The sequence below is a fragment of the Desulfobacula sp. genome, from assembly GCF_030145145.1.
Taxonomy (GTDB): domain Bacteria; phylum Desulfobacterota; class Desulfobacteria; order Desulfobacterales; family Desulfobacteraceae; genus Desulfobacula.
This window is the reverse complement of the sequence record NZ_JAQYWD010000043.1, coordinates 1-57,671: the sequence shown is the minus strand read 5'-3', so window position 1 is coordinate 57,671 and position 57,671 is coordinate 1. Positions and strand designations below refer to the sequence as shown.

The window sequence follows — 57,671 nt, the reverse complement described above, 5'->3', positions numbered from 1 at the left end:
CTCTTTCTAAGTTCCTTGAGGCGAAAGGGTTTTCATCTCTGGCCATTCACGGTGACCTTGAGCAGAAGGATCGGACCGAAATACTGGTGCGTTTTTCCAACGGCAGCACCCCGATCCTGGTGGCCACGGATGTGGCAGCAAGGGGCCTTGATATCTCAGGGCTCAGTGCGGTAATCAACTTTGACCTCCCCTTTGAGCCAGAGGTATATATACACCGTATCGGCCGGACAGGCCGGGCCGGGAAAGAGGGGTTGGCGTTTTCCCTTATGACGTCCAAAGAGCGCTTCAGGCTGGAAGAGATAAACGCCCTGATGGGCACCGCTTTTGAAGTGTCTGATATCGCAGCGCTTGAGCCCGCAGCCGATGAGAGTACCACACCTCGCATGGTGACCTTCTCCATCAACGGTGGGCGAAAGGCCAAGCTTCGGCCTGGAGATATCCTGGGTGCGCTGACCAAGGATGGGGGAATCGACGGAGGCTGCGTGGGCAAGATCAACTGCTTTGAGTTTTATTCCTACGTTGCCATTGAACGAACCATAGCCGACATAGCCGAAAAAGTGCTCTCCAAAAACAAGATCAAGGGGCGGCACTTTATTGTCCACAGACATGAGTAATTGCCGGCTGCCGGATACGGCTCTACCAATTCAACCTGCGCCATCATACGAACGCATTATTCTACTCTAAACCTTTGATCACAAAACAGGAAAAATTATGAACCAAGACATGAATGAGCCTGTTCACAGAGAATTGGCTGGTCAATATGATAGAGACGTCAAGGCGTATAGCAGTTACGGACATGAAGTTATTTTTGGCATGAGTGTCGAGTTTGTCAAGGCAGAAGAAAAATTGCTTGATATCGGCATAGGCACAGGCTTGGCCTCAATACACTTTTCTGAAATTGGGCTGAAAGTTTACGGATTGGATGACTCACAGGAAATGATGGCTGCTTGCCAATCGAAATCATTCACTGAAGAGTTGAAACGATGCAATATCATCCAAGAACCAATACCATATAATAATCAATATTTTAATCATGTTGTCTGTTGTGGGGTCTTACATTTTATAAAAGATTTAACGGCTCTATTTTCTGAAATAAAAAGAGTGATCAAAAGTGGAGGGATTTTTTCTTTCACTTTTGCACCCCATGAGACATCAGCCGATTCTATTAAAGAACCAACAGCTTGGGGGGTGCCTATATTCAAACATGCCCCGCGTTACATCATGGCGTTGCTAAGAACAAACGGAATGGGAGTGCTAAAAGAGCAAAGATTATTGATTAAAGGTGCGGATAAAGTTAATTTTGATATGCTGTTTTCTGTATTGATTTGCAGATGTGGGTAAGGGGGATGGGCTAGGGCGGAACCAATTAATTGAAATAGGACCGCAGATGAAATAAATTGGACATAAATAGCGCAGAATTTTGGTTCATCTGCAAGGCGCATTAAAGTTTTAATAGCAGGCCTATTTAGGCGTTGATGCAACGCAGTAGATGGGCCAAAAGGCAAGCTATTATGTTCAATTTATAAAATTTGCGGTCCATAAAAAAAGATAAAATTAAAAAATTCCCTCAAAGGCCAGATCCCAAACCCCCACCCCACATCGACGACAACCAATTGCATAAAAAAAGGAGACCGTGATGATTGATATATCAGTGAGTAATCAGTGGAGACAGGCATTTCCGGGGGCACATATCGGTATGTTATTAATGGGAAACATGGATAATAGAAAACGCTCAACCCCTCTTGACGAACTGAAGAAAGACTTGGTATTTGCGCTTCGCAGCAAGTATGACGGGTATAGCCGGGCAGATTTGCTCAAAACACAAGTGTTACGAGCCTATAAGGCGTATTACAGAAATTTTGGCAAAACCTATCATATACAACTCCAACTGGAATCAATTCTTCATAAGGGAAAATCCCTTCCAAACGTGAGTCCTTTGGTTGATGCCAATTTTGCAGCTGAAATGGAAACCTTTCTTCTCAGCGCCGGACACGATGCAGACCGTTTATGTTCTCCGGTTAGGATTGGCAAAAGTCATGGGACTGAAGCGTTTATCCAAATAAATGGCAGCAAAAAGACGCTCAAGGCAAATGACATGGTGATGACGGACGCGAAAGGGGTTGTTTGCACCGTCATCTATGGCCAGGACCAGCGGACTCCGATTTCTCCAAACACCCGGCGGGCGTTATATGTAACATATGTGCCGCCTGGTATAGAGACAGCGTCAGTGGCGACTCATTTGGAGACGATTAAAAAAAATATTATCCTTTTTGCACCTGATGCAGCGGTGGAGTTCCAGCAGGTGTATTCAGCCGATGGGCCTTAGCGGCTATTGATGGAACGCTGGAAGGTTCTGGACCGACCGGTTGATCAGGTCTTCCAGGGCAGGTCACATCATTCCCGCGTCCACGGTTATGGTCTGGTTGGATTTATTTTTCAGGGTATCCTGTGATTTTTTGAATCTTCCTGTACAGTGGGGAGAGTACCTTGTACATCTTTTGATAGACCTGCTGGTACAGGTCCTTGTAAACAGCCGCACACACGGGATCAGGCTCAAACCGGGTGGCTATCCGGCTCATCCGGGATGCAGCGTCTCTGACGCTGGAATAAAGCCCAAGCCCCCTGGCCGTAAGAATCGCAGCACCAAGGCCCGAGGTTTCATGGGTGGCAGACCGTACCATGGGCAAATTGAAAATATTCGCAGCGATCTGGCAGATGGCATCACTCTGGGATGCCCCACCAGACAAGGCTGCCTGTTTAACCCTTATTTTTCCCCGGGCCTGGACCTTTTCCATCCCTTCCAGCAGGGCAAAACAAAGGCCTTCAATCACGGCCCGATACACATGGTCCCGGGTATGGACATCCCCAAACCCGATCATGGCTCCCTTGGCATTGGGATGATCCAGTCCCGGAGCCCAATAGGGCTGGACCATGAGACCCATGGCGCCGGGCTGGGTTCGTTCCAGGCAATTATTGAGCAGTGCTTCCGGGGCAACCCCCAAAGTCCTGGCCGTTTCCACCTCTTTATGGGCAAACTGTTTTTTAAACCAGGATATCATCCAGAATCCCCGGAAGATCTCAACCTCCGGGTTAAAACACCCGGGAATGGGGGCCGGATAAGGCGGCATCATGGGAATGGCCTCAAAATAGCGGGGCGAAGTGGTTTGAACCGTGGCGGTTGTTCCAAAACTCAAGGAAACCATGGTCTGGTCAATGACGCCGGATCCCAGGGTTTCGCATCCCTTGTCAGATCCGCAGGCCACCACCGGTGTTTGGAAAGACAGGCCGGTCAGGGCTGCAGCCTGTTCAGTCACGTGACCCAGGACATTGCCGGGCTGGACCAGGTCAGGCAGTTTATCGGTCTGGACCGGGAAAAGCAGCCGGGTTAAGGAGAGGGGACCGGCCCAGTCCTGGCGTTTATAATCAAAGGGTAGATGCCCGATCTGGGATGCTGTGGAATCTGCAAACCTGCCCGTGAGCCGATGGTTTAAAAATCCTGAAACCTGGAGGTATTTATAGGTCTTTTCCCAGATGTCCGGCTGGTTCTGGATGATCCAGTTGCATTTGCCCTGGGCCTGGACATCCATGATTTTTTTTTCAAGTTTGCTGACCATGCCCGCAAGTTTCAACCCTATCTTTACAGGACCGGAGGTCCCAAATACCGGCCGGGCGGTTCGCCGATCCAGCCAGACAATGGCCGGTCTAAGCACCTGACCGTCCTTATCCACATTAACCATGGTGGCCCGTTGGGAAGTGACACCCACCCCGCAAATCTTTTCAAACAGCACAGGTTCATTTATTTTTAGGGTTTTACAGGTATCAATCAGGCTGGACCAGTATATATCAGGATCCTTTTCTGCCAGACCCGGCCCCGGGCTGACATAGGGGGCATACTCTTTTTGCGCCCTGGCCAGAAGGGAACCATCCGGACTGAAAATCAGGGCTCTCAGGCTCTGGGTCCCGCAGTCAATGGACAACAGTGTTTTTTGGGTCATGGCATGGTCACCTCGAAAGGTTTAAGTTCCAGTCAACCCCTTAAAAATAAAGAGAATATGTTTTTTTATCACACCCATTCCTGGTAAGAGGTCATACCAGTTTAATCTTCATATATCAATATTCAAGCAGGTTATTCCATTATATTGTTACTGGATTTATCGGCGTGCGACATACAAAAGGCGGCTAATCCAAAAACGCGGAACAATTAATTCTAAAGCACAAAATAGCGTTCTTAATATACGCCAGGAATGATTTGCCAAGTAGTTGTTAATCGGGGTAAGCGTTAATTTAAAAAGTGCCTGATAAGCAGGCAACCCAGATATAAAATGACCCCAAGACCTAAAATTGAATAAACCGTTGCAGCAATCTCAGGCCCTGTCCTGAGGCAGGATATGGTATGATTATTTGGATTATAAAAAACATCAACATTACGATGCAATTCATATCTGCTGATAATATCAGCGGCCCATTGTTTTCCATAAAAAAACACAGAAAATGATATTTTTTCATTGGTATATTCTTTATTCTTAACTGAATAAGTATATTTGACTACCGGCCGCCATATTCCTTTTTTCCAGGCCGCTTTTTCGGATATGGATTTTGAAATAACAATGCCGTGGGTTTTTGGCCATGTCATGCTGAAAACGCCATTTAAAAATTCTGGGAACGATTTAAAACTCAACCAGATGATGGGACATAAAAATACAATTACAAAAACGACGAAAATTATTTTTTTTATTTTCCCTGTTATTTTCAAATTTAACTCCCTTCCCGGCATTGATCTTTTGTTTAAAGATTATAAAAAGATAGCTTTTGCCCGGTTAATTCCTGCAGAGATGAATTCAAGCTCTGATACTCAAAAAGATAGTATAGATATTTTTGTTCTCCAGATATTCGATCATCCTGGATATCATAAACTATTTTCAAGTCAATTAATCTTTCTTTGAATGCTTTCAATGCCAAATCCATACGGTCTTTAAGGATTTTGATCTGTCTGCTTTGGGCAGATATTTTTTTTTCAACCAATTGAATCTGGTTGTAAAACATATTGACCTGATTCGAGATTCTCAATTCGGCTTCCCTGAGTTGTATCTTTATTTTATCAAGGGTTTTTTTGGCCTGAAAATATTTTTCTTTTGGGTCTGTTGGATAGAACGGATATGTGAAAACAATTCCTGCCTTATACTCTGTTTCTTCAAGATCGTTTGCGTTTCCAAAAGAAGTTCCCTGATCTTTTTTGTTGATATTAACATATAGATCAACCTGAGGCAGATATTGGTTTTTGGCAACGGCAACCAACAGTTCTTCTTTCTTTAGACTTGTTTTGAGTTGCGCGACTTCCTTATTCATCGCCATTGCCAGGGAGAGCAATTTATCCAAATCCCCTAAAAAATTATGACTTGAAGAGAACTGATCAATCACTTTTATCCGATCTTCTATGTTCAGTAATGTTTTAAGTTTTTGAACGCTGTGTTCAAAAGAAATCTTTGAGGAGATGACTTGTGTAATGGCCTCATTTACTTTGATTCGCGCTGACATCACATCTATTTCCGGGATCATGCCTAATTTCTGCTTTGATTCTATATCTTTAAGCAACTGTTTGTTAATCTCCAGGATTTCCTGATAAATTTTAATTTCTCTCTGTCTCAACGTGGTCTGGTAAAATGATGTCTCAACCAATCGTATGAGTATTATTCGGGATTGGTTTAACCGTTCCTTTTGGATATCATGATTAAACCCGGTCTCTTTAATCGGGATAAAGGCAGGGCCAAGAATGCCGTCTTTTAACAAATGCTGTCGATAAAATAGATTCAGTTCTGTATAATAGTTGTCTTTGGATGCAACCGCCAGGGTATCTGAAAAGGATTCAACAGAAAAATCCGGGCCTAATCGGAAATTCGTAACGTCGGTCTGGTAGGCAGAATAATCGGATCTTCCATAATTAACAAACAATGAAAGTTCACCACCCAAAGGAATTTTTTGGATAATGCGCGCCTGATAATTTTGATTTTTCGTCTTTAGTTCGGAAGTATCCGGGTCATCTTCGAAATTAGTGGTTGAAGTGTCCAAATTTAAAACTGGAATGTATTCTGCCAGTTTTCTTTTTATTTCAGACTTTTTAATATCAAGTTCCAGGGTATTTATCCGGACATCGGAATTGTTTTTCAATGCCAGTGTCACCGCTTCATGAAGCGTTAATTCCATGGGAAAGCCGGTGAAAGGCCAAAGAAACAAAAAAATAAGCATGCTATAGCGGTTTGACTTTTTTAACATCACAGGTGAATATTATCCCAGATCATTTTTCCTTTAATTCGAAGGACTCTTTTAAACAGAAATGTCGCAATACGTTCGTCTTCTACGATTATTTGGGCTTCAGCCGAAAACCCGGGTTTAACCTCATATCGGTTTCCAAAAACAAGCATGTGATAGGGCCGTTCAAGCTTGAGTGTTACCGGGTAATAATTTTCTTTTAAAACCAGTGGGCCATTTATCAGCGTATTTATTTTTTCTTCTATTCCAATTTTTGCAGAAGGCCCTCCTGCCTTGCTGTCAATACCCGTTGTGGCGACGGTTGCAGAAAAAAGTTTATATTCCCCTTTGGGAAATGGTTTCATTGTTACACGGGCATTTTGCCCGGGTTTCACCAAAGGGAAATCTTTTTCAGAAATCTGACACTCAATAAGATACGCATCTGTTCCTCCGATTTTCAAAACGACCTCACCTCTGGAAACTGCTTTTCCTTCAAGATGTTTAGTGTCATAGGTCATGATGATCCCGGAGATGGGTGCGGTAACCTGGGTCAGCAGCAGCTTGTCCGTCAGTGCTTCCAGGCGGTTTTCCTCTGTAACAAGCGCTTTTTGAGCAGAGACAAGTTCTTGCTTGAAAATATCCATCTCTTTTTGCCGCACGAACGCTTTTGCAAGAACCACTCGCTGCCGCTTCAATCTTGCCCGGGCCGTATCCAACTGATCCTTGTCATATTTATTCATTAAAAGGGCCAATCGATCTTTAGAAAGCGCCAGGTCTGTTAATGCCATCGTCTTTATGTGAGAACTATTGTCCAGATCCTGCCGGGAAATCAGTTTCAGTGAAAAGGCCTTCTCCATTCTGTCAAAATCAAGGGTTGCCTTTTCAACTTGTTGTCCGGCGCGTTTAATATTGCGTTTCGCAAGGTTGATCTCTTCGTTTTTCGGCCCTTTTTTCATGATTCGGAAGCCTGCTTCCGCTTCACTCAAAGATGCTTTTGCCTCTTCAATGGTGCTCGACACATCCTTTTTTCTGATGGCAAAATTTTGTCGTATATTGGCTATGTTTTTTCTAAACTCAACTATTTTTTGTAAACTTGATTGAGTTTCAAGTTTTTTTTCTCTGTCTTCCAGGACAAACAGCAAGTCCCCCTTTCTGATTTTCTCTCCTTCATTAACGTCCATGCGTTTAATAATACCATCAATTTCAGGTTTGACATCCATCCACTCAGCGCAAATAACCTTCCCTTCCCCGGTTGCAGTGATATCCATTCTTAAAAACCAGAATACGATAAAAATCAGGGTAAATAATAATGCCAGCAATAATAAAAATATGCGTAAAATATGATCAATAAAAACAAATTGAAGCCGGATTCTCATTTGTTTACCCTTTGTGGGGATTTAAAATATAAGAGACCATAACAAAACACTGAAGATCGCTGTCCTTTGCATTTAATCCTCTGGTTGTAATATGCTTTTACACAGGTTGTAATATGCAGCTTTTTTACTGGACAGTTCCTGGTGAGAGCCCTGTTCAACAATCTTTCCCTTATCAAGAACAAGAATGATATCTGCATCCCTTACCATTTCCATCCTGTGGGTCACCATAAAAACAGTACGACCAATAAATACCTTTTTTAATGCAGTCTGAATTAATTTTTGCGTGGTTTGATCTACGCTGCTCAATGCTTCATCCAGAATCAATATCGGTCGATCCAGTAAAATTATTCTTGCAAGCGCGATCCGTTGTCTTTCTCCACCCGACAAGGTTTCTCCCTTTTCACCCACCCGGGTTTCATACCCATCCGGCAGTTTTGTTACAAAATCATGCACATTTGCTGCTTTAGATGCCTCAATAACCTCTCTTTGGGAGAATCCTTTTTTCCAACAGGTGATGTTGTCTAAAATCGTTCCGGTAAATATAAATGGTGTCTGCATCATCACCGCGATGTGAGAGCGCAGAGAATCAAGGGATATATCTTTAATATCGATTCCATCAATACGGATATTTCCTTTCCCAGGGTCATAAAACCTGGGAATAAGTCGGGCCAGAGTAGATTTACCGGATCCTGTCTGACCGATTATTGCCACCACGGCACCCGCAGGGATATCCACGTTAATATTTGTTAATGAAAGCTGATTAGACGGTTTATATCCAAAACAGACATTTGAAATCGTAACATTGCCTTTAACCTTTTCAATGGTCATGGGTTTTGTTGAATTTCGGATTTCAGGTGTAATATCGTATATTTCATAAAATCGTTTTGTATAGGCCTTCACTTCCTGTATTGGAACTAAAAGTCCCACCATATCCGTCAAAGGATTATAAAGGTAACCGATAAACGTTGTAAAAGCGATTAACTCTCCAACCGTCATTTCCCCTTTTATGACAAGTGTCGCACCAAACCAGGTGTAAAGCAGTGTCCCGGAAGCGGTTGCCATACTGCCAAGCAGCCCCTGGATATTGCTGATCACTCTCATTTCCATGTCTTTTTTCCGGAACTTAAGAAACAGTATCCTGATACGATTTAAAATCCGGTTCTGTATATTCAGTGCATGGATTTCCCTGATGCCAACAAATGATTCATAATTTTTTGCTAAAATTTCGGCCTTTTTTTCTGCTACAATGCGAGTGTATTTTCGGACGATTTTTGACAGCACAAAAAATGAGAATGCCAGCCATGGCAATGTCACGCCGGCAATTAATGCCAATTTCCAATTCATCAAAAACACAATTAACGGTACGATACTTAAATACAGCAGGTTAGTTACAGTTCTATTCAGAATATCGATAAGGAGTTCTCTGGATTGGGAGGCATCTGAAAACCGAGAGAGAACTTCTGCGATTTCCCTGGAATCAAAAAAGGAAAAAGTCATTTTTTGTAAATGCTTAAAGAATTTAAGCTCTATATCATAGGACATCGCATGTTGAATATATGACATATAATATTCTCGTACTGATGTGAGAACAGACCGGAAAACAGTCAATATAAAAGTTGAAAAAACGATCACAATCAGCAGAGAATTGTCTTGTCTTAACATGACATCATCAATCATTATTTTCGTAAGCCAAGGGTAGGGTAATGAAAGAATTGTCAATACGATTCCAGTGAAAATAAAGATAAGTATGTTTTTCCAGTATGGTTTTATGAGGGATAAAAATTTAAATAGATCATTATATTTTAAGGGAATTACCTGCTCTTTCATCGTTAATACAGCCTATTTTGTTGAGTTTTTTCTGGCATTTGGATAGCCAATCAATAAAACCTTGCAGGAGATTTTTAGTCTCACAACAACAACAGCCGTCCTGTAATATTGATTAAATTGATGATTGAATGAATTAAAATACAATTATATAAGTTTTTATTTTTTTCATAGTATAATGTAATGAAAATACTATAGATGATGATTGAAATACTCGAAAAATTATAATAATGGTATAGCACAAACAGGAAAGTTGAAACGATAAGCCCGGTGGGTAACCCGCATTCTTTTTTTATCCCGCGATAAAAAAAACTGCGAAACCATATTTCTTCCGTCACAGGTGCAATGATAATGGGGTATACAATAAAAAGAGAGAACGTGTACGGAACTGGTTTTGAAAGCAGGCCCCGAAAAAGAAACGGCGAAACATAATGGTCAATCAGCAGCATTGCCAAACCCGTGACAGCGGCAATCCCTATAGATGGAACCAAGTTTGTAAAAAACACGTCTTTTCCTGATAAAAGCGAACGCCAACCATTGGCATATTTTTTTAGAATTACGTTTAAAATTCCAAAACATATAATAAGACTGAAAATATCAACCAAAATGAAAACATAATATCTTATGTTTAAGGGAATCATAGGAAGATAGGTCTTAATAAGCCACCCCCCACCCACCATATATATTATCAATATATTGGAAAAAAAGATCAAATCCTTAACTGTCCAAGGTACTGTGTTGTTGTAAAAGAGATCGGTCGTTTTCAAATTTTATTTCCAATCACAATTGTTCAAAATAAATTTAAAATTCGATGCTATTTCATTGTCAAAATTGATCGTTTGTTTTTTTCAGTTTCTTTCATGGCCTTTTGATAGCGATTAAAAATTTTGGAAGAAATCTTTCCTATTTCACAAGGAGAAAGCTCAAAGGTACCATCATTGTGGATCATTATCATATTTTTTCTCCCAATTATTGTTTGTATATTTTTTCTTTTTACCTTTTCCATATTTGAGGCCATTACTTCGAGAGTTATTGATGTTTGTCTGGCAAAATCTATGAAATCAACACAATCTTCACTCAAACCGATATCTTTCCATGGTTCTTTATCGATATAGTGCCCTGCATTTTGGAACTTTTGAAGAATGAATTTTTCTCTTAATTTGGTGTATTGTGAGGCATATTTACTATCTTCCAGAAGAATAAAAGTAACCTGTGCCATAAGGATATTATGTGAATATACTGAAAAAAACTGATAATGTTTTACCTTTGAAATTAACAAATTCTTTTGTGGAAAATTTACATTTCTAAACATTATGTTCAGATCCAGTCGACTAAGGCTTGTATTCTCATATATAAATTTTTCATTTTCATAATGCTTGTTGTAATTATAGAGCTTTTCTAAAATGCTTTTATAATCTAAATAATCATATGGTTTTGGAGAATAAGTTTTTGGATCATTGATCATAGCTGTATTAATTGGGGGGTTCTCCAATATCTCCCAGATTAATTTATGTCCACCTTTTTCATAATAATAGTTTATGAATCTTTCGCCTTGAGAGTAAATACTTTTCAAAGGAAGCCCTGAAGTCATCATTTTGATTACTTTTGGATTATTGAATTTGATATTTATCGAATTAGCTAATGGAAATAAATTAATGATAACATCATCCACACCCAATTGCCTTCCTATTTTTTTTTCAATTAAAACTGCATGCCCCTCAATTGCTGCAGAAAATGCATGTATTTCTTCCCTGCCTGGTAGTTTGCTTCTTCTATCAAATAAATTCAAATATTGATCTTGAAGAGCATGGGTCAATTCATGTGCAATGGTAATTCGAACAATATCCATCCCATATTTTTCATCTATGTTTAATAATTTTAAAATCGAAGGAATCCGTTTCGGCAACAAATAGACAATTTGATCACGTGATCCATATGCCCCATAAAACATTTTTAACATCATCTGTAAGAATTTTTTTTCATTTTTCATCGGAGTAACTGAATCGTTTAAAACCACTATGTCAGTTTCACGAATGATAACATCTTTAAACTCTTCTGAATTAATTAGTTTAATTACAGGATTTTTTTTAAATTTTCTTCCAGTAGTCTTCTCAATCATCGGAATTAATTCATTGGCTATTTTGTTTGCCTGCTCGTATGTATAAAAAGGGTTTCCGTCCTCAAGCAAACTATGGAATTCTTTTATTTCCCTTTCAAACACTCTGTCATCTAACTTTTCAGACCTCTCAAATCCAATTAAGCAGAATGCCAAAAGACCTAAAATACCAATCAAAATAAGTTGTTTGCTCTTATTTATCATCATATAGCGCTTTCATAATTTTATTTTTAAAAATTTTTGGTTTTGTAAAGGCTTTTACAGATAAAGACATCATTTGCTGATCAGACCATATAGTGTGTTTTTCTGAAAAGCCTTTATTTTAAAGTTATATTATAGGATTAAACATAAGGTCTATCGGTCGAAAGGCCCGTGGCAACCTATACATGAGGCTGCCGCACCAGTAGAAGCGCCAACAGCTGCCCCTACAAATCCGCCAGTTGTGCCACCGCCAACGGCACCACCAATTGCAGCGGCAGCAATCGCATTATTACCAGCATGACCACCCCCACACGCACCACCGCAGGCGCCACCATACATACCGCTGGATTGAAGTTTTTTATTAATTTTAACTTCTTCAATTTTTATGTTCAATTTTCTTTTCATAATTTTTTCCTTTTTTTTAAAAGGTTATAAATTAAATGGTCAGGGTATCTTTTTATTGTGTCCATTGGACTCACCTCCTTTTTTTAAAATGGGTGGTTTATTCAATTTCCTGGCAAAAAATCGAAGCAATCTAAAAGGATCATTCAAGCACTTCATTTAAATAATCCATTACGATTGACTTAAAAAAGAGTTGCTCAAATTGACAATTTTTCGTAGGAAAAAAAATATTACCCCCGTCCTGGAACGCATCTGCAGCGCAGCCACCTGCACAGAAAGCCTCGATATCGCATCCGTTGCAGGTTGGAATATTACCTGCAACCCTTTTAACTAAATTTAAGTAGTCTTTGGTTTTGAATATGGCATCAAAATTTTCTATATTCCCCATTTTTATTTTCAACGTTCCACAGGGATATATATCTCCATTTGGAAATATGCATATCTCCTCTCCTGCGACAGCATTGCAATAGGCTCCCATGGTTTTTACACCCAAAAGTGCGTTCAAAGGAAACATGAGCATTCCAAAACCAACATTCACGCCGATTTCTATAGCATATAAAACTGCTTCTCTTATCACTTTGACCTTCTCGTCAACCGGGACAGTATCCAGGCCCTGTTTTGATTCCATACACATACTTTGAAGCGATAAAGAAATCGATGCGTTATGTTCATTATTTTTATCTGCGATATACGTTATCAGTTCTTTCAAATGGTTATAATTATGATCTCCAATTGTTGCTGATATGGCTACCTCGCACCCTGACGAAACCAGAATATCTATATTTTTGTTAATTACAGAAAATGTCCCTTTGCCCGATTTAAATGTCCGGAACGTGTCATGGACTTTACGCAATCCATCTAAGCTAACGGATATATTCACATTGTTTAAAGCCAATTTCCGGGCGATTTTTTCTGTTACAATGGTCCCATTGGTATTAAGAATATATTCAACCCTGATGCCATTTTTCAAATATTTCAAATACTCAAAAATCTTTTCGATCACAGGCCAGTTCAGCATCGCCTCCCCTCCAAAAAATCTAATTTGGCAATGGTTTCGGTTAAATCTTTTTTGCAGATCGAAAAATAAGGTCAATGCCTTTTTAGCGGTATGCCAATCCATTTGCTCCTTTTGACAAGGATCAATATAACAATAATCACACGCCATATTGCACAAATTGGATATATTAAGACGTAACTTGTTTATCAACTTCCCTTTTGTGATGTGCTCCTGGTCAAAATTTCGATAATTTTGATTCGTTTCCAGTCCACAATCAAATACAAGTAGGCGTTTGTCATATAGTGCTGTAATGATAGGATAAAAATTCTTAATGTCATAGTTTTCAGATATTTCATTTAGTGTTGCACCGTTTTTAAACGCTTCTATTAAAAATAAAATATCTGGACTCGATTTCAGACTCTGCCCATAAAATGCGTTGTATAATAAAACGATAGATGCATTTTTAATGATCCGCAGGTTTTTTGATGGTTTAAGTCCTGCAACTTGGATTTGTGGATATTTTTTCTGCCACTCTTGTTCCACATCCTCGATTGAGCGGTGATACAATTTTTGGAACCGGATTTTAAACGTACTGTCCAGCCCAATGGACGAGACACAGTCCATAAAATATGTTTCCCCTTTCAAACGAATAAGATATGAAACAAAACTATGGGACTGCCGGTAACAAATGTTTTCTTTTACCGTTGAATCATCCAAATCAAGCAGGCTTTGTCTCGATAGCATTTCTATCTCATTGAACCCATAAATTTTTTTGTGACGGCAAAGTAAAAGGAAAGATCTTTCTAAATCTGGTTTGCTGAAATATTCGCACAGCCCCTCTTCAAGCCATATCGGAAGTTGACAAGCCATTTGTCCAAGAAAAATATGGGATAGCTCATGCGCCATCCCTTTAAATGACCCTTTTTTTTCGGAATCTAATTGTCTGATTTTTTGTGGATCTATAATCAAAAGGTTACTGCTGAAAACAAATGCATCCGGCCAGTCAGGCATGGCGGAAGGTCCCCAGAATTCTTGAAATTCTTCACGATTTTTACAGGTATAAACGGTTATTTTTTGATCAATGGGTGAGAGGAATTTCAACGATAGTGACTGGTATACATCTTCCATAAAATCGGAAAAATTTCGGAACAGATAATCACTATTACCTGAATAAAGTATTAGAAAATGTTTTGTTTCGAATTGTTTGATATTTTTCAAGTCAATTTTGTTTTTCAGCCATTCAAGATCCTCATTGGTCCCATGGGGGATCAGAAAATTGATCTTTAACAGGTGCATGATGGATTGGTACAAATCGTTTCCATTATATTCGGCAAGTACAGTCGATAAGGGAACTGGTTTATTCCTCAAATTGTTTAAAAACCGTAAAAGCGGTTTAGAAGAATTAATGGCCACGGATGACAGCCGGTTAATCAAAATCTCCCCTTCTTCACCATTTTTTCTTAAAACCAGATTTCTTGACAGCGAAATCATTTGATTTACAATTTCGGGAAGGCAGGGTTTATCATCCGTTTTTAACCAATTGTTTTCACACAATAACTTTTCCATGGGTCATCCGATCGCCTTGTTGTTGCCTTGAGACGCAGCTAAATATTTTTGTCCTTTGGGTAATTTTAATATATTTTCAAATTCCCTGTCCAACAGACCATAAAGCAGGGCATCTCGGTATTTTCCTCGCTGAAAATATCTCTTCTTGAGAACTGCTTCTCTTGTAAAACCCATTTCTTTTTGCAAAGATTCCGCTTCTTTGGCATATTCCAATACACGGCCATAGACCTTATGCATACCAAGTCGATGAAAGGCATGTAACAGCATCAGGAATGCAGCCTCAGCTCCAAAAAACATATTTCGCCTGTTTTTTTTCCCAACCATTATGTGAATCTCAAGGTTCCTGTCTTCCCGGTTAATTCTGCTTAAAAAAACTCTGCCAATGGGATCTTTTTTTTTGGTTTCAATGATATAATCAATTCTATCCATTGCAGATATATTCTGCCGTAATATATGCTCCATCTCCGAAGGCGAGTTGACTGGCAATTCATCATAGTATTTCATTAATTCTCTATCCTGCCACCATTCAATTACCATGGGTAGATCTGATACGGTTATGCGCCTTAGATTAACAGTCCTTCCCTTAATCATCGTTATCAACATCCTTTCTGAATAATGAAAAAATAAGCATATCCAGGTACCTGTTATCCCGGAATACATGTTCACGCAGTCGACCCTCCTGTTCGAAACCTGCTTTTTTAATCGTTTGAATTTCAAATTCTGAAATTTGAAGAATGGATGAATCAATTTTAATTAGATTTAACTCGTTAAAAACAATGGAAGCTAAAACTTGAACCGCCTCCACTGAAAAATGAAGATTTAAACTATCCGCTTTCATTTTAAATGAGATTGAGCATGAACGGTTTTTCCAATTTATATTATGATAGGAACATATTCCGAGAATCCGGTTCCCCTTACTCTCAATGACAAAGTCCCCTTTCCAGGCAAAATGATCGTTAAAATTCTCATGAATTTCATCCCATGAAACAAAGGATCTAATGGTATTAAACAGGTATAATTCATCCATTTCGTGCCATTCCCACAAGTGATATAGGTCTGCTTTCTCTAACCGCCTTAACCTTACGTCCTCTCCGATGATCATCAGGCGCCCCTTACCGTATAACCGTTGAAAGCCTTTTGACGATATCTCCCACTGTGTTGAATTCGGTTAATGTGTCTTCGTCGATTTCGATATTGAATTTGTTTTCTATACTCATCACAATATTGATGACATCCAGAGAATCTGCACCTAAATCTTCCTGGATTGAGGTGTGATCTTTTATAGATCGTGGTGATACATCAAGTTCTTTCCCGATAATTTTAATGATTGTTTTTTTTAATTTTTCCATTTTTTCACCACTAAAACCGCATTGCTGCCACCAAATCCAAATGAATTTGATATGGCATGGTTTATTATTTTATTCCTGGCCTTTCCGGGAACATAATCTAAATCGCAATCAGGATCAGGGTCTTGATAATTCAAGGTGGGGTGGATAAGATCATTTTTCGCACTCAAGACTGTGGCGACGACTTCCAGGGCGGATGACGCCCCCATGGCATGGCCGATAATAGACTTTGTTGAACTGATGGCGATGTCATGGGCGGTTTTTCCAAATACGGCTTTAATCGCATCCGTTTCAACCCGGTCATTAATTCGGGTTGCTGTTCCGTGCGCATTGATGTAATCAATTTTTTCAGCCGCAATATTTGCATCATTCAAAGCGAGTTGAATGGCTTTTGCCTGACCCTCTTTTGAAGGGGATGTCAGATGATGGGCATCACAATTCGACCCAAAACCAATTATTTCAGCATAAATTTGCCGGTGATGTCGGATCGCAGCATCCAGGGATTCTACCACTAGTGCCGCCGCTCCTTCTGCCAGGACAAATCCGGTTCTGTTTTTATCAAAAGACTTGACAGCCCTAGACGTGTTTTCCCTTGAAAGAACCCCTAAAATATCCCAGGCCTTTAAAATTTTCGGTGTAACCGGCGCTTCTGTTCCACCACAAATAATAGACTCAAAATTTTCAGCCTTGATTTCCTGAAAGGCCATGCCTATGGCATTGGCACCTGAGGAACAGGCTGTATTCACTGTAAGGTTCATGCCGGTGATATTTAATTGCATGGCGATTTGGGCCGCGGCGGCATTGTTCATAATGCGGGGAATTGTAAATGCATTCATACGTGTGTCATCTTTAGAACCCGAATTTGTTTTTAGTGGATTATCCCAGGTAGAAATACCCCCAATTCCCGTTCCAAAGATTACACCAATATTTTCATCCGGGTGTTCGTTTAAATCCCGCCCACTGTCATGCCACGCATGTTTCGCTGCAATAGTGGCAAATTGGGAAAAGCGATCCATGCGCCGCAATTCTCTTGTGTTGAAAAAGGTATTTGTATCTAAATTCCGGACTTGACCTGCAAACTTACACTTCAGTTGGTTTGTGCAGCAACCATCAATGTATTCCAAGCCGGATTGGCCGGAAATCAAAGATTGCCAATAGGTCTCCAAATCATTTCCAACTGGTGATATTATTCCCATTCCGGTAATAACTACTCGCATAGCTTTCATCTCAAGTTGACGATTTGTTTGAAGTGTCTTTTTTTTATATAATATAGGATTTTTTTCAAGTCAATCAGGGTAAACCCTGAAAAATGCAAAAAAGTGCTATCTTTTTTAAATTTTTTTTATGCTGCTGGTGTGGGGGGTCTAATTCGGGATGAAACTGTCCTGGCCCGTATCAGAATAGCCGGGACTGAACAGCACCTGGTTCTGAAAAAGCGCGGCAAACAGTTTAAGATCTTCCTGGGACAAGTCACTGGAAACCGTTTCCAGGGTTGAAAGCTCTTCTGCTATTTTTGCCTGGAGCACTTCACGGTTTTCAACGGTCTGCCCCGGCTCAGCTGCCTGATACGCCCGGGTGCCAATACGTCGGACGATATCGGTTATTTCACGAACCAAACCTTCTGGAAGCTGATGGATTGAAACAGCAGGTGCAGGATGTTGTGAGGCCGGTTCAACCCCATTTGTAAGCGGGTCCCGTGTCGGTGATGATGCCGGTATTACCGGTTTGTTCTGGAACCGGTAGTTTGATATCGGAAAACCATTGATTGAATTTAAGGGTGTCATTGGTATCCTTTCGTTTACACACTATAGTCAAGAATAAGCCCCATACCGCTGTGGATTTGTCGCGACAGGTTTCCCATATCGTCATGGGTGATGGTCCGGTTGAAAAGCCGGTCGATTTTCCTGGTTTCGTCCAAAGTAACAATATCCATGACAATTTCTTTCTTTTTCCGATATACGCAGAGCCGGACGGGTGATTCCTTTAAAACTATAAACTATACAATAACCATCATTTTTGTTTAAACAAACTTAAAGTTATCAATTTGTTGAGAAACACCACCAGGCCATTGATAGAAATTGTTAATTGCGGCAGTGCCGGAGATCTCTTTGTCAAACATTGCTATTTCTGATATTATACGGCTTTCAAAAAAAGTGTGAAGGATGATATACATAATGGAAGTCGACAATTCCAAAGAGAGTACAACAGAACAAAATTTCAAAAAAAACCTTAATATCATTTTAGAAATCCTGGCTGTACAGGTTTCCGAATTCCGACAGACAGACTTGATTGACTGCATGAACCGCCTGGGATACCGGGATGAATACAATCAGCGGGTTTCATATAGAACCATCCGACCGCTTTTAGCTGCGCTGAAGAAAAATGCTGCCATCAGCCAAAATGAAAAAGGGATTGCCTGCAGGGACGATTTAGGGTTGGAAATCATTGAGCAACTAGTGCTGGAGGATCGGTATAAGGCTGTTGCAGCAGAGATTTTAGCTTCTGTCCCCTTGTTTAAACCTGCCCTGGAAACGGTGTATGTCTTTAATGATATCAAGGCGTTTTACCGGGCCATATGGATAGCGGTCTTTACCGGCGAGGCATATGCCGATCTGGACCTTGTCTGTCGATCCGGCAGGAGAAATAAAAAATTCCAGACCGGAAAGATCCCCCCCGTATTAAGACTTTTTGCCCATCCGTTCCGTCCCGGCCTGATAGAAAGGATACCCTTACCGCTAAGATGGAAGGTACTGGGATACATTCTGGATGATGCGCAAAAAAAAATGATACCTGTTCCGGAAATCCTGGCCCATGGGATATCTCTTTTATCTGAATTTTCAGGAGCAGATGAGGAATACCGGTTCCTGGATCATCTGTTTTTGACGGGCCGGATGCGGTTGCACACAGAATTATTGTCTGAATTTGCAAATGTAGAAACGGTGAATCACCTTGTCCAGTTGGGAAAATCAGCATTGGTGTGTGAAAATAATGAGGCAGCATTGATTTTTTTTAAACATGCCGTGACAACCCTGGAAAAAGAGGGCCGGGAACAACACAATTTTCTAAAAGGAGACAACTTCTTTTTTTTACTGCTTGGCCTGTTGGGAAGTGAAGATGAAAAAGATCTGTATTCAGGCATACACTGTATCCTTAATTTGCCCGATGATGGTAAAACTTGTGATGAGCCTTTTCTGGTGATACTTTTAAAGGCCATGCTGCCCCTGTTCCATGCGCAAATTGGAAAAAAATCTGACCTAAAGATTTTTCCGGAATATATCATCTCCATGCAGGACCCCAAGATCGCTTTTTTTTCTATCCTGGTTTTGAGCTGGTATCAGGAAATCCGGGTAACGCCTTATATCTATTTATTGGAAAAAATTCGGGAACAAACAGTGGATTGCGGGTACGAGTGGCTGACGGCTGAAATATGTGCCTTGCTTGCCCGGCTGGGAAGAGAGACGGAGATCAATGCCGCCCGAGCACAAACCCTTCATGAAACCATGGGAACAAAAACCATTGTGAACCTGTTTCAGCCTTTTTCCAATTGGAAAAAGGCGCTTTTGACAATGGTTCACATGGGAGAACATACAGGAAATGAAACATTTCAGCCTGACGACACCCTGTCGGAACAACGACTGATCTGGCAACTGAAATATGATGAAAAATCAAAGTCCTGCGATCTTACACCCCGTATTCAGAAGCGTAACAAAAAAGGCACCTGGACAAAGGGGAAACCCATTCACCTGGAAACGCTTCAAGACACTTACCTTAAGCTGGATTGGCTTACGGCACAAGATCGTAGTGTCTGTGCTGCCATTGGAGAAAATAGAGATCATCGCAGATTTAGATTTTATAATGAAATTGAGGTTCGGTTAGATATGGAAAAGGCATTGCCTGCCCTTGTGGGGCATCCGATGATTTTTCTTGAAAATGATTTATATAACCCGGTGGAATTTGTCGAGGGAGCACCGGAGCTTCGGTTACGGTCCCTTGACAGGAAAATTCATGTGTGCATGGAACCCAGGCCAGCCGATTCCCTGCATTTTGTCACCCTTTTAAGGGAAACCGCCACCCGGTTTAAAGTGGTCCGTTTTTCCACAGACCATATCAACCTTTCCCGCCTTATCGGGGAAAAAGGGTTGATCATACCCAAAAAAGAAAGCAAACGGATTGGCCAGGCCATTACGTCTGTTTCATCATTTGTCACCGTTGTTTCTGATATGGAAGCAGAAGGGATACAGACGATTGAGACGATTGTGCCCATGGTGGCAGATCCTAAACCGCATGTTCACCTGACTCCCTGGTATGCAGGGATTAAAATGGAAATTCTGGTCAGGCCCTTTGGACAGATGGGATCCTATTTCAGGCCGGGAAAGGGGGGGAGCCATGTGCTGGACGAGATTGACGGAAAAAAAATCAGGGTTGTCCGGGATATGGAACTGGAAGAAAATAATGAGAAAAAAATTATTGATGCCTGCCCAACGCTGAAACACATTGAAGCCGTTGGCGGCGAATGGGTGGTGAAAGAACCGGAACACGCCCTTGAGCTCCTGCTGGAATTAAAAACCTGTACAGAACAACCCATATTAAAATGGCCCCGGGGAAAAAAAATAAAGCTTCGGCACAGGGGAGCTTTTTCGGATTTTGCCCTGACCTTGAAAAAAGACCGGGAATGGTTCAAGGCCACGGGAAAACTGCTGGTGGATGATGATATGACGGTTGATCTGTTTCGGCTGATGGCACTTCTGGAATCTTCCACCGGCCGGTTTATCACCCTGGATGACGGTACTTTTTTAGCCATTACCCACTCTTTAAAATCCCGCCTGGAGGAATTAAAAGCCTATTCGACCCCCCATGGAAATGGGCTGCGGTTTTCACCCCTGGCTGCCCCGGCCATGGCGGATCTCATGGATCAGGCAGGATCACTGGAAAGTGATGATGCCTGGAAATCCCATTGCAGAAAGCTAAAGGAAACCATACAGCCAAAAATTCCGGTTACGCTCCAGGCCAGGCTCCGGGATTACCAGATCATCGGGTTTAACTGGCTGTGCCAGTTGGCCCACTGGCATGTGGGGGGCTGCCTGGCAGATGATATGGGCCTTGGAAAAACCGTTCAATCCCTGGCGGCTATTCTTGTCCATGCCGCCAAAGGCCCTGCCCTGGTGGTGGCACCCTTGTCGGTCATGAACAACTGGACGGAAGAGTGCCGAAAATTTGCGCCCCGCCTCAATCCTTTGATTCTTGGCGGCAAAAACCGGCAGCAAATTCTGGAGGGCCTTGAGCCCTATGACCTTGTTATCTGCAGCTATAGTCTTCTTCCGATTGAGAGAGAAAAACTGTCAGGCATTGACTGGCAAACGGTTGTCCTGGACGAAGCCCAGGCCATTAAAAACAGAAAAACCAAACGGTCTAAAGCGGCCATGCGGTTAAACGCCAGATTCCGTTTAATCACCACGGGAACCCCTGTGGAAAACTGCCTGGATGAATTGTGGACCCTTTTTAATTTCCTGAATCCCGGACTTTTGGGAACGTATAACCGGTTCAGGCAGATGTTTGTTGTGCCCATTGAAGGGAATCAGGACAAAGCGGCATCCCAACACTTACGAAAACTGATTCGCCCCTTTATTCTCCGTCGCCTGAAAACAGAAGTCCTCAGGGAACTGCCGGAAAAGACCGAGATCACCCTTCAGGTGGAAATGAGCCGTGATGAAGCGCTCCTCTATGAAGCCCAGCGCCTCAAGTCCCTGGAAAGTATTCATACGGCAGAGGATTCTCCCGGGCAAAAGCAATTCCGGATACTGGCGGAATTAACCCGGTTGCGGCAATTGTGCTGCAATCCTTCCCTGGTCTTGCCGGATGCCCATATTGAAAGTTCAAAATTAAAGGTCTTCATGGATACGGTGAGAGAATTGCTGGAAAATCAGCATAAGGCACTGGTCTTCAGCCAGTTTGTAGGGCATCTGGCTATTTTACGCAAATCACTGGATCAAGAAAACATCTCCTACCAGTATCTGGATGGTTCCACTTCGGTAAAAAATCGCAAAAAACGGATCAATGATTTTCAAAATGGCTGCGGAGATTTTTTCCTCATCAGCTTAAAAGCCGGTGGTACAGGGCTCAATCTCACTGCTGCGGATTATGTTATCCACATGGATCCCTGGTGGAACCCGGCAGTGGAAGACCAGGCATCGGACCGTGCCCACCGCATCGGACAGACCCGGCCGGTGACGGTTTACCGCCTAGTGGTGAAGGACACCATTGAAGAGCGGATTGTCGATCTCCACCAGGAAAAACGGGATCTTGCCGAAAGCCTGCTGGCAGGTAGCGAAACCGCAGGGAAATTGTCGGCATCAGAATTGCTGGCATTGATGCAGGGAAAAAAGGCAGATCAATAAGCCATAGAAAGGCGCTAACTCCCCTATGAAAAAAAAATAGCAAAAATCAACAAATATGTTATGATGGATCGGAAAAATCGAATTGAAAATTCGGTTGTTATTTTTCAGATTTGGAGTTTTGGCATTATGGAATTACTGAACTATCACCATTTGTTTTTTTTCTGGATTATCATGAATACCGGGAGTATAAAAGCAGCAAGTGTTCGGTTGAAATTGGCCCAATCCACCATCAGCACTCAATTGAGTGCTTTTGAAAAAACGCTGGGAGGAAAACTCTTTAACCGGGTCGGACGAAATCTTGAGCCCACTGATTTAGGGCACATGGTGTTTGGTTATGCCGATAAAATTTTTACGCTTGGCCAGGAAATGATGAACTCGGTCCATAGCCTTCCAGCCGAGACGCCTTTATCCTTGCGGGTTGGCATCGTGGAGGTTGTGCCGCATCTGTTGATACGTAAGTTTCTCCTGCCGGCCATGGAGCTTTCTGAAAATATTCATCTGGTTTGTCAACAGGGAAAGCAGGACAGCCTGTTATCAGAACTTGCCGTTCATAACCTTGATGTGGTGTTCACCGATGCACCGATTCGTTCCGGTTTAAGTGTTAAAGCATACAGCCATCTGTTAATTGAATGTGGGATTACTTTTTTGGGTCATGATAAATTTTTACCTTCCCTTAAAGAAAAATTTCCCTATTCGCTTGATAAATGTCCCATGCTTCTTCCAATGGGGAATACCGCATTGCGCGGTCGACTGGATCAATGGTTTGCCCGGCTTAATATTTTGCCCCATATCATTGGAGAGTTTGATGACAGCACCTTGTTAAAAATGTTCGGTCATGCCGGGGATGGCGTTTTTGTCGCACCCCAGGTCATTGAAGAAGAAATTCAACAGCAATATGACGTTAAGATTATTGGCAGATCAAATGAGATTATTGAAAGATTCTATGCGATTTCAATAGAGCGAATTATCAAACATCCTGCCATTGCAGCTATTACCAAAGCCACACGTCATGGATTATTTTTTTTAGAACCGCAATTTAAAAAATAAATCAATTATCGGGTATCCTGGCAGCAGGATTTGTTTGATTCGGTATATACGAATCGTATCGTTATACTATTAGTCTTGACCGAATCATGTTTTTGATTTATTATAGATGACTGGATTAATTAATTTGGCGTTGCTCGTTCAAAAGGTGTAAAAGCAATAAAAAATTATGAAAGAGGGAACACTAAAATGAATCAATTGGCGCAACTTAACAATCGAATAGTCAATCGTGTTAATGCGAATCTGGCAGAGTTTGATTTTGATACGCAGAGTTTTGTAAACAATTCTCTTGACCATGACAAGATGTTGAAGTTTTATGCATTTTATGGCATCACGTCCCGTCATCCACTCTATTTTCACTTTAAAAAATCCAATATTGCCGGCAGTTATTTCCTTGGAAAATGTTATGTGGGAAGATCTGCTATTTATAAGAGTGATGTTAGAGGCGATGAATTAAAAAGAGAAGGGGATACCATCCTTGGTGCAAAGAATATCCCCCTGGTTGACGACGAAATGATAGTGATCAGGGACAGTCTACTGTATAAAACACTGGTTCACAGTAACTCCCATAACCCGGAGAGTCCTGAAGAATTCGGCATTCGAAACACGATTGCCGCACATTATGTCAATATCCATGGATCTACCTGTGAAGGATGCTTTTTAGGACCATTTGCAACCGTTGATTTGATGAACCTTCATTCCTGCATTGTCGGTGAATTTTCATATGTCCAGGTGGGGGAACTTTTTCATCGAAAAGTTGATCCCGGAACAGTTTGGATAAAAAATCAGAATTTTGAATTTAAATATAAATTCCAAAAAGAGGTGTTGGATCATTATGCCGGGGTGAATGCTTTATACCAGCCCCGGGGCATCATCTATGATTTTGTTAAGGAGCGGGAGCAGGATTATGAGAAATTATTTGATGTCATGAATCTTGAACCGATATACGCACCTGCCAGCTCTGCTGTTAATCGATATGCGGTGACCCAGGGAAAAACAAGAATCGGTGAAAATGTTCTTGTCTCTCAACGGGCGTTTCTGGAGAATGCGGTTATGGGAGATGGCTCTAATGCCCAGGAAAACTCATTTATCATTGATTCCACCCTGCACGGCTTGAATGTGACAGCCCATGGCGGGAAAATAATTCATGCAGATGTCGGGCGGGGGTCTTTTGTGGGATTCAATTCGTTCTTGAATGGAAAAGCCAAGGCACCCATCGAAATCGGAGAAGATTGTATTGTCATGCCGCATACCATTATTGATGCGGAGGTGCAAATTAAAATCCCTGATGAACATTTGGTATGGGGGTTTATCGGTTCGGCAAGTGACATTGAAAATCATTCGATTTCCCTTGATGATCTTGCTGCCATACGGGAAAGCCTTACCATGGGTAAAATGACGTTTATGGGTAAGGGATCGGTTTTTATTGAGGCATTCCGTAAAAGAATAAATCAGATTCTGTCGACAAATGGTGCCTTGTTTCAAGATGGGGAAACCCGGGGCCATGCCCAGGATGATCAAAACATTTCCTTTAATCTCATTCAACCGTATAGTACAGGAGAACTCAAGGGATTGTATCCTTCTATCAGAATCAAACCTTAGAGGATCACCCGTTCATATTGGCGCATCAAACTGATTTTGAAGCGTATTGTTGCGAGGCTTTGCAGGTAACTGATTATTGATTGAAAAGATTTTCCAACCATTTTAAATCCTGTTTTATCCAGTCTGGCCTGCAGTCTCGCATCCCTCTGAATGGGATGGTGATTTTTTGTTTGCAAAGCGCTTTATGAAACTCTTTCATGAAAACGCCGGAATTTTCTGCCAGGGACTCACAACCCGTATTGGGTGATACCGAATGTATGGCACATCCTGGACTTTCAGGATTGCCACCCAGAATAGCCAGGATTTTATTGTTGTTGTTGATATAATCCTGGATTCTCAGGGTTATATCAATGCTTAAGTTTCGGCAACACTCACGGCCGGCTGCTGTATCCAGGGCATCCCGAATCGATTGTCCCGGCTTTCTTTTTCTCAAAAACCCCAGAAATGTTATTTCAGGGCATGGAATCTGAAAAAGTCCGATATCGTATTGCATGCAGAGCCTGAGGATTTCCTTGTTCATTGACGGATAATTTGCTGCCCCCAGATCCCGTGAATTTTGATTTAGAATACAATCGATCACCATAATAAATCTATGGCTTCTTCGATCTGATGGGTGTTTGAAAAATCGTTTTAACGGGTTTAATTTGTTTAAAACGTTCATTTCCATATCCAGTTTAAGACGTCTTTCGCCTTGTCATTGTCGTTTGTTGTTCGTGCCGCTTCCAGACCACCATGTCATCGAGGCTCACCCCGGCCAGGCCAGCCACCATCTGGCATTTGGCTTTGAACAGAAAAAAGATCCGATCATCATCATGGGGTAATGTCTCATAGTTGCCCTGGCCCTTGGAGATGATCAGGTCGGCCTGGTCAAACGCTTGCAGGAAGGATTCGGAACATTCACCAAGGACGGTTCCCGGGATGGCTGCCCCGGAGTCGATGGTGGTTACCAGATCGCTGATACCGGTCTCGGCGGCATCTTCAAGGGTGGCATCGTTGAGCACAGCACCGCCCCGGACCACAAAGATGACCCGTGACAGATCGATCCGTTCCAGCACCAGGCGGTCGAACACAATTTCACCGGCATTGTCAGCGATCCAGAGGATTCGTTCAGGCCTGGCCAATGCTTGGATTAACCCTTGCAGATCGCCCTTAACCTCGTGGGTCATGGCATGGTCTATGGTGTCAAACACGGTTGCCTTGTCCAGGTTTGATACCGCACCGAAATCGATGATATTGCCGGCAATGGCCAGTTGAATAGCGGTCTTAAGCGGGGTGGCAGATTTGTCTACCATGGCTTTGAGATCGGGATAGAGTTCCAGGGAAAATCGGTTGAATTGTTTTTTGAGTTCCCTGTAAGGGTCTTTGTTGCCGGTTACTCCGGCAATGGTTTGCTGGATTTTGCGGGCCATCATTGGGGGAGACTGTTTCATATCCATGTCGGCCATGTCGGCCAGTACCAGTTTGAGCACCCTGCTGTGGTCATCTTCCTTATCGGTCACAAGTCTTGCCGCCCCAAGGGCCTGTCGAACAAGGCAGGGGATGCAGTCGTTATAGGTTTTCATTATTACCCTTTCTTTTTTTTGGTCATTTGATCATTATTTTCATTGACAGCTCATCATATCATATCTATAATTATAGTCAAATGATCAATTCAACCATTTAACAGCCTCAAAGGAGAGATCATGCCAAGGCCCAAACGACCCAGAACCGTAGAATCTCATCCAGAGACAAAAGGATTCAGTCCCGACGGGATGCCCCACAGCGGAGAGACGATTCTTTCCATCGAAGAATACGAAGCGATTCGGCTCAGTGATTATCTGGGGTTGGATCAGTCCATGGCATCCGAACAGATGAATGTGTCACGGCAGACCTTTGGAAGGATTTTAAGGCAAGCCCGGTACAATCTCTCAGAAGCCCTGGTGACAGGCAAGCGCCTCAGGGTCACCGGCGGATGTTATCAAATGCAGGGCAGGGGGCGCAGGAGGCGGGGGCATTCACCCATAAATACCATAAAGGAGGAAATCATGACGGAAGCATATAAAAATGAAGACAGCCAGGATACTGGAACCCGTAATGGCCAAGGTCAAGGCAGAGGTCGCGGTCAAGGCCAGGGAAATTGCCAAGGCAGAGGCCAGGGCCGGGGTAGAGGTCAAGGTCAAGGCAGAGGCCAGGGAACTGGCGGCTCCAGACGGGGCAATCGTTAACCCGATACAAATCAATTATAAATTAAGGAGGTATCTTATGCCGGGATTTAATCAACAAGGGCCCATGAATCAGGGACCCATGACAGGCAGAGGCAGAGGCAATTGCGTCAATGGTCCCATGGCCGGATCAACCGGGTTTGGAAACCCACCATCCGGTGGCCTTGGATATGGATTCAGAAGGGGCAGGGGATTTGGTCAGGGACCGGGACCTGGATGGGGACGGGGATATGCCCCGGTCCAGGGACCTGCAGCCGCCCAGGCACCCATTAGCAAGGAGGGCCTGCGGCAACGGGCAGATATCCTTGAATCCGAGCTCAATGCCATCAAAGCGGCATTGGCGGATCTTTCTGATGACTAATTAATACATTAACCCATACCCTTCGTTTATCAGCAGCAAATGATCCACCTGCTGCTGATAAACGGTGGTTGGGCATGGGTTTTTTCTTACAATTTCACTGATTTGGGTTCAGTGGCAAGTGAGGGAAACGCAATGGCTTTGGTTAAATGGTAAGCCGCCTGTAAATACGATGTGGGGCACAGGGGGAAGCATTCCTTGCAGTCCCAGCACTCTTTGGCAGCTAATTCCGGGATAAAACTAATCTCCCGTTTTGCGCCCTGGTCAACAAACCCGATAACATTTTTCTTTTTAACTTCAGCACAATACCGGACACATAACCCGCAAAGAACGCAAAACGACGATTCTTTTTCAAACCGGTCTTTTTTGGCACCATATTCCTTGGCCAACATTTGTAATTGCGGCGAATCAGGGGCATGGGCCAGCAAAAATTCTAAAATCAACCGGCGGACTCGATCGATCATCTCAGACCGGGTTCTGACCACCAGATCCTGTTCCACAGGGTAGAGGCATCCGACAACAAATTTTGTTCTGCCCCGGGATTCTACTTCTACCGTGCAAAGTCGACACCCGCCATAGGGTTCTAACAGCTCATGGTGACAAAGTGTAGGGATATATATATCAGCACTTTGGGCGGCTTCCAGGACGGTCATGCCTTCTTTTGCTATAACTTTTTTTCCATCGATCTGTAAAATGATGTCACTCATCGTTTCTATACTCTCTCTGGGGTTAATTCTTGTTCATTCACGGGCGCTATTTCATCGCTAATGCCAGCCTCATATTCATCTCTGAAGTAGCGCAGCGAGCTTTTGAGGGGATCACAAGCCGTTTTCCCCAAAGAACACAGGGAGGCCACACCCATTACCTCGGATATCTCTTCCAACAATTCGATATCGCCTTTTCTTCCGTTTCCTTTGCTCATACGGGTCATAATCTTGAGCAGCTGGCGGATGCCTTCACGACAGGGCACGCATTTGCCGCAGGACTCATTGGTGAGAAAGTTCAGGAAAAATCGGGTGACATCCACCATATTGTTATCTTCATCCATTACCATCAGCGCACCGGCTCCCATGGGGGCACCCACTTTTTTAAGGGCATCGAAATCCAAAGGGGTATCAATGAGTCTCGCGGGAATGGATCCTCCCATGGCGCCACCAAAGTGAACAGCTTTAAGTTTCTTGCCGTTGGGAATCCCCCCGCCGATATCGTAGATGATTTGCCTGAGCGTTGTCCCAAACGGAACTTCCACCACCCCTGAATTAACGATATTACCGGATAAGGATATCAGTTTTGTGCCCTTGCTGCGCTCTGTCCCGATGCTGGTATACCATTGGGAGCCCTTGTTGATGATCTGGGGCACATTGGCCCAGGTCTCCACATTGTTCAGGTTACTGGGCTTATCCCAGACACCACTGACCGACGTGCGGATATATTTGGGTCTGGGTTCTGGATTCCGCCCTTCAATGGACCGCATTAAAGCGCTGGATTCACCTGATACAAAGATACCGACATCGAAATGCACCTCAACATTAAAGTTAAAGCCGGACCCTAAAATATTTTCACCCAGGAGTCCATATTCCCTGGCCTGCTCAAGGGCACGATAAATATTATCTTTTAGCTGGGGAGAATCATGACGGGTATAGATAAATCCCTGGCTGGCACCAATGGCATAGGCACCGATGATCAGGCCTTCAAGGACGCTGTGCGGATTTCCCGTAAAGATGGCCCTGTCCATGGTCGCGCCGGGTTCCCCTTCATGACCATTGACGATGACATACTTTTGTTTTTCCGGGGCATTGCGGGTGGTTTCCCATTTCAAGCCGGCAGGAAATCCACCGCCGCCACGGCCACGCAAGTTGGCTTTCTTTACCTCTTCAAGAACCTGGGCAGGAGTCATTTCAAATAGGGCTTTGGACAAAGCCGAATACCCTCCAATTCCCATATAGTCATTGATGCGCCGGGAATCGATTTTCGTGTTATTGCTGATCAGTTGCCGCATCTGTGCCTTGTAAAAAGGGATATCAGACTGATAAGCTGATTTTTCACCGGTATTTGGATCCTCATAAATCAAACGGTCAATCACCTGTTTCCCCAGCACGGTCTGAGACACTATCTCAGGGACATCCTCGGGCGTTACCTGGATATAGTAGATCTCTTCCGGATAGATAACAACATTGGGTCCTCGTTCACAAAAACCATGACACCCGGTAACCCTGATGTCCACCTGGGTCTCAAGAGAGAGGCGCTTGATTTCTTGTTCAAAGGCTGTGATCACCCTGTCGTTACCGAGGCCGAGACAACCCGTACCCGAACATATCGCAATATAAGATTTGTCAGGGTCTCTTTTTGATAAGAGTCCCTTCCTTAATTCTTCCAATTCAGTAGCTGAATTTATCCTTGGCATAATCTTTGTTCCCTACGCATAATTTTTTAAGACTTCTTCTGCCATGGCGGGTGTTACCCTGCCGTGATGTTTTCCATCGACGATGATCTCCGGCCCTAACGAACAACAGCCGAGGCAGTTGCCATTCCCCAGGCTGAATTTGGCATCCGAGTCTGTTTCCCCGGGTCTGATTCCCATGAGGTCCTGAACCGATTCCATAAGATGAGACGCACCCCGAAGATGACAGGAGGTCCCCGTACAGACATGAACTTCATGACGTCCTTTGGGACTCAAACTGAAAGTTTTATAAAAAGTAGCGATTTGCATGACGCGACTTAATGGTACGTCCAGTTTTTCACTGATCCTGTCTAAAATTTCTTTGGAAAGCCAATGGTTTTCGCTCTGAATCTCCATTAAGACATGGATCAAAGAACCGGGTTTGCCCTGGTGTTCATGGATGATTTGATCAATGGTGTCGTTATCCGGAGCCGCTGTAACGGCACTGTCGCTGCTGTCACTTGTGGTGGTGTTCCCGTTTTCATCACAGGCGGCTGCAATGAGGTTCCTGCTTTCATCAACCCGGCCCAGTCCTTGCCGTGCGGCCGTATTCAGGTGTCGGGATACTTCAGACGGGCTGATACCCAACACCTCTGACAGTTCTTTATTTGAACAGGGTTTTTTCCGCAACAGTGCCATGATTCGGGTGATTTGAAATTTGTCACCAATCAATTCCTGAAATAATTGATCAAACTCATCACTGGCGAAAAATTCATTGTATTCTTCCACTGATTTTAAAGTGACTCTCAGTCTTTCTCTTTCGACCAGCTTGATGTAAGGAATTAAATTCTGGACAGCTTCCAGTCTAAGGTTTAATTCCTCAGGATCAATGCCTTCGCCCTTGCCAATGGGTCCTGAGGCTTTCATCTTTTTGGAAAAATCATTCATCACTTCGGCATAACGGCTTCCTTCAGATGCTGAAATCCATTCAAGCCTCAGCCGTTCGGGATCCAACCCGATCATTTCCAATAATTTTCTGCCGATATGCATGGTGCTCAATGCCAGGTAATTTCCTTCTGTAATATAATGGCATTCACCCGGCCAGCAACCGCCGACAAACACCCCGTCTTTCCCATTGGAAAACGCACGGAAAATAAATGCCAGGTCGACTCTACCGGTGCACATGACACGAATAATTTTAATATCAGAGGTATATTGTTGTCTGGAAACTCCAGCCAGGTCAGCAGCGGAGTACCCTCACCAATTACATAAAAATCCTAGGATCCCTGGTTTAAACTCAAGTCCTGTACTCATTCTTATCTCACTCCTAGTGCAGTTATCACTGCCTTGTTCATTCGTGGATCTTTAGAAGGGGCGGCATGCCTTATACATTCAGATACCGCCACTCCAAAATTAGGTCTCTTTAAGCCGCGTCAATCTGGCTTAAGATCTCTTTATCGGTAAAGTGTTTGAGAAAAATAGCCCCTGTGGGACATCTGGTGTTACACAGACCGTCTCCTTTGCAGAGAATAGGATTCACCCGGGCTTTTTTGCCTTTTGGTGTCTCATGAAACTCTATGGCATTATAATTACAAACAGAAATACAGGCCCCACAGGATTCACACGCGCTTTCATTTACTTCGCAAACAGCACCCGAGGCAATGACGGATTCCTTTGTGAGAATGGTGATGGCCCGACCGGCAGCGCCGTAAGCCTGGCTGATAGTTTCTGTTATATGCTTGGGATAGTGTGCAATCCCGCAAAGGAAAACACCTTCTGCAGCAAAGTCCACGGGCCTTAATTTTACATGGGCTTCCTGGAAAAATCCATCCGGGTTCTGGGCAACCTTGAATAATCGTGCTGCTTCATTGCTGCCTGCCGAAGGGATGACCGCAGCAGACAGTGTCAGATAATCGGCATCTAATTCAAGCCTCTGACCCAGAACGGGATCCGGAACCGTGACCCGAAGAACCGACTTGCCACCTTCTTTAACGGCTTCCACAACAGGCTTGTCACTGGGCTCCCAGCGGATAAACATGACCCCGTTATCTGCTGCTTCGCGGTAATAATCCTCTCTAAATCCATAGGTTCTCATGTCCCTGAAAAGAATGTAGATCTCCATTTCAGGGTTTATTTTCTTCAGGCTCAAAGCATTCTTTACAGCATGACTGCAGCAGATCCGGGAGCAGTAATTCCTGTCTTCCTGTCTGCACCCCACACATTGAATCATCACCAGTCTCTGGGAGTTGATCAGTTGTTCTTCACGCCTGGCGATGTGATCCTCCAGTTCCAACTGGGTGAAAACCTGATCGTTTTCGCCATAAAGGTATTCCGTGGGTTTGTATTCATCCGCTCCCGTGGCAAGAATGGCAGCGCCATGTTTGATAACCTTGACCCTTCCTTCCGTCTTCACCGTGGTGATAAAATTCCCCACGTAACCGGAAACATCCGTGATGGCAGCCTCATGGGATACCTGGATCAAGGGGTGCTCGTAGACTTTGCGGATCAGGTCATTTAAATACGGTTGAACATCTACCCCTTCCAGGGTAGTGTGAATCCTCCGGGCCATACCGCCCAGGTCTTTATTTTTTTCCAGCAGACACACCTTAAAGCCCTGTTCTGCCATGCTCAGGGCACTGGTCATTCCGGCCAGGCCACCGCCGACAACCAATCCTGTTTTATTGACCGGCAGCTCAAATTCCTGCAACGGTTCTAAAAGAGTCGCGCGGCCCACGGACATGCGAACGATTTCCTTTGCCTTCTGGGTGGCTTTCTCCGGCTCTTTAGAGTGAACCCAGGAACAATGTTCTCTAATATTGGCCATTTCATAGAAATATTGATTGATCCCGCCTTCACGGCAGGTGTCCCGAAATAACGGTTCATGTGTCCTGGGGGTACAGGCGGCCACAACCACGCGATTGAGTCCTTTTTCCTTGATCATATCGGCTATTTGCTGGGCATTGTCAGTGGAACACGCAAACAGGCTTTCCTGGGCATGAACCACATGGTTCAGGGTGGATGCATATTCAACCACTGACGGCACATTCACCACTCTGCCGATATTTGCGCCGCAATGACACACAAAGACTCCCACCCGGGGGTCTTCTCCAGTGACATCCCTTTCCGGTGGATAGACCCTTTCCTGGGCCAGGTCCCCCCGCCGGTAAGCAAGAAGTTGACTGCAAAGGGCATCCGCACCGCTGGCACCCATAACAGACTCAGGAATATCGATGGGTCCCTGGAACGCGCCACTGACAAAGATTCCCGGGCGGGTGGTTTCCATGGGATTCACCGGATTGGTTTGACAGAATTGATGAGCGTTCAGTTCAATGCCGAATTTCTCCGCCATGTTTTTCACATCAGCCGGCGGGTTCATTCCCACGGATAAAACCACCAGATCGAATTCTTCTTCTTTTACGCCATCCTCAAATGTTGAATATCGGATGGTGACATTCTTGGTTTCTGGAATTTCTCGTCCAATGGAAACATAACTTCTTAAAAACCGGACACCGGGCAGGTTTTCCGTTCTTTGGTAAAACCGTTCAAAATCCTTGCCAAAGGCCCGGATATCATTATGGAATATCGTGGCCTCAAGCCCGGCATCATGGTCTTTGGCCAGAATAACCTGCTTTTGTGTATAGGCGCAGCAAACGCCTGAACAATAGCTGTTACCGCCCTCGATGACCTGTCTGGATCCCACACACTGGATCCAGGCAATCTTATGGGGATGCTGCATGTCGGAAGGCCGTCTGATCTCGCCTTCATAGGGGCCGGTGGAACATAATATCCGTTCAAAATCAAGGCTGGTGACCACATTCTCCATGGTGCCGTAGCCATAGTCGCCCCTCAGTTTGGGGTCAAACACCTCAAACCCGGGAGACATGATGATGGCACCGACCTCGACGATGACCGTCTCTTCCTTCTGGTTCAGGTCAATGGCTTCATTCTTACAGACCCCCACGCAAATGTTGCATTTTTCATCTTGAAGATACAGACAGGTGTCCGGGTCCACATAGGTGATCAGCGGAACAGCCTGGGAAAAGTATATATGGATGGCTTTGTTCAACGATAAGCTTTGATTATATACATCCGGGACCTTGACCGGGCAGACCTCCACACAGGTCGTACAGCCCGTGCACCGGTCTTCAAGGATATACCTGGGTTTTTTAACCAGGGTTACCCTGAAGTCACCCGCTTCTCCTTTGATACTCTCAACCTCAGTATACGTCAGGATTTCTATATTGGGGTGTCTGCTGCACTCAATGAATTTGGGTGATTCAATACACATGGAGCAGTCATTTGTGGGAAAGGTCTTGTCAAGCTGGGACATCTTGCCGCCAATGGCCGGTGACTTGTCAACCAGGTAAACCCTGAACCCTGTTTCGGCAAGATCAAGGGCCGCTTGAATACCGCTGATCCCTCCACCGACAATCATAACATCTATCAGATTATTCTCTCCAGGGCTGTTAACAGCAAGCCCTTCAACTGGTTCTTTTTCCACTTCGCACCGTCCTTTTCAGGTCTCTTTCAATTCCCTAAATCACTTTTCTATAGATGATCCCTAAAGCATCTCATTGACAATTTCCGTGATGTCCTTAATCTCCAGGACATCATCATACTCCAGGTTTAACCTGCTTTCTTCAAAATTGGTGATGCAGTAGGGGCAGGATGTCGCAAGAATTTTGGCTCCAATCTCACTGGCCTGTTTTAATCGAATGTCGGAAAATCTTTCTTCTTTTGGCGTGTCCATCCAGATCCTGCCGCCACCGCCACCGCAGCACAAACTGTCTTTGCCATGATCCGCCATCTCGATCAGGTCCAATCCGGGAATTTTCTTTAGCAGGTCTCGGGGTTCGTCATATATATTATTGTGTCGACCCAGGTAACAGGGGTCATGATAGGTGACTGTTTTTGAAAAGTCCCCTTTGAGGTCAAGTCGTTCATCATTGATCAATTCCAATATATACTGGGTCATATGAACGACCTCAAAATGGACCATAAATTCAGGATATTCGTTTTTAAACGTGTGATAGCAATGGGGGGAAGAGACAATAATTTTCTTTACACCCTTATCAATAAAGGTTTTAATGTTTTCTTTGGCCAGATTTTTAAACACTTCCTCACTGCCCGTTTTCCGGATGCTCTCTCCACAACAGCTTTCCTCGTCACCCAGTATCCCGAAATTCACCCCTGCCTTGTTCAGAATATTGGCCGTGGCCGCGGCAACTTTTTTCATTCTCGGGTCATAGCTGAAATAACATCCAACAAAATATAACACTTCCATATCCGCGGTAAAGGGTTTTACAGACAGGTCTTTTGCCCAGTCCGCCCGTTTACCCCGGTCCCCCTGCAACGGATTGCCTTCAGAAATCAGGCTCGCCCTTGCCGTACGGGCAGACCGGACAGAAGCAGGGAAAATATCATAGTCCGATGCCACCCTGCGCAAAGAGACGCCGACTTCTATTTGTTTGACCCCTCTTGGGCAATGCTCAGGGCATCGTCCGCAGGTCGTACATCGCCAGATATCCTCACCTTCTATCTCTGTTAAACCAAACGTAGCCTCTCGAATGATTTTGCGGATACTGAATTGTCTGACCCTGTTCCACGGACAAACCGAATCGCACAATCCACACTGAAAGCAAAACCTGAAGGCATCTCCACCAGCCTCTTTTATCTCATCGATTACCTCTATGAAGGGAGCGACCGTTTCCATTGTCTTTAATATTCCTCTTCTTTCACTTTAGTATGTTAGCGCTTTGATAACTGGGAAAAGACGTCCATTAGTTTTTTTCTGCCATGTGTTTTTACTAATGATTCGTATGCTGCTTTCAATTCCACCTGCTTTTCTGTTAAAGGGGTTCCCTCCATTGCCACTGTCTCTTCTCGCTCCACATAGGTCAGGGCATCGAATTTACATGCCTCAACACACATGGGTTCTGAAAGGGGCGGCTCATCTTCGCACATATCGCATTTCAGCGGAAGTCCGGAGCTGGGTTCCTTGAAATAGTCCCTGGACGGACAGGACGCCGGGCAGAAAGCACACTCGGAGTATTCTTTTCCATTAATAATATACAGGTTCCGCCCATTGCACTCGGCTTGCGTATACCCACCGGCACGAATCGGAACATAGATATCTCTTATTTCATCCATGTACACCCTGATCCTGGCTTTCGACGGATTAAGGCTGCTATATTTGGGCACGGCATGAAATGCGGAGCAGGCCATTTCGCATGACCGGCACCCCGTGCATTTGCTGATATCAACTTTTATCTCTTTAACAATTTTCTTTTTTAACCCTGCCTTCACGGTTACTACCCCCTAGACCTTATCAATTGCTGCCGAAGTTTCTTTGGCAGAAATAGTGTCATTGTCTGTTAAGATCCCTCTTTCCAGTAAGTCTTCGCCCACATAACCCAAGCCCAGTTTGTCGAGCATATCCAGGGTAGGAATACCGTCTTCATTCCACCCCTTGAATTCATAATATTCACTGAGAAGTTGTTGTTCCTTTTCTTCGTCCCGAACTGCCCAGTGGTCTTCCGGGGGCCGTTCATCCTTTCTCCTCAAACCTCTTCTTACATTGATGGCCCTGACCAGTGTTCGATTTCGTTGAAAAACTTCCCACAGTTTTTCTTTGTCCATCTCAATGCCCGTGGCCCCCTCAATGAGTGCGGGTATATTATGGATGTTATAGGCAACATCTCCACCAAACTGACCCCGGAATGAGGAAACAAATCCGCATAATCCCGTGGCATCATCAATATAGTGCATGGCCTCATTCCAATCCACAATTTCGCAGAATGCCTGGTTGGACATGACGTCCCTTTTTTCCCAGTTTAAAAAATAGTCTTTGAATTTATCATCCGGCGGTGAGGTCCAGTTGTCAACAAACTTTTGTCGTTCTTCCATGGTGCGCATGGGATCCTGGGGAAACGAACCTTCAATCTGGGTGATACTCATTTTTTCCCCTGTGGCAATCATGAGAAAATAGGCCAGGTTGACCTTTCCCAGCTTGATGGGCAGCTGCTCAAATTTTTTGGTGGTATTATGGTCATACGCTTCTGCCCCGTTTCCGATCCGTATGGCAGCATGGGAAACCCCATCGGCTAAAATATCGCCAATCCCTTCCCGGCGGACAATTTTTTCCATCAGGTAGTAAAATCTGTCCCCGCTGTCAGCCGGCAGTCCGGGCATGTCCTTATCCGTCAGGATACCGGCTTCGTAAAGTTCAATGGCAAAGGCCATCACCTGGGGTGTCGAGTAGGAGTCCAATCCATACTCCTGGGCGATACCCAGTATGTCATAGGAAAAATCCAGTTCTTTAAATGCCGCCATGTGATAGGTGTCTTTTCCGTAGCACTTATACCCGAATCTTTTCTTTCCCGGCATTTTAATGACGTTACGGCAATTCTTGGGACAATTATAGCAGCTGGTTTGTCGATCCATGTTGTCGTATTTAATATTCCGCCATCTTTCCTCGAGTTCCTTGCTCCAGAAATTTTTTCGCCGGGTCCGGGCGTTGCCCCAGGCAAAATGATTGTGGTGGAAACTGTCATCTTCATCATAGGCCATCCAGTCGCCACAGCCATCACTGTCAGCAATCTGTCGGTGCAATTTCATACTGGCCTCAAACAATTCAGCCGGGTGGGCAATATTAATGTCCTTTGTGCCGCGGATAGCGATGGCCTTTAATCGTTTATCCCCCATGATGACACCTACGCCTCGCGCCGCGCTGGAGTGCCCGTGATCAATGGACGCCATATAGACCCTGTTTTCGCCGGCCAGGCCGATGGCGGCCACCTGGACCTTATCATCCTTCAACTCTTTTTTGAGCACATCACCGGTTTCCGTTGTGCCTTTCCCCTGGAGATGACTCGCATCCCGTATTTCCACTTTGTCATTGTTTATGTATAAATAAACCAGTTTCTGGGCCTTACCGCGAATGATGATCTGGTCATAACCGGCATGTTTCATTTCCGGCCCGAAAAAGCCGCCCATCAATGAATGGGACATTAAGTTTGTCTGGGGTGAAAACGTATTCACAGCGACTCGATTGGCGCCGGGAACAGGTGTGGAATGCAGAATACCGGCGGTGAATATTAGCAGATTATCGGGAGAAAAAGGTTCAACCTCAGGCGGAACCCTATCCCATAGTGTCTTGGCGGCAGTACCTTGCCCCCCCAGAAAAAGTTCAGTTAATCTTGGGTCGGTTTCTACCTTTTCAACGCTTCCTCGAGATAGATCAATCTCCAGATTAACCCCTGTCTCTCCGTACCTCATTTTTTAACCCCTTATAAATTAGCAATTCTTTAATCTTGTATCAAAAAAATCACAATACCGAATTTTATTCCAAAAAAAATACACTGCCATAGTATAACTTGTTATTGAATAATATATTACGTTAATTGGGCTGTCAAGAATTTTTTTAAAGAAAAATGAGGTGAATTAAACGTGAAGAGGGGGGCGGTGAAGATAAGGGTTTTTTTATTATAACCTATTGTATGGATAGGGCTTTTTATTATGAACAGGGCGTAACCTGTCTTGATTCAAGACATATCAGGGTTTATTTCTTCCAGGGAAACCCATGGGTTATGATCCCGATATGACGAACCCCGACAGGTTATTCAACCGCCTGTAATACTATTCAGCCATCTGCTGGCGCATGTCAGCAAGCTTCCGAATGTGCCCTTTTTCCTGTTCAATCAATTCCACCACAATCTTCCGATCAGGCTCGGTTAAAAAGGGTAAAAATTCTCTAAAGTAAAGAATGGCATCTTTTTCAAAACCCATGGCCAAACTGAAAACCGTGTTGGCATTAATGGCGTTTTGGACAAATTCCTTTGAATCAATATCGGCATAAAGGCGGTCATCCACAACGGAATCCATATACGCCTCCATGTCCTCACTGTATTCCTCTGAAGATGTTTCTTCCGGGGGCAGGCTGTCCCGGATCTGTTCAAAGGCTTCGACATGCCGATCTTCTTCTTCCATTAAAAAGTAAAAAAGATCTTTCATGTCTTTATCCGTGCTCAATTCAGAAACAACGGCATAAAATCCTTTTCTTTTTTTTTCTTTTTCAACTGCTGCTTCGGCAATTTCCCGCGCAGAAAATATTACAGCCATGGTGTTCTCCTTTGTATGATAGTAATAAGAAATCGCTTGTGGTGTGGCATAAGAATAAGAGATTTGTTCTTGTGTGTCAACGGGATATTCATGGCATTATGGGGGGATTTATGAAAAAGCGTTATATATTATGTATTTATCGGTTTAATATTTGTTTGTGTGTCCTGATCCGATGGTATCGGTCATTAAACGAATGGATGAATTTTTCTCACCAATGGTATGCTGCAGGGGCATATTTTCATCATGGCCAAGGAGACCACCGCCGCCACCGCCGCCACCCCGGGCCAGGATAATATCCGCCTTAAAGATGTCGTCGGTCACCGCGGTCATATCCGGGGTGATGGTTTTGCCCGAGTCCCCCGGGCTTAACTGTCTGGGTATGGAACTCCAGGCGGGTACGCTTGCCAGAAGGACTGCCATAAAAATGACGATTCCGTTCATGAGTTTTTGAGACATTTTATTCTCCTCCTTTTTTTTAAAATGATAGCCAATATTGCTGTCACAACGTATGGATCATTCAAAGGTTACACACTATTTTGTAAATGATGAACGCAACTTCGGAGTTGTCCATAACGCTCATGTCGGAAAGTTGAATGATTAAAAAATTCAAAAGGGTCCCAAAGGGGGGATACAAATATAACAAAACCGGGGTTTACACAACCCGCTTCTTGGTACATAGTAAGAAACGATGAGATAAAAAACAAAGGAACTGAAATCCATGAAGCCGTTTCGTTTAATTTATTTTGGCGTTTTTTTGTTGATATCTGTTGCCTGGTTGTGGTCAGGTCCTGCACCCCCTTTGTTTGCAGCCGATGGCAGTGTCAGGATTCTGTTCATCGGGGATTCGCTTTCCGCAGGCCTGGGAGTGGAACCGGAGCAGGCTTATCCGGCCCTGATCCACGACATGCTCAAGGAACAAGGGGTACCAGGAGCGGTTGTCACCAACGGGAGTATCAGCGGTTCCACCACTGCAGGTGCCCTGGCCCGGCTCAAATGGTTTCTCAGGGTCAAGCCGGATATCCTGGTGCTGGCCCTGGGGGCCAATGACGGGCTTCGGGGGTTGTCCACCAGTGAAATGGCCCGGAACCTGGACAAGACCATTGTCCTGGCAAAGGAGAAAAACATCCGGGTCATCCTGGCTGGCATGAAACTGCCCCCCAATTACGGTCTGGAATATGCCCGGGCTTTTCAAGCGGTGTATGTCCGTCTGGCCGATCAACACAAGATTCCGTTCATTCCTTTTTTGTTAAAGGATGTGGCAGGCAGGGTTTCCCTTAACCAGTCAGACGGCATCCACCCCAACCGGGAAGGTCACAGGATCATTGCCGCCACTGTATTCCCCTATATTTTGGAGCAATTATGATACTTGAGATCAAGGCAATCTGTAAATCCTTTCACCAGCCCCGGTCCGGAACCCTTTCGGTTTTAAAGCACGTCAGTTTCAATCTCGGTGCCGGGGAAACCACGGCCGTTACCGGCCAGTCCGGCAGCGGAAAAACCACGCTGCTGTCCCTGATTGCAGGACTGGACAGCCCGGATGACGGCCAGGTGATCCTGGATGGAAAGGATTTGGGCACCATGAACGAAAGTCAGCTGTCCCGGTACAGGGCCATGAAAATCGGGATTGTTTTTCAGCAGTTCCATTTAATGCCCCATTTATCGGCCCGGGAAAATATCAGCCTGCCTTTGGAAATCCTGAAACAGCAGCGAATCCGGGAACAGACCGATGCCATGCTGGAAAAGGTGGCCTTGTCAGATCGCCAGCATCACCTGCCCGGGCAGCTGAGTGGCGGAGAATGCCAGCGGGTGGCCATAGCCAGGGCGTTGGTCATCAAACCGGCCCTGCTTCTGGCAGATGAGCCCACGGGCAATCTGGATATGGAAACCGGGGAAAAGGTGTCCCGACTGTTGTTTGACCTGGTGGATGAAGAAAAGAAAAGCCTGGTGTTGGTGACCCATAATCCCGTCCTGGCCAGTCAATGTCAAACCATCAAGATCCTTGACCGGGGCAGGCTGGTTTGATGTTCTGGATACGAATGGCCATAAGGGATCTCATTACAAACAGGGGGTTTGCCCTTTTTTTTATCTTGAACCTGTCCCTGGGTCTGGCCGGGTTCATCGCCATTCATTCCTTTGGCAGTTCCCTGAACCACCATCTGGATGAGAATTTAAAAGACATATTGACGGCAGACCTGGTATTGATCGCCAACAGCCCCCTGACCCCGGCGGAATTATCCCTGGCAGACCAGGTGCTGGGGCCGGACAAGTCCCATGCCCGGCTCATCAATTTTTTTACCATGGTCCGGGCAGGGGATAATGCCCGTTTGATACGGGTGATGGCCATTGATGAGCATTATCCTCTTTACGGTGCCTTTGCTTTGGAGGGCAGGGGGGAAAATAAAGACCTCCAGGAAAGGCCCGGGGTTTTCATGACCCGGGACACGGCTTATGCATTAGGTATCCGGAACAAGGCAGATATAAATACCCCTTTGGTATTGGGAAACAAGCCCTTTTTTATCCAGGATTTTTTCACCATTGATCCGGACAAATCTTTAACCGCTGTTGAGCTGGCCCCGAAAGTTTATATGGGGCTTGATCAATTGGAAGGGACGGGGTTAATTCAATTCGGGAGTCGGATCAAATATTATCAGTTTTACCGGTTCTCCCGGGACGTGGATATCCCCGGGCTGGCCGAAAAACTACGCCAAAAATTCGCTGAAACCTTCCCGGGGCAGCCCCGGATAAACATCTATGATGCCAGGGATGTCAATCAACGGCTGGGTAGAGTGACCGGATATTTTACCGGGTATATGGGGCTGGTCAGTGTTGTGGCCCTTTTCCTGGCCGGCATTGCCACGGCGTACCTGTTCCGGGGCTATCTGAATCTGAAACAACGGGAGATGGCCATCCTATTAAGTATCGGTGCCGGACATCGGGAGATCTATCTGTATATCAGTTTTCAACTCGTCCTGCTGGGGACCCTGGCCGCTGTCCTGGCGATTGTCATTTCCCTGTTCCTGGTTCAGGCCTTTCCCATTATTTTTCAGGGCCTGATTCCCCGTCACATCCGACTTGTCACAGATCCTTCTACCCTGATGCTTTCCATGGGTATGGGCATGCTGGGCAGCCTTATTTTTTGTCTGCCGGTCTTTGTGCGTATCTTTGGGATCAAACCCCTGATGTTGCTCCGGGGAACCCAACAGGTCAAGAGGGGAACCTTTACCCGGGGACTGGGGCAGGCAGCAAGCTTTCTGCCGGGGATGGCGGCTTTTTTTCTGGTGTCGGTGGGGGTGGCCGGTTCTATCAGAAACGGAAGTGTTTTTGTGGCCGGGTTTGTCCTGGCCCTGGTGTTTTTGTCCGGCATGGGCTGGCTTATTTTTTCAGGCTGCAGACCCCTTTCCACCACCCGGAATCTGGTGGGGAAAATTGCTTTCCGTAACCTGTTCCGGAACAAGTGGTCTTCTTTGTCCTGTTTTGTCACCATTTCCATGGGTGTGTTTTTAATTTCCCTTATTCCCCAGGTCCAGAAAGGGCTGCAAAACGAAATCATGCGGCCGGAAGGGTTGAAAATACCGGTTTTTTTCCTGGTGGATATCCAGGAGGAGCAACGGCTGCCATTTGTTGAATTCATGGAACATCAGGCCGCTGACCTGGTCAATATCTCCCCCATGGTCCGGGGCAGGATTTTGACGGTGAACCACCAGCCCTTTTATGGTGACAACACGGGCCCTGGCGCCAGGTCATCCGTGTCCGGGCGGCGGGGCAGGGGCCGCCGACTGGAATTTAATTTTTCTTATCGAGAGCGCCTGGATGTTTCGGAAACCATTTTTCAGGGAAGCCCCTTGTCCAAAGCCCCCTGGAATTTTGAGTCAGCCCATCCTTTTGAGGTCTCGGTTGAAAAATCCTTTGCCGAGCAATATGGTTTGGGGGTGGGGGATGTTGTGGGGTTTGAGATCCAGGGCATCCCGCTTACGGGACGGATAAAGAATCTGCGCAAGGTCCGGTGGAACAGTTTTCAGCCCAATTTTTTTCTACTGTTCCAGGATGGGGTTTTAAATGATGCCCCTAAAACCTTTCTGGCGGCCATCTCCCATGTGGCCCGGGAGGACCGCCAGGCCCTGAAAAATAAAATTGTCTCTGCGTTTCCCAATGTCTCGGTCATTGATGTGACCCAGATGGCCGGCACCTTATTGGGTATCATGGACAAGCTCTCCTTGTCCATCCGGTTTATGGCCTGGCTGGCCATTGCGGCCGGCATGGTGTCTATTTTTTCCATTGCCCGGCACGAATCCTGGAAAAATGAAAACCAGGTGAACCTTTTAAAGGTTCTGGGAGCCGATTTTAAGGCCATCCAGGCCATTACCCTTTTGGAATTCGGGTTTATCGGCCTTACCGCAGCCCTGTTTGCCATCCTGCTGAGTTTCGGATTTTCCCGGGTGATTTCCTGGTATTTTTTTGACAGCCTCTGGCAGTTTGACCTGAAATTTTCCCTTGCCATCCTTTTGTTAACCACTGGTATCTGCATGGGCACAGCCCTTACTGCATCCCGGCGAGTCATGAATACAAAACCAGCCCGGCTGCTGGGCAATACCTGATGGTGAAAACATATTGAAAAGGTGATATGGTTGGTTCTGAACTCTATTTTTCTATCTGTACGTGTAACTTTTTCAGTTCCACACCGTTATAGGGATAGAAGATCGTGTTTATTTAACAAGGAGAGCGTATGAAAAAAGTCAGTTTAATCCTTTCGATTTTATTCTGTTTTACATCACTGACCTTTGCCGAGGAATCACAGGGCTTGTCACAGCAGGCCATGGAAAGCATACAGCAGCAAACCAGGGAAATGAGTGCCCTGGGCATACCCGAAGCCCAGGCCCGGAAAATGTTGACACGGATGGTTCAGAACCGCTTCCAGAAACAGAACCGAATTCGCGCCCAGCAGGTGATCGTTGCCACTGCCAAGGCCGGGCTGCCCACTGGACCGGTAATGAGCAAAGCCATGGAAGGCATGGCCAAGCAGGCCAAAGAACAAAACATTATTGCGGCCATGGAAGCCGTTCAAAGCCGTCAGACAACAGCAAATCAAATGGCCAAATCCCTGTCCGATGATAAAAAAAATACCACTGCCATGACCCAGACCATTGCTGACTGCCTGGCGGCGGGGATGACAACTGAGGATATGGAAGCGGTGAAGGCCCAGTTGCAGGTCCGGAACAGCCAACAGAAGAAAAACAAGACAGAGAAAGCCCTGCTGACGTTACAAACCCTGCAGACCGTCCGCACCATGGCGCGACTGGGTGTTCGGACGTCCACTGTGTCCGGCATCATGTGCCGGGCGCTGCAGAATCAATATACCCATCAGGAAATAGTGCAGCTGCGCCAGCAAATTGTTAACAAAAGCCAACAGATGTCGCCCCAGCAGATTGCCAGTCACCATGCCGGGTCCATCGGCAAGGGCGGACAATCGGGTAATGCCTTTGATGGTGGCGGATCAGGCGGCTCAGGCGGTGGCTCAGGCGGTGGCTCAGGCGGTGGTGGCTCAGGTGGTGGTGGATCAGGTGGTGGCGGCTCAGGCGGTGGTGGATCAGGTGGTGGCGGCTCAGGCGGTGGTGGCTCAGGCGGCTCGGGTGGTGGATCAGGTGGTGGAAATTCCAGGTAAACAACAGACAACAGGCCCGGGATCCGGTTAACGTCAGGGGAAAAACGTGGAATCATATGATCGTTTTTACAGGGAGAATAAAAACCGGGTGTTTGCCTACCTGCTCCGCCTGACCGGAAACTATCACCTTTCCCTTGATTTTATGCAGGAAAGTTTTACGCGATACTTTGCCCGGTATCGTCGCAATGGGAATAATTGTTCACTGCTTTACACCATTGCCAGGAATACGGCCCTGGATTCGTTCCGGAAACGCCGGGAAGAAACTTTACCCAGGGCGGACGAGGTCTCTTTGCCGGGTGACCCGGAACGCCAACTCATGGAAAAGCAGGCGTGCCAAAAAATAATGGATGCCATCCAGCAACTCAACCCGGTTGACCGGGAACTGATTGCTCTGCTGGCGGCCAAAACTTTTTCATACAAGGAAATTGGAACATTGCTCAATATCAGCGAAGCCAACGTGAAAGTCAAGGTTCACCGTGCGCGCCTCAGGCTGAAGGCAATCCTTGGAAATGGAGGACAGTGATGGAGTATCTTTCGAGCATGTACATTGATAATGAGATGAACCTGGATGAAAAGAAACAATTCGTGGAAAAAATTCAGTCGGACCCAGCATTCTATATGCTTACCCTGGAGTTGCTGGCCCAGGAACAATTGCTTGAAAAACAACCGACCCTGCCTGAGCCGGCAGTTGAAAAAAGATGGCAGCCGCCAATATGGCATGGTCTGATGCGATGGTTAAAGCCCCTGGGGTTAGCGGCAGCCGGGTTTTCTACAGCCGTGCTGATGCTCTTTGCTGTTTTCCAGTCCCCGAGTCACCCCCAGTGTAATAATCGGTTCGTCCTTTTTGAACCTGCTGCCAACCAAGTGGAACTGGCCGGGTCGTTCACCGGATGGCAGCGGATCTCCATGAAGCGAATCGGTAACAGTGGATACTGGGAACTCAACCTTCCGGTTGCATCTGGAGAACACCGGTTTGCCTATATCCTGGACGGGGATAATCGAATTGCCGATCCCACCCTGCCTGCCAGGGAAAGGGACGATTTTGGCGGGGAAAATTCTATTTTGAACGTTGAGGCCCGCATATGAAGCGTCTGCTGTTGATGGTCGGTTTAATGATCTTGATGACGGGGTGTGTCAGCCATTACAACCAGCTTCAAGGAGACATACTTGTGCTTTACTTGAAAAAACCGGCGGCAAAACAGGTCGCCTTTGCCTGCAGTCTTGACGGATTCGAATTCCATGAAGCACAGCAAGTGGCGGGCCAATGGGTGGTGTCTCTGCCGTCGAGCGCTCAATTCCGATATTATTATGTTGTAAATGGGGAACCCTTTCTTCCCCCCTGCCGGATGAAAGAAAGGGATGATTTTGGTTCTGAAAACTGTATTTTTGAACCCGATTTGTGATTTTTCCGGCATCCTTTAATGGGTCAGGGACCGGGAGGCCTTGTATTTTGTTCAATCCTGAACGATTCTATGCTATAATAAAAATTTCCGTTGCCGCACCATGATGTGAATCTTTCCAACTTTTCTGGAAGCAGGGGCAAGGATTAGTCAACCGGACAGGAGAGGAGATGCCAGTGGAAAAGCAGGTCAATATTTCAGAGAAGTGGGTCAATGAATTGATTCAGAACTTTATCGCCAGTTCACCCCTTAATATGATTCATAACGAGAACAAAGACCCTGCCTGGGAAATGGCCCTGGTGGGATTTTCTTCGGGTGCAGATCAGATCTGGCAGCAGTACAAAGAATATGTCGGTGCTTTCCATTGGACGCCTTGGGAAGTGTTTAATCAGCATTGTCCTGAAGAAAATGTCAGTGCCGATCAATTGACAGTTATCTCGTGGATTTTACCCCAGACAAAGCGGGTCCGGGAAACCAACCGCCGGGCCAAAACATATCCGTCGGAAGAATGGGCGCGCATCAGGGTCTATGGTGAGGCGTTCAATGTGGCATTACGGGAGCATGTGGTCGAACAGTTTAAAGCGGCCGGACATGCAGCCGTTTCCCCCATGCTGGTCCCCAACTGGACCATTGTAAAATCGGAACGGTTTTCCTATGCGTCTTCCTGGTCTGAACGTCATGCCGCCCATGCGTCCGGCCTGGGGACCTTTGGCCTGTGTGACGGCCTCATCACGGCAAAAGGCAAAGCCATGCGGGCAGGATCGGTTGTGGCAAAGATATCCATCACTCCCACCCCAAGACCCTATGCAGACCATCGGGCCTATTGCCTTTATTTTGCCGACGGAACGTGTGGGAAATGCATTGACCGCTGCCCGGTCCGGGCCATTACCGAGGCTGGCCATGATAAAGAAAAATGCAGGCAACACCTGGTCCGTTCCAGTGAATATGTAAAGAATACCTACCAGTTTGAGGGGTATGGATGTGGCCTGTGTCAAGTCGGTGTTCCCTGCGAGGACGGCATCCCGGTGAAGGCGGCCCGGGAAGCATTGGAGCGGGGAGAACTGCCGCCGCCACCGCCACCGTTGGCCTGATGGAGAAGGGGATATTCCGACCTTGGGAAGAGGATCTTATGCCCTGTTTTCCGTCTTCCAGATGGATTTGATCCGCAATGACCAGAAGCAGGGGCGGTGAATTGTTTTTAAAGCCGTTTTCATCTTAAAAATTCTGGCTTGATCCAATGGCATCTCACCATAGGTTTCAAGATGAAACGCATGGACAATGGTGTTGATTTCATTTTCAAGGGGAATAAACTGCTGTCCAAGTCTTGCTGCGTATTCTGCCGGGGTTTCACTTTTTAACAGGGGCAGGCCACTTCTCCGGCCCCAGGAAACCAGCCGGCTAAATCCTTTTCTTGCATCCTCAACGGTTTCAGTCAAGGCCAGAATGGCCATTCGAGATGCGTTGAACATCGCCATCAGTCTGTGGATCAACCGGAAAAACAAGCCAATTTCTTTTTTATCGACAATGACAGCGGGTTGTTTTGACATCAGAAATTTAAAAATAGTATAGGCAATAAAACCGGTTATAACGACACCCGCTAAAATAACCATTAGCATGATGCCGTAATAGGCAAAAAAATCTATCCAGCCCATATGCCCCTGGACCAGTGGGATCTCCAGGCCGGGAGAAGTCGGGTGTTGCTGGGGATTCCCAGTGTTCACAGAAGCATTGCGGGGGGCAAGCATAAATCTCAATATTGCTATCAGATAAGGGCTTAACGGGCCTGCGGTCTGTTTCAGTACAGTATATCCTGATTCTGCAACAGATGTCATAAAGGGCAACAGGGCAAAAATCGTTGCCAAGGAGCAGAGCAGCAGGACAATCGCGCCACTGATCAAAGCGCCATATATCCGGAACCCTTTCAGGGAATGGCTTTCCCGGCGGGTCGGGGTGTGGGAAAAAAATACTGCGGTAAGACCGAAAAGAAAATATCCCCCCATGCTGTAAAGCGTAAAAGATTCCGAAACCTGTATTCCCGCCTTAATCTGGAGTAACAGCTTTATGATCAACAGGGCAAACAAAAGAGAAATGCCCAGATCAAAATGATTGCACATGGAAGAATACGATAGCTGCCGACGGGGTAATGCTGCCCCTTTATACCAGAAAAGACACACCATGGACGTGATCAGGCTTATCTCATACCAATGGTAAAAGGTCTCTGGAAACCGCCCGCCAGTCGCTGAAAAAAGTGCTGCCGATATGATGAGTCCCAGTCCGGACAGATGCCCCAGTATCAGCCATATGATGCGATAGCGGGTTGTCATGAAAAAACGGGTGACAAAGAATGCCATAAAAAAAGCCGCACATGCCGTTACCAAAGGAAACCGGATCTGGGTGGTGGAAATTGCCAGAAAATTTGCCCATGCGCACAGCCAGCACAACTCCATTCCGCAGCAGGCAGACAAAAGGCGTTTCAGGGCGGTGGGGGGCAATGGCAATTCCTTTTCTTATAAGCAGATCGTGTCTATGGGTTGGATCATATCTGAAACAATGGTAGGGTTACTTTCCGGCTCTCCCATGGTGCTGACAAAATATTTCACCGGTATTCTTTTGCGGGCATAAAATTGTTTCATTTTTACAAGGGAAGAATCAATGGAGTGGGAGCAGAAAATACAGCTTATACCCCATAATACACTGATATGTTGATGAAAAATATCCGATACCCTGCTGTCTTGTTTCATCTGCATTCTGGCGATGGTTTCAAGTATCCGGGAAAGCGTTTGACGGTTTCGGCCTAACGGGACAAATCCGGATGCGCCACCACTGATCACGGCATTGGTCATAAACCCCACTGCATTGCCCCGGTTTTCAAAGTTCACTGCCATGGAAGCTGCTGCAGACAGCATCTGTTCAAAATCTGATGTTGCCTGATGGGTAAAAAAAAGACCTACATCCACCACGATCAGTATTTTTTCCTGGACCGACGGTTCACACACTTTTTCCTGGAGTTTGGCATACCGGGCACTGGCTTTCCAGTGGATGAATTTGACCGGTGTGAAACTCTGGTATTCCCTTGTGCCGAGGATATACACCGGGTCCTGGACCGGGCTTTGGGCACCGGGAACACCAAAGAAAATATGCTGGGGAAGTGAAACAGGTCTGATTGAGATGATTTCCGGGTAAACAATGACTTCAACCCTGTCCGAATGACTTGTTTGCTTTGGGAAAAACCCCAACAGATCGGCAATGGTAATGTGGGGATTGCCGATGGGATAACAACCCCTTTTCAGCGATTGAAGGGTCCAGGAAAATCGGGTTCGCTGGAACCATAGCAGATAACTGTTTTCACAAAGGGGGGTGTCTGAAACAAAGTGTGACGGATTTATCCGGACCTTTACCTGAAGCCACACCGGCAGCAGTTTGGCATTTTCTGCTGTGATGTCAAGTGTTATTCGTTCCCCCGGAAAAATCTTGTGTTTGTCAAGGATCGATGTAAAGGTCATTTTTGAAAAAGCAAACCGGCTCCAGAGTTTTGTAATGCAAATCAACCCCAAAATTAAAAGAATCAGCAGGGTCATCTGGTTTTGATGATTTAAAAGGGAAATAAAAAGAAAGACAAGTGCCATCATGAGAATCAGGCGTGATGTGAAAATTGTTGTCACATGGAAGGGGACACCTTGATCAGGGTCCATGACACTCCCCTTATCCATGGGTGCCGTCCGGAATCGGTGTTTGATTCAGAATATCGGTTAATACCTGCTCCGGTTTTCCCCCCCGCAGGCGTTCATTTTCATTTAAAATCAGCCGGTGGGCCAGGACAGGCAGCGTTAACCGCTTTACATCATCCGGCAGTGTGAACTCCCGTCCGTCCAGTGCTGCCAGTGCCTGGGCCGATCGCATGAGTGCCATGGAGCCCCGGGGACTTGCCCCGAATTTGATCATGGGATGATGCCGTGTCGCCTGGACTATGGTGGTGATATAGTCTCTGACCGGTGTGGACACAATGATTTTTTTTCTCTCCTGTTGAAGCCTGAACAGATCTTCCGGTGTTGCCACGGGGGTGAGGGATGAAAACGGATCATGGGTTTGAAACCGTTTGAGAATTTCCATTTCCTCTTTTTTGTCTGGATAACCGATGTCAATTTTTAACAGGAACCGGTCCAACTGGGCTTCCGGCAAGGGAAAGGTGCCTTCAAGTTCCACGGGATTCTGTGTGGCAATGACAAAGAAAGGGGCGGGTAACTGAAAGGTTTTTCCGTCAACTGTTACCTGGCGTTCTTCCATACTTTCCAGCAAACTGGACTGGGTCCGGGGAACGGTGCGGTTGATTTCATCTGCCAGAAGAATATTTGCCATCACCGGCCCCTGCTGGAATCTAAACCGGCCTTCATTGGGCAGGTATATATTGAACCCGGTGATATCGGACGGTAACAGGTCCGGGGTAAACTGGATTCTTTTATAAGATCCCCCGATAGATGCAGCAAGACACCTTGCCAGCAGGGTTTTTCCCACGCCAGGGACGTCTTCCAGAAGGGCATGCCCGTCAGCCAGCAGAGCCACAAGCATCAATTCAATCGCATCCCGTTTTCCCACGATCACCCGGGATATATTATCAATGATCTTGAAGCAGATGTTAAAATCCAAATCAATTCCTCCTTCAGGCCTGATCAGTCTTGTTGTGCACCAGGAAACATTACACCATTTCCTGGAAATGGACTCACCGGATGGCCGTGTTAAAAACAAACCCATATCCGTGAAAGGACGGGTGTCGTTTTTTTAAAAAACGACCCTTTGTGTAAGTTGACACGACCTGCTCCCAGAATACCAGAGCGGCCGTGTTGGTTCTTGTGACGGCAACTTCCCAATGGCCTGAGAATAGTCCAAAAACATGTTCAGCCAATTGACGGCCATACCCTTTTCTCCCGTGACCTTTTTGAATGTAAAATTCTGCCATTGCAACGCCATCTGAATTGAACCGCAGGTGTTGATTGATCAGTGCAAAGCCGATGACAGCGCCTGATACCTTTAGCGTGTATATGTGCCGATCCTCTGCCATGGCATAGCGGTGCAGATTTTTCACTGCTGTTTCACGCCATGATGCAGGGTGCGTAATGTTGAAAAATTGACGGATATATTCCAGATACTCTTGATAAATCGGTTTGACGTCGGTTATGGTGTCTGTTCGGGATATCATTTCAGCATATTTTCCTGGGCGATTCAATTTTTATCACAACGTGTGGATTTGAATGGTCCCCTTTCCTTTGATACGGGTTGCCGTTTCCACAATCTGCCGGTGGTGGGTAAAAAGAATGACCTGGTTTTTCATGGATAAATCCGCCAGGACCTCAAGGGTCGCCCGGGACCGGTCATCATCAAAGTTGATCAGGATATCATCCACAATAAAGGGCATGGATTCGCTGGTGTTAAGGCGCCACTCCAGGGTGGCCAGTCGCAGGGCAAGGAACAGCTGGTCCCGGGTGCCGGAGCTCATTTTTTCCACTGTCAGACGGGCCGTGTCAGGCCTTACACCAATGAGAATCGGTTCCCCTTTATCATCCACATCAGTGCGCAGGTCCACAAAGGATCCCACGGTTAAATCGTTAAAATACCGGGCCGCAATTTTTAAAACCGGGTCTTGATGGTCTTCCCGATACCGTTCTATTGCCTGCTGTAAAATTTTTGAGGCCAGTTTTAACAAGGCATACCGTTCTGACAGGCGGCGTATTCCGGCCAGTTCATGTTCCATCTCTTCAGCTGTTTCAGCGGCCGTGCCTTTTCCATCCATGGCGGAAAGTCGGGTGTTTTCTTCACCAATCACCTGGGATATTTTATTGATTTCAGGATGGATTCTTTCTTGTATATCCCTTTCCAGGGAATCTATCAGCCCGGGTAAGTCATCGGCATTCATCTCTGCCGCCTGCCTGGAAAGCGCTTCAAGGGTCATCCCCGCACCAATCCTGGCCAGGGTTGCCTCTGTGTCGGAAATTTTTTCCTGCAACCGCTGATATTCCGTAAACTTAGCAATGACAGCGGTCAGCTGTTCAGGCTTTTCACATTTGGCAACCCCAAGGAGTTCGGCCATCTGTTCCCGGGCGTCCTGCAGATTCTTTGTGGCCCCGGTGACCTCTTCCTGCAACGCGTCTAACTCCTCAGAAAGTTTATGATATAATGTAGCGTCCTTTTGCGCTTGGTTGAGCATGATCCTCAATTGCAGGATTGCCTGGTCCAGGGGCAGGGCTAACATGTCTGGGGCCACGGTTTCAAGCAGGGCCTTGACCGCCGCTTCAAGATCCGCCGCATCACGGTCTATCCCCTCTATGCGTTTTTTCAGATCATCTGCCTCTTTCAACTTGTCAAAGCAGCTCTGCAGGGTCTCAATAAGGTCAAGGGCTTCAAGCGGGGAAACCTCATCCTCAAGTCCCAGGCCCATGATTGCCTTTTGCCATTGGGCCTGCCACTGGGCCAGGGCATCCCGGGCGGCTTTAAGATCTTCCGTTGCCTGATGAGATGCCTTTTTCGCTTTTTTTTGTCTTTCTTTGGCTTTTTCATGCTCGGCCTTCTGGCCGGCAATTCGTTCCAGGACAGTCTCTGCCAATATCAACACCGGACCAAGGGTGTCACCCGCCGGGGGCGCTTCCTCTGCCATTGCTGCAAGCGTTTTTTCCATTGCTTGCTTCAGCATCTTTCTTTGCTCGACATCCCGTTGGAGTTCCTGCTCTTTTTTAACGATATCACTCACTTTAAATCGGAGTTTATCCATGTCCGCGAGCCAGCCGCTCATTTCCTTTGGAGAGAGCGGCGTGATACCAAAGGGTTCCCACATGCGGATCCATACGTCATCAAGTTCTCGTAAGCGCTGGTCAACGGCGGCTTTCGTTTTGATCGTCTCCGCCAGGGACGTCTCCAGGGTTTCGACCTGGGTACGAAAGGCCGCTGCATTGGCTACCCGGTCCGCCTCCCGGCGCAACCGGTCGGCAATCAGATCTGCCTGGACCACAAATCCTTCATAGGCTTCCGGAAGCGGTAGGTCAGGATCATAGGCCCGGCTTTCTTCGGTGACATCCGCCTGATCCAGCCATTGCTGCCGCAAAAGCTGCCATCCCTGTTCCCGTTTTTCCCGGGTCTGGGCCAGTGCCGTCTCAGAAGGAATCTCGCCTGCATACATTACCTTTTTGATCTGGGCTTGAGCGTTCCTCAGGTCCTTTTCATCTTTTTTGCGATCTTTTTCAATTTCACGCCTTTCCTCGACACGTTTGCTGTAACGGGTCTCAAATTGCTGAACCGTTTCAGACCGCGGTAAGGAAATCGTCATGAGTTCGGATAGATCACCAGACCAGAGACCAATCCGTTTGAGCGTTGTTCGGCAGTGTTTTTTGTTCAGTTCAATATCGGTTCTGCGTCTGGCGATATGGGTATCCATATCGCCGGCCTTTTGGGCTGGCTTCACGGCCTGGACAAGGCCTTGAGACGTCTTGACTTCCGGGAGGGTGTCCCGGTATCTGGTGACCTCTTTTTGCTCCAGTTCTGCTGTTTTGCCCTGCTTGTGTGCCAGGGTCAGCTGATGGCGGATTGCCTCATACTGGGCGCTTAATGTCTGAACGATCCTTTTTTTAGTCAGCATCGGTCTGAGTGTCTCCACCCCTTCCAACCTCAAATCCGGCCGAACCTGCTGCAGCAGGCCGGCCGCGTCTCTGCGGAGGCTGATGCGCATACCCTCTCTTACCGGACGGTCCTTCTGGCCTTTGCGGTATTCCCCCAGTCGCTGATGAAAATCATCCACCCGCTCTGCCTGTTTCAGGAGATCTGTATTGAAAGACATGGCCTTTTGTTTTTCTTCAAGGGTTTTCCGGCGATCCGTATCTTTTTGCAGTTGTTGATGTGCCTCCCGCATTGTCTGGGTGACCAGCCGGTATTGTTCCGTAAAATCAGGGGGCAGGGGAATGATTTTTCCCAGGGCCGACTGCTGGTCCTGACGGGATTTCAAAGAGGCCAGTTCAGGAATGGCCTGTTTCAATCGATTCAATCGATGCAATGCTTTGTTGTGATGATCCCGGTCTTTTTCCAACCCCGCCCGTTCTGCCAGTGCATTTTTCAGGGCGGCCTGATGATCTTTCCATTCTTTGGCAGAAAGGCTGGCCGCCTTGACGGCTTTCTGAAGGGCCTTGAATCTTTTAATCGCCATGTTGATCCGGGGCAGTTGCCCTGCGGGCTTAAACAGGTCTGCCGCCTCTTTTTCCAGCTGATCAATGACCTCGCGTAAAGAGGACATGCCGGCACCAGCAGCAAACAGGGCCTGGCCCACCTCTCCTTTCTGGGCAAGAATGTCTTCCCCGCCCCGTACCAAAGTGTCATGATCAATGCCGTAAAGGGATTCAAAAATTTCCGGTTCAACCCCATGGAGAAATGGGGTTAACAGATCCAAATCAAGGGGGTCTCCCGCCGCATCAATCACGTCTGCCTTCCGTTTTTTCCGACGTTGAAAGGCAATTTCTTCTCCGGCACTGTTTTCAAGACAGCCCCCCACCCGCAGTTGATCATAGCTGTGAATAAAATTATCCGGTGTTTGTTGGGGAAACCCGAACAAAAGGGCCTTGAGTGCCCTGAGAGAACTGCTTTTTCCTGCCTCGTTCGGTCCGAAAATGATGTGGAGATCCGGCGTCCTGGACATAAACGCCAGGGGCTTTCGGTCGGTGAAAGGGCCGAAGGCCTTTAGATCGAGACGTTTCAGTCTCATTCGGCACCCCCATGCTGGAGGAGTTTGGCGATGAGAAGTTCTTGAACTTCAGTGCGCAGGGCGGCAATTTTGTCCTCGGATGGATCAAGAAAGGCCTCATCTCCACTGTGGATCTCCGCTGGTAGTTTGTTTTTCAAGGCAGACAATTCCGGCACCAGTCCCAGGAGGGTGTCGTTATCCAGTTCCAGGTGTTGAATGGACTGCAACAGGCCTGCAATGGGCGTATCCTCGCCAAAGATTTCTTCAAGGCGCTTCTGTCGGCTTGTCTGGAACTTCACCGTTTCCAGCCACACATCGCCGAATCCAGCGGCAATACCCCGGAATTCTTCGGTCCATTGCGCGGTCCGATCCAGCAATCGGGAGTGGATAGGGCACTTGCCGGTTAAGATCAACCGCAGGGCCAGGGTCTTGCCGCTTGCCTGGTCAAGTTCCTGTTCAAATGCCTGCCGGACCGCATCATGAACACTTTCTGCGGTTTCGCATTCAGACAGGTCCACCTGGCAAGTGGCCCAGCGAAGTACGTCAAGCTCCCTTGCTTCAACTGACGTGATCTGTCCGCCTTCCACGGTCACCACTGTGGCTCCCTTGGGTCCGGTTTCCTTGATATGACGTCCCTGGAGATTACCGGGAAACACAATCCAGGGATCTTCAAAAAGGCTTTCCCGCTTGTGGACATGGCCCAGGGCCCAGTAGTCATAGCCCTTGGATATGAGGTCATCCAGCGTACATGGCGCATAATCTTCATGACCCTCACGACCTGTCAGGGCGGTATGAAGCAGGCCAATATTAAAATAGTTGGGGGTCTGCTGGGGATATTGAGCGGCAAGGTTATCTGTCACAGCCCGGGAGGAATAGCTCTGGCCATGAATGATGACGTCAAGGTCATCGAGTTTTATGGATTCGGGTTTTTGATGAGAAAAAAGCGTTACATTGTCAGGCAGGGGCATTGCCCTGGTGATCTGACTGGCCGCATCGTGATTGCCAGAAACAATGAAAACCCTTATCCCGGACTTGGACAGTCGGCCCATCCGGGCAGCGAAAAAGAGCCCGGTGTTATAGTCTTTCCAATCTCCATCATACAGGTCACCCGCAATAAGGATAAAATCAACCGCCGTGTCGATGGCCAGGTCAATCAGACGGTCAAACGCCCGCCTGGTGGCACCGCGAATTTCCTCTACCGGTGCATCTTCATGGGCCTCAAGCCCTTTTAACGGGCTGTCAAGGTGTATGTCTGCCGTGTGGATAAATTTAACCATACCTTTGATCCTAAGGGTGCCGGGGTTGCTGTATATCTTTTTTAACTCAACTTTCGGTCTTCAGCATAAATGGCCAACCCAGAAAGTTGAGTTTTTTAAATAATGGGTTTGTCTTCATGCAGGAGCGCATCCTTATGCCGTTTTTTGCAGGATTTGGCTATTGGTATTAAAAAAATGACACAGGCAATCAAAAACAGAAGACTGCCGAAAAATGTCAATATGTCATGGTTTTTCACACTTGATGCCAGAAAGAAACCTGCACAAAAAATAAAAACAATCCAACCTGCTAAATGATACTTGAGTTCCTTATCCAGTTGGCCTTTCCTGTCTTCTTCCATTTATTGTATTTTTTTAGATCCTGTAAACACCGTAAGTGTCCAGATCGATATTTCCTTTCAATTTGATTTTATTCGATGTCAAACAACATTATAATTTTAGCAATAAGTAGCAATATTCCAATGCTGTGTAAAGTGGTATCAACATTCCCTTTATATGAAAATGCGACATCAGAGCCCCCGACGGTCCGGGGCCGATCCGATCGCCCGTCGGGGGCGGCATAATACCATTTTCGTTATTCGTTGTGTCGGCAGGACGACATGTGGGTTATATGGAAGGTTTTTTTATCAGTATCTTTTTCAAGTCCAGGTTCCAAAACCCTTAAAAAAATGTTAATAGGAGCGTCTTTAAGATAAATAGTTAATTTAAGAACTCAGCTTTCGGAGTTGGTCATTTTTACATGGGGTCAGGCTTTCCTTATGGCACTTTTTATCCGTATAGTTATGAAATAGTGATAAAAAGCACAATAAAAAAAGTCTGACCCCGTCAATTAAAACTAAAGTCCGAAAGTTGAGTTAAGAACATTACTCAAGGAGTATAGAACATGAAAGTTTGTTTTCCCGTGGCATCAGACAATGGATTGAAAAGTGAGATCTTCGGCCACTTTGGATCAGCCCCTTTTTTTGTTGTGTTTAACACCCAGGAAAAGGCCCTTGCCACCATCGACAACCAGGACCTGGGACATATCCATGGTCAGTGCAACCCCATGAAGGCGTTAAACAATAAAATGGTTGATGCCATCATTGTGGGGGGGATCGGAGCCGGGGCGATTACAGGACTGAATAAGATGGGAATCAAGGTATACAAAGCATCAAAAGGAAATATCCAGGACAATATCCAATTGTTTGAAGCCGGTTCCCTGATGGAGATGACCATGGCCCACACCTGTGGCGGTCATGTTGGCGGATGCGCCCATTAGAAGAGCCATGGAACTCAAATTGAAGGCCATGCTTATAAAAGGAGCAACTCCACTCAGAGCCAGAATTAGCGGCAGCATCCCGGCAATCAAGAAGACGACTTACCCAATCGGATCAGGTGAAATAGAAAGTGCACATAAATCAATCCCACAAAAAAAGTTGAAAATTTCAGGAGCAAGCTTGAATAGTAAATCC

Annotated in this window: 50 protein-coding genes and 1 pseudogene (1 of these 51 running past the window's edge); 18 read left to right on the top strand and 33 right to left on the bottom strand. The window is 45.8% G+C overall.

Features of this window, described 5'->3' with window-relative positions; translation table 11 throughout:
* The 3 genes from dbpA to Q1Q15_RS21225 all read left to right on the top strand — a co-directional run.
* Positions 1-614, top strand: partial view of an ATP-dependent RNA helicase DbpA gene (gene dbpA / locus Q1Q15_RS21235; protein ID WP_300464425.1) — the 3' end only. The gene continues 763 nt to the left of window position 1, outside the view; only the last 614 of its 1,377 coding nucleotides appear in the window; its start codon lies off the left edge, out of view; it ends in the stop codon at positions 612-614.
* 97 nt (positions 615-711) lie between these two features.
* Positions 712-1,341, top strand: a complete 630-nt coding sequence (locus Q1Q15_RS21230) for a class I SAM-dependent methyltransferase (RefSeq protein ID WP_300464424.1) — start codon at positions 712-714, stop codon at positions 1,339-1,341.
* A 295-nt stretch (positions 1,342-1,636) separates the two neighbouring features.
* Entirely contained in the window at positions 1,637-2,326 is a 690-nt protein-coding gene (locus Q1Q15_RS21225) for a phenylalanine--tRNA ligase beta subunit-related protein (RefSeq protein ID WP_300464422.1), read from the top strand.
* Positions 2,327-2,429: 103 nt separating this feature from the next.
* Here Q1Q15_RS21225 and Q1Q15_RS21220 read toward each other — a convergent pair whose 3' ends face one another.
* The 15 genes from Q1Q15_RS21220 to Q1Q15_RS21155 all read right to left on the bottom strand — a co-directional run bounded on the left by Q1Q15_RS21220 (position 2,430) and on the right by Q1Q15_RS21155 (position 18,007).
* Positions 2,430-3,995, bottom strand: coding sequence for an FGGY-family carbohydrate kinase (locus tag Q1Q15_RS21220; protein ID WP_300464420.1), 1,566 nt, complete (start codon positions 3,993-3,995; stop codon positions 2,430-2,432).
* Positions 3,996-4,279: 284 nt separating this feature from the next.
* Positions 4,280-4,774: a DUF3592 domain-containing protein gene (locus Q1Q15_RS25560; protein ID WP_363321025.1), complete on the bottom strand. Its 495-nt coding sequence runs from the start codon at positions 4,772-4,774 to the stop codon at positions 4,280-4,282.
* A gap of 11 nt (positions 4,775-4,785) precedes the next feature.
* Positions 4,786-6,201: a TolC family protein gene (locus Q1Q15_RS21215; protein WP_300464418.1), complete on the bottom strand. Its 1,416-nt coding sequence runs from the start codon at positions 6,199-6,201 to the stop codon at positions 4,786-4,788.
* A gap of 68 nt (positions 6,202-6,269) precedes the next feature.
* Positions 6,270-7,622: an HlyD family efflux transporter periplasmic adaptor subunit gene (locus Q1Q15_RS21210; RefSeq protein ID WP_300464416.1), complete on the bottom strand. Its 1,353-nt coding sequence runs from the start codon at positions 7,620-7,622 to the stop codon at positions 6,270-6,272.
* A gap of 72 nt (positions 7,623-7,694) precedes the next feature.
* Entirely contained in the window at positions 7,695-9,449 is a 1,755-nt protein-coding gene (locus Q1Q15_RS21205) for a peptidase domain-containing ABC transporter (protein WP_300464414.1), read from the bottom strand.
* An 80-nt stretch (positions 9,450-9,529) separates the two neighbouring features.
* Positions 9,530-10,213 carry a type II CAAX endopeptidase family protein gene (locus tag Q1Q15_RS21200; RefSeq protein WP_300464413.1) on the bottom strand — a complete coding sequence of 228 codons (684 nt, stop codon included), beginning with the start codon at positions 10,211-10,213 and terminating at the stop codon, positions 9,530-9,532.
* Positions 10,214-10,260: 47 nt separating this feature from the next.
* Positions 10,261-11,769, bottom strand: coding sequence for a hypothetical protein (locus Q1Q15_RS21195; RefSeq protein WP_300464411.1), 1,509 nt, complete (start codon positions 11,767-11,769; stop codon positions 10,261-10,263).
* A 147-nt stretch (positions 11,770-11,916) separates the two neighbouring features.
* Positions 11,917-12,168: a hypothetical protein gene (locus Q1Q15_RS21190; protein WP_300464409.1), complete on the bottom strand. Its 252-nt coding sequence runs from the start codon at positions 12,166-12,168 to the stop codon at positions 11,917-11,919.
* Between the two features lie 139 nt (positions 12,169-12,307).
* Positions 12,308-14,380, bottom strand: coding sequence for a radical SAM protein (locus Q1Q15_RS21185; RefSeq protein ID WP_300464407.1), 2,073 nt, complete (start codon positions 14,378-14,380; stop codon positions 12,308-12,310).
* A gap of 351 nt (positions 14,381-14,731) precedes the next feature.
* Complete coding sequence (locus Q1Q15_RS21180) at positions 14,732-15,388, bottom strand: GNAT family protein (protein WP_300464431.1); 657 nt, start codon at positions 15,386-15,388, stop codon at positions 14,732-14,734.
* Positions 15,312-15,830, bottom strand: coding sequence for a GNAT family protein (locus Q1Q15_RS21175; protein ID WP_300464388.1), 519 nt, complete (start codon positions 15,828-15,830; stop codon positions 15,312-15,314). Before Q1Q15_RS21175 ends, Q1Q15_RS21180 begins: the two co-directional genes overlap by 77 nt.
* Positions 15,831-15,840: 10 nt before the next feature.
* Positions 15,841-16,077 (bottom strand): acyl carrier protein, encoded by a 237-nt coding sequence (locus tag Q1Q15_RS21170; protein WP_300464386.1) that lies wholly within the window; start codon positions 16,075-16,077, stop codon positions 15,841-15,843.
* Positions 16,065-17,291 (bottom strand): beta-ketoacyl-[acyl-carrier-protein] synthase family protein, encoded by a 1,227-nt coding sequence (locus Q1Q15_RS21165; protein WP_300464384.1) that lies wholly within the window; start codon positions 17,289-17,291, stop codon positions 16,065-16,067. The genes Q1Q15_RS21170 and Q1Q15_RS21165 overlap by 13 nt, the downstream gene beginning before the upstream one ends.
* Before the next feature lie 147 nt (positions 17,292-17,438).
* Positions 17,439-17,858, bottom strand: a complete 420-nt coding sequence (locus Q1Q15_RS21160) for a hypothetical protein (RefSeq protein ID WP_300464382.1) — start codon at positions 17,856-17,858, stop codon at positions 17,439-17,441.
* Between the two features lie 14 nt (positions 17,859-17,872).
* Positions 17,873-18,007, bottom strand: coding sequence for a hypothetical protein (locus tag Q1Q15_RS21155; protein ID WP_300464380.1), 135 nt, complete (start codon positions 18,005-18,007; stop codon positions 17,873-17,875).
* Between the two features lie 241 nt (positions 18,008-18,248).
* Here Q1Q15_RS21155 and Q1Q15_RS21150 point away from each other — a divergent pair, with 241 nt between their 5' ends.
* The 3 genes from Q1Q15_RS21150 to Q1Q15_RS21140 all read left to right on the top strand — a co-directional run bounded on the left by Q1Q15_RS21150 (position 18,249) and on the right by Q1Q15_RS21140 (position 25,115).
* Positions 18,249-22,469 (top strand): DEAD/DEAH box helicase, encoded by a 4,221-nt coding sequence (locus Q1Q15_RS21150; RefSeq protein WP_300464379.1) that lies wholly within the window; start codon positions 18,249-18,251, stop codon positions 22,467-22,469.
* Positions 22,470-22,595: 126 nt separating this feature from the next.
* Positions 22,596-23,516, top strand: coding sequence for a transcriptional activator NhaR (gene nhaR / locus Q1Q15_RS21145; protein WP_300464378.1), 921 nt, complete (start codon positions 22,596-22,598; stop codon positions 23,514-23,516).
* 186 nt (positions 23,517-23,702) lie between these two features.
* A complete protein-coding gene (locus Q1Q15_RS21140; protein WP_300464376.1) occupies positions 23,703-25,115 on the top strand; it encodes a transferase in 1,413 nt (470 codons plus the stop codon).
* 73 nt (positions 25,116-25,188) lie between these two features.
* Here Q1Q15_RS21140 and Q1Q15_RS21135 read toward each other — a convergent pair whose 3' ends face one another.
* Together Q1Q15_RS21135 and Q1Q15_RS21130 are read right to left on the bottom strand one after the other, a co-directional pair.
* Positions 25,189-25,776: a hypothetical protein gene (locus Q1Q15_RS21135; protein WP_300464374.1), complete on the bottom strand. Its 588-nt coding sequence runs from the start codon at positions 25,774-25,776 to the stop codon at positions 25,189-25,191.
* Between the two features lie 13 nt (positions 25,777-25,789).
* Positions 25,790-26,677, bottom strand: coding sequence for an ARMT1-like domain-containing protein (locus Q1Q15_RS21130; protein ID WP_300464373.1), 888 nt, complete (start codon positions 26,675-26,677; stop codon positions 25,790-25,792).
* A 120-nt stretch (positions 26,678-26,797) separates the two neighbouring features.
* On the opposite strand from Q1Q15_RS21130, the gene Q1Q15_RS21125 reads away from it, so the two are divergent.
* Together Q1Q15_RS21125 and Q1Q15_RS21120 are read left to right on the top strand one after the other, a co-directional pair.
* A complete protein-coding gene (locus Q1Q15_RS21125) occupies positions 26,798-27,319 on the top strand; it encodes a DUF134 domain-containing protein (protein ID WP_300464371.1) in 522 nt (173 codons plus the stop codon).
* Between the two features lie 37 nt (positions 27,320-27,356).
* Entirely contained in the window at positions 27,357-27,677 is a 321-nt protein-coding gene (locus tag Q1Q15_RS21120; protein WP_300464370.1) for a DUF5320 domain-containing protein, read from the top strand.
* Positions 27,678-27,763: 86 nt separating this feature from the next.
* Here the strand turns inward: Q1Q15_RS21120 and Q1Q15_RS21115 are convergent, their stop codons facing one another.
* The 10 genes and pseudogenes from Q1Q15_RS21115 to Q1Q15_RS21070 all read right to left on the bottom strand — a co-directional run bounded on the left by Q1Q15_RS21115 (position 27,764) and on the right by Q1Q15_RS21070 (position 39,630).
* Complete coding sequence (locus Q1Q15_RS21115; RefSeq protein WP_300464368.1) at positions 27,764-28,381, bottom strand: 2Fe-2S iron-sulfur cluster-binding protein; 618 nt, start codon at positions 28,379-28,381, stop codon at positions 27,764-27,766.
* Between the two features lie 5 nt (positions 28,382-28,386).
* Positions 28,387-30,078 (bottom strand): NADH-ubiquinone oxidoreductase-F iron-sulfur binding region domain-containing protein, encoded by a 1,692-nt coding sequence (locus Q1Q15_RS21110; protein WP_300464366.1) that lies wholly within the window; start codon positions 30,076-30,078, stop codon positions 28,387-28,389.
* Between the two features lie 12 nt (positions 30,079-30,090).
* Entirely contained in the window at positions 30,091-30,645 is a 555-nt protein-coding gene (locus Q1Q15_RS21105) for an NAD(P)H-dependent oxidoreductase subunit E (protein ID WP_363321026.1), read from the bottom strand.
* Positions 30,628-31,368, bottom strand: a pseudogene (locus Q1Q15_RS21100) (hydrogenase iron-sulfur subunit); the annotation flags it as partial. The gene Q1Q15_RS21105 and the pseudogene Q1Q15_RS21100, both read right to left, overlap by 18 nt.
* Before the next feature lie 109 nt (positions 31,369-31,477).
* Complete coding sequence (locus Q1Q15_RS21095; RefSeq protein WP_300464427.1) at positions 31,478-34,489, bottom strand: FAD-dependent oxidoreductase; 3,012 nt, start codon at positions 34,487-34,489, stop codon at positions 31,478-31,480.
* A 126-nt stretch (positions 34,490-34,615) separates the two neighbouring features.
* Positions 34,616-35,767 (bottom strand): (Fe-S)-binding protein, encoded by a 1,152-nt coding sequence (locus tag Q1Q15_RS21090; RefSeq protein WP_300464365.1) that lies wholly within the window; start codon positions 35,765-35,767, stop codon positions 34,616-34,618.
* A gap of 35 nt (positions 35,768-35,802) precedes the next feature.
* A complete protein-coding gene (locus Q1Q15_RS21085; RefSeq protein ID WP_300464363.1) occupies positions 35,803-36,360 on the bottom strand; it encodes a (4Fe-4S)-binding protein in 558 nt (185 codons plus the stop codon).
* Positions 36,361-36,372: 12 nt separating this feature from the next.
* The gene (locus tag Q1Q15_RS21080; RefSeq protein ID WP_300464362.1) at positions 36,373-38,331 is read right to left on the bottom strand and encodes an aldehyde ferredoxin oxidoreductase N-terminal domain-containing protein; all 1,959 of its coding nucleotides are present in this window, start codon (positions 38,329-38,331) and stop codon (positions 36,373-36,375) included.
* A 360-nt stretch (positions 38,332-38,691) separates the two neighbouring features.
* Positions 38,692-39,174: a hypothetical protein gene (locus Q1Q15_RS21075; protein ID WP_300464360.1), complete on the bottom strand. Its 483-nt coding sequence runs from the start codon at positions 39,172-39,174 to the stop codon at positions 38,692-38,694.
* Between the two features lie 144 nt (positions 39,175-39,318).
* Positions 39,319-39,630: a hypothetical protein gene (locus tag Q1Q15_RS21070; RefSeq protein ID WP_300464358.1), complete on the bottom strand. Its 312-nt coding sequence runs from the start codon at positions 39,628-39,630 to the stop codon at positions 39,319-39,321.
* Between the two features lie 262 nt (positions 39,631-39,892).
* Between Q1Q15_RS21070 and Q1Q15_RS21065 the strand changes: the two genes are divergently transcribed.
* From Q1Q15_RS21065 to Q1Q15_RS21030, 8 genes are all read left to right on the top strand, one after another.
* The gene (locus Q1Q15_RS21065) at positions 39,893-40,537 is read left to right on the top strand and encodes an arylesterase (protein WP_300464357.1); all 645 of its coding nucleotides are present in this window, start codon (positions 39,893-39,895) and stop codon (positions 40,535-40,537) included.
* Positions 40,534-41,196 carry an ABC transporter ATP-binding protein gene (locus Q1Q15_RS21060; protein ID WP_300464355.1) on the top strand — a complete coding sequence of 221 codons (663 nt, stop codon included), beginning with the start codon at positions 40,534-40,536 and terminating at the stop codon, positions 41,194-41,196. Before Q1Q15_RS21065 ends, Q1Q15_RS21060 begins: the two co-directional genes overlap by 4 nt.
* Positions 41,196-43,769, top strand: coding sequence for an FtsX-like permease family protein (locus Q1Q15_RS21055; protein ID WP_300464354.1), 2,574 nt, complete (start codon positions 41,196-41,198; stop codon positions 43,767-43,769). The genes Q1Q15_RS21060 and Q1Q15_RS21055 overlap by 1 nt, the downstream gene beginning before the upstream one ends.
* 128 nt (positions 43,770-43,897) lie before the next feature.
* Positions 43,898-44,833: a hypothetical protein gene (locus Q1Q15_RS21050; RefSeq protein ID WP_300464352.1), complete on the top strand. Its 936-nt coding sequence runs from the start codon at positions 43,898-43,900 to the stop codon at positions 44,831-44,833.
* 46 nt (positions 44,834-44,879) lie between these two features.
* On the top strand, positions 44,880-45,356 hold the full coding sequence (locus Q1Q15_RS21045; RefSeq protein ID WP_300464351.1) for a sigma-70 family RNA polymerase sigma factor: 477 nt from the start codon (positions 44,880-44,882) through the stop codon (positions 45,354-45,356).
* The gene (locus Q1Q15_RS21040; RefSeq protein ID WP_300464349.1) at positions 45,356-45,919 is read left to right on the top strand and encodes a glycogen-binding domain-containing protein; all 564 of its coding nucleotides are present in this window, start codon (positions 45,356-45,358) and stop codon (positions 45,917-45,919) included. The genes Q1Q15_RS21045 and Q1Q15_RS21040 overlap by 1 nt, the downstream gene beginning before the upstream one ends.
* Positions 45,916-46,236: a hypothetical protein gene (locus Q1Q15_RS21035; RefSeq protein ID WP_300464348.1), complete on the top strand. Its 321-nt coding sequence runs from the start codon at positions 45,916-45,918 to the stop codon at positions 46,234-46,236. The genes Q1Q15_RS21040 and Q1Q15_RS21035 overlap by 4 nt, the downstream gene beginning before the upstream one ends.
* Before the next feature lie 167 nt (positions 46,237-46,403).
* Positions 46,404-47,324, top strand: coding sequence for an epoxyqueuosine reductase (locus tag Q1Q15_RS21030; RefSeq protein ID WP_300464346.1), 921 nt, complete (start codon positions 46,404-46,406; stop codon positions 47,322-47,324).
* Positions 47,325-47,360: 36 nt separating this feature from the next.
* Here Q1Q15_RS21030 and Q1Q15_RS21025 read toward each other — a convergent pair whose 3' ends face one another.
* The 6 genes from Q1Q15_RS21025 to Q1Q15_RS21000 form a co-directional block, all read right to left on the bottom strand.
* Positions 47,361-48,725 carry a DUF4129 domain-containing protein gene (locus Q1Q15_RS21025; RefSeq protein ID WP_300464345.1) on the bottom strand — a complete coding sequence of 455 codons (1,365 nt, stop codon included), beginning with the start codon at positions 48,723-48,725 and terminating at the stop codon, positions 47,361-47,363.
* A 15-nt stretch (positions 48,726-48,740) separates the two neighbouring features.
* A complete protein-coding gene (locus tag Q1Q15_RS21020; protein ID WP_300464344.1) occupies positions 48,741-49,925 on the bottom strand; it encodes a DUF58 domain-containing protein in 1,185 nt (394 codons plus the stop codon).
* Between the two features lie 10 nt (positions 49,926-49,935).
* Entirely contained in the window at positions 49,936-50,877 is a 942-nt protein-coding gene (locus tag Q1Q15_RS21015) for a MoxR family ATPase (RefSeq protein ID WP_300464343.1), read from the bottom strand.
* A 73-nt stretch (positions 50,878-50,950) separates the two neighbouring features.
* On the bottom strand, positions 50,951-51,427 hold the full coding sequence (locus Q1Q15_RS21010; protein ID WP_300464341.1) for a GNAT family N-acetyltransferase: 477 nt from the start codon (positions 51,425-51,427) through the stop codon (positions 50,951-50,953).
* A 33-nt stretch (positions 51,428-51,460) separates the two neighbouring features.
* Positions 51,461-54,967 carry a YhaN family protein gene (locus Q1Q15_RS21005; RefSeq protein WP_300464339.1) on the bottom strand — a complete coding sequence of 1,169 codons (3,507 nt, stop codon included), beginning with the start codon at positions 54,965-54,967 and terminating at the stop codon, positions 51,461-51,463.
* Positions 54,964-56,223, bottom strand: a complete 1,260-nt coding sequence (locus Q1Q15_RS21000) for a DNA repair exonuclease (RefSeq protein WP_300464337.1) — start codon at positions 56,221-56,223, stop codon at positions 54,964-54,966. The genes Q1Q15_RS21005 and Q1Q15_RS21000 overlap by 4 nt, the downstream gene beginning before the upstream one ends.
* An 880-nt stretch (positions 56,224-57,103) precedes the next feature.
* On the opposite strand from Q1Q15_RS21000, the gene Q1Q15_RS20995 reads away from it, so the two are divergent.
* A complete protein-coding gene (locus tag Q1Q15_RS20995; protein WP_300464336.1) occupies positions 57,104-57,478 on the top strand; it encodes a NifB/NifX family molybdenum-iron cluster-binding protein in 375 nt (124 codons plus the stop codon).
* A 7-nt stretch (positions 57,479-57,485) separates the two neighbouring features.
* A partial coding sequence (locus tag Q1Q15_RS20990) for a hypothetical protein (RefSeq protein WP_300464334.1) occupies positions 57,486-57,671 on the top strand: 186 nt, incomplete at its 3' end.

What these genes read in the sequence shown, in the direction of transcription:
- Q1Q15_RS21230 (WP_300464424.1), top strand. Translation starts at nt 712, where the DNA reads ATGAACCAAGACATGAATGAGCCTGTTCACAGAGAATTGGCTGGTCAA.
- Q1Q15_RS21225 (WP_300464422.1), top strand. Translation starts at nt 1,637, where the DNA reads ATGATTGATATATCAGTGAGTAATCAGTGGAGACAGGCATTTCCGGGG.
- Q1Q15_RS21220 (WP_300464420.1), bottom strand. Translation starts at nt 3,995, where the DNA reads ATGACCCAAAAAACACTGTTGTCCATTGACTGCGGGACCCAGAGCCTG.
- Q1Q15_RS25560 (WP_363321025.1), bottom strand. Translation starts at nt 4,774, where the DNA reads ATGCCGGGAAGGGAGTTAAATTTGAAAATAACAGGGAAAATAAAAAAA.
- Q1Q15_RS21215 (WP_300464418.1), bottom strand. Translation starts at nt 6,201, where the DNA reads ATGGAATTAACGCTTCATGAAGCGGTGACACTGGCATTGAAAAACAAT.
- Q1Q15_RS21210 (WP_300464416.1), bottom strand. Translation starts at nt 7,622, where the DNA reads ATGAGAATCCGGCTTCAATTTGTTTTTATTGATCATATTTTACGCATA.
- Q1Q15_RS21205 (WP_300464414.1), bottom strand. Translation starts at nt 9,449, where the DNA reads ATGAAAGAGCAGGTAATTCCCTTAAAATATAATGATCTATTTAAATTT.
- Q1Q15_RS21195 (WP_300464411.1), bottom strand. Translation starts at nt 11,769, where the DNA reads ATGATGATAAATAAGAGCAAACAACTTATTTTGATTGGTATTTTAGGT.
- Q1Q15_RS21190 (WP_300464409.1), bottom strand. Translation starts at nt 12,168, where the DNA reads ATGAAAAGAAAATTGAACATAAAAATTGAAGAAGTTAAAATTAATAAA.
- Q1Q15_RS21180 (WP_300464431.1), bottom strand. Translation starts at nt 15,388, where the DNA reads ATGTATTCCGGGATAACAGGTACCTGGATATGCTTATTTTTTCATTAT.
- Q1Q15_RS21175 (WP_300464388.1), bottom strand. Translation starts at nt 15,830, where the DNA reads ATGATCATCGGAGAGGACGTAAGGTTAAGGCGGTTAGAGAAAGCAGAC.
- Q1Q15_RS21170 (WP_300464386.1), bottom strand. Translation starts at nt 16,077, where the DNA reads ATGGAAAAATTAAAAAAAACAATCATTAAAATTATCGGGAAAGAACTT.
- Q1Q15_RS21165 (WP_300464384.1), bottom strand. Translation starts at nt 17,291, where the DNA reads ATGCGAGTAGTTATTACCGGAATGGGAATAATATCACCAGTTGGAAAT.
- Q1Q15_RS21160 (WP_300464382.1), bottom strand. Translation starts at nt 17,858, where the DNA reads ATGACACCCTTAAATTCAATCAATGGTTTTCCGATATCAAACTACCGG.
- Q1Q15_RS21155 (WP_300464380.1), bottom strand. Translation starts at nt 18,007, where the DNA reads ATGGATATTGTTACTTTGGACGAAACCAGGAAAATCGACCGGCTTTTC.
- Q1Q15_RS21150 (WP_300464379.1), top strand. Translation starts at nt 18,249, where the DNA reads ATGGAAGTCGACAATTCCAAAGAGAGTACAACAGAACAAAATTTCAAA.
- nhaR (WP_300464378.1), top strand. Translation starts at nt 22,596, where the DNA reads ATGGAATTACTGAACTATCACCATTTGTTTTTTTTCTGGATTATCATG.
- Q1Q15_RS21140 (WP_300464376.1), top strand. Translation starts at nt 23,703, where the DNA reads ATGAATCAATTGGCGCAACTTAACAATCGAATAGTCAATCGTGTTAAT.
- Q1Q15_RS21135 (WP_300464374.1), bottom strand. Translation starts at nt 25,776, where the DNA reads ATGAACGTTTTAAACAAATTAAACCCGTTAAAACGATTTTTCAAACAC.
- Q1Q15_RS21130 (WP_300464373.1), bottom strand. Translation starts at nt 26,677, where the DNA reads ATGAAAACCTATAACGACTGCATCCCCTGCCTTGTTCGACAGGCCCTT.
- Q1Q15_RS21125 (WP_300464371.1), top strand. Translation starts at nt 26,798, where the DNA reads ATGCCAAGGCCCAAACGACCCAGAACCGTAGAATCTCATCCAGAGACA.
- Q1Q15_RS21120 (WP_300464370.1), top strand. Translation starts at nt 27,357, where the DNA reads ATGCCGGGATTTAATCAACAAGGGCCCATGAATCAGGGACCCATGACA.
- Q1Q15_RS21115 (WP_300464368.1), bottom strand. Translation starts at nt 28,381, where the DNA reads ATGAGTGACATCATTTTACAGATCGATGGAAAAAAAGTTATAGCAAAA.
- Q1Q15_RS21110 (WP_300464366.1), bottom strand. Translation starts at nt 30,078, where the DNA reads ATGCCAAGGATAAATTCAGCTACTGAATTGGAAGAATTAAGGAAGGGA.
- Q1Q15_RS21095 (WP_300464427.1), bottom strand. Translation starts at nt 34,489, where the DNA reads ATGATTGTCGGTGGAGGGATCAGCGGTATTCAAGCGGCCCTTGATCTT.
- Q1Q15_RS21090 (WP_300464365.1), bottom strand. Translation starts at nt 35,767, where the DNA reads ATGGAAACGGTCGCTCCCTTCATAGAGGTAATCGATGAGATAAAAGAG.
- Q1Q15_RS21080 (WP_300464362.1), bottom strand. Translation starts at nt 38,331, where the DNA reads ATGAGGTACGGAGAGACAGGGGTTAATCTGGAGATTGATCTATCTCGA.
- Q1Q15_RS21075 (WP_300464360.1), bottom strand. Translation starts at nt 39,174, where the DNA reads ATGGCTGTAATATTTTCTGCGCGGGAAATTGCCGAAGCAGCAGTTGAA.
- Q1Q15_RS21070 (WP_300464358.1), bottom strand. Translation starts at nt 39,630, where the DNA reads ATGTCTCAAAAACTCATGAACGGAATCGTCATTTTTATGGCAGTCCTT.
- Q1Q15_RS21065 (WP_300464357.1), top strand. Translation starts at nt 39,893, where the DNA reads ATGAAGCCGTTTCGTTTAATTTATTTTGGCGTTTTTTTGTTGATATCT.
- Q1Q15_RS21060 (WP_300464355.1), top strand. Translation starts at nt 40,534, where the DNA reads ATGATACTTGAGATCAAGGCAATCTGTAAATCCTTTCACCAGCCCCGG.
- Q1Q15_RS21055 (WP_300464354.1), top strand. Translation starts at nt 41,196, where the DNA reads ATGTTCTGGATACGAATGGCCATAAGGGATCTCATTACAAACAGGGGG.
- Q1Q15_RS21050 (WP_300464352.1), top strand. Translation starts at nt 43,898, where the DNA reads ATGAAAAAAGTCAGTTTAATCCTTTCGATTTTATTCTGTTTTACATCA.
- Q1Q15_RS21040 (WP_300464349.1), top strand. Translation starts at nt 45,356, where the DNA reads ATGGAGTATCTTTCGAGCATGTACATTGATAATGAGATGAACCTGGAT.
- Q1Q15_RS21035 (WP_300464348.1), top strand. Translation starts at nt 45,916, where the DNA reads ATGAAGCGTCTGCTGTTGATGGTCGGTTTAATGATCTTGATGACGGGG.
- Q1Q15_RS21030 (WP_300464346.1), top strand. Translation starts at nt 46,404, where the DNA reads ATGCCAGTGGAAAAGCAGGTCAATATTTCAGAGAAGTGGGTCAATGAA.
- Q1Q15_RS21020 (WP_300464344.1), bottom strand. Translation starts at nt 49,925, where the DNA reads ATGGACCCTGATCAAGGTGTCCCCTTCCATGTGACAACAATTTTCACA.
- Q1Q15_RS21010 (WP_300464341.1), bottom strand. Translation starts at nt 51,427, where the DNA reads ATGATATCCCGAACAGACACCATAACCGACGTCAAACCGATTTATCAA.
- Q1Q15_RS21005 (WP_300464339.1), bottom strand. Translation starts at nt 54,967, where the DNA reads ATGAGACTGAAACGTCTCGATCTAAAGGCCTTCGGCCCTTTCACCGAC.
- Q1Q15_RS21000 (WP_300464337.1), bottom strand. Translation starts at nt 56,223, where the DNA reads ATGGTTAAATTTATCCACACGGCAGACATACACCTTGACAGCCCGTTA.
- Q1Q15_RS20995 (WP_300464336.1), top strand. Translation starts at nt 57,104, where the DNA reads ATGAAAGTTTGTTTTCCCGTGGCATCAGACAATGGATTGAAAAGTGAG.